Annotated in this window: 52 protein-coding genes and 2 pseudogenes (1 of these 54 only partly in view); 14 read left to right on the forward strand and 40 right to left on the reverse strand. The window is 71.0% G+C overall.

Annotation, left to right across the window (positions count from 1 at the left end):
* Positions 1–57: 57 nt before the first annotated feature.
* Complete coding sequence (locus tag OO67_RS22840; protein ID WP_078598187.1) at positions 58–1,209, reverse strand: LeuA family protein; 1,152 nt, start codon at positions 1,207–1,209, stop codon at positions 58–60.
* Between the two features lie 465 nt (positions 1,210–1,674).
* Here OO67_RS22840 and OO67_RS22845 point away from each other — a divergent pair, with 465 nt between their 5' ends.
* Both OO67_RS22845 and OO67_RS22850 read left to right on the forward strand, forming a co-directional pair.
* Positions 1,675–2,862, forward strand: a complete 1,188-nt coding sequence (locus OO67_RS22845) for an acyl-CoA dehydrogenase family protein (RefSeq protein WP_033303046.1) — start codon at positions 1,675–1,677, stop codon at positions 2,860–2,862.
* An 11-nt stretch (positions 2,863–2,873) separates the two neighbouring features.
* Positions 2,874–4,097, forward strand: a complete 1,224-nt coding sequence (locus OO67_RS22850; RefSeq protein ID WP_033303047.1) for an acyl-CoA dehydrogenase family protein — start codon at positions 2,874–2,876, stop codon at positions 4,095–4,097.
* Between the two features lie 126 nt (positions 4,098–4,223).
* Here the strand turns inward: OO67_RS22850 and OO67_RS22855 are convergent, their stop codons facing one another.
* The 16 genes from OO67_RS22855 to OO67_RS22930 all read right to left on the reverse strand — a co-directional run bounded on the left by OO67_RS22855 (position 4,224) and on the right by OO67_RS22930 (position 22,882).
* Positions 4,224–5,327, reverse strand: a complete 1,104-nt coding sequence (locus tag OO67_RS22855) for a pectinesterase family protein (RefSeq protein WP_033303048.1) — start codon at positions 5,325–5,327, stop codon at positions 4,224–4,226.
* Between the two features lie 92 nt (positions 5,328–5,419).
* A complete protein-coding gene (locus OO67_RS22860; RefSeq protein ID WP_033303049.1) occupies positions 5,420–6,751 on the reverse strand; it encodes a pectate lyase family protein in 1,332 nt (443 codons plus the stop codon).
* 80 nt (positions 6,752–6,831) lie between these two features.
* Positions 6,832–7,662 (reverse strand): rhamnogalacturonan acetylesterase, encoded by an 831-nt coding sequence (locus OO67_RS22865; RefSeq protein ID WP_033303051.1) that lies wholly within the window; start codon positions 7,660–7,662, stop codon positions 6,832–6,834.
* Positions 7,663–7,788: 126 nt separating this feature from the next.
* Entirely contained in the window at positions 7,789–9,123 is a 1,335-nt protein-coding gene (locus OO67_RS22870) for an ABC transporter substrate-binding protein (RefSeq protein ID WP_033303053.1), read from the reverse strand.
* 44 nt (positions 9,124–9,167) lie between these two features.
* A complete protein-coding gene (locus OO67_RS22875; RefSeq protein ID WP_051709688.1) occupies positions 9,168–10,235 on the reverse strand; it encodes a pectate lyase family protein in 1,068 nt (355 codons plus the stop codon).
* A gap of 25 nt (positions 10,236–10,260) precedes the next feature.
* The gene (locus OO67_RS22880; RefSeq protein WP_106972793.1) at positions 10,261–11,823 is read right to left on the reverse strand and encodes a glycoside hydrolase family 43 protein; all 1,563 of its coding nucleotides are present in this window, start codon (positions 11,821–11,823) and stop codon (positions 10,261–10,263) included.
* Entirely contained in the window at positions 11,820–12,644 is an 825-nt protein-coding gene (locus tag OO67_RS22885; protein WP_033303055.1) for a DUF6807 domain-containing protein, read from the reverse strand. The genes OO67_RS22880 and OO67_RS22885 overlap by 4 nt, the downstream gene beginning before the upstream one ends.
* On the reverse strand, positions 12,641–13,813 hold the full coding sequence (locus OO67_RS22890) for a Gfo/Idh/MocA family protein (protein ID WP_033303057.1): 1,173 nt from the start codon (positions 13,811–13,813) through the stop codon (positions 12,641–12,643). Before OO67_RS22890 ends, OO67_RS22885 begins: the two co-directional genes overlap by 4 nt.
* The gene (locus tag OO67_RS22895; protein ID WP_033303396.1) at positions 13,810–15,171 is read right to left on the reverse strand and encodes a pectate lyase family protein; all 1,362 of its coding nucleotides are present in this window, start codon (positions 15,169–15,171) and stop codon (positions 13,810–13,812) included. The genes OO67_RS22890 and OO67_RS22895 overlap by 4 nt, the downstream gene beginning before the upstream one ends.
* Before the next feature lie 5 nt (positions 15,172–15,176).
* The gene (locus OO67_RS22900) at positions 15,177–16,094 is read right to left on the reverse strand and encodes a carbohydrate ABC transporter permease (protein WP_033303059.1); all 918 of its coding nucleotides are present in this window, start codon (positions 16,092–16,094) and stop codon (positions 15,177–15,179) included.
* The gene (locus OO67_RS22905; RefSeq protein ID WP_033303061.1) at positions 16,091–17,029 is read right to left on the reverse strand and encodes a carbohydrate ABC transporter permease; all 939 of its coding nucleotides are present in this window, start codon (positions 17,027–17,029) and stop codon (positions 16,091–16,093) included. Before OO67_RS22905 ends, OO67_RS22900 begins: the two co-directional genes overlap by 4 nt.
* A gap of 122 nt (positions 17,030–17,151) precedes the next feature.
* A complete protein-coding gene (gene araD / locus OO67_RS22910) occupies positions 17,152–18,897 on the reverse strand; it encodes an L-arabinonate dehydratase (protein ID WP_033303397.1) in 1,746 nt (581 codons plus the stop codon).
* Positions 18,894–19,796 (reverse strand): dihydrodipicolinate synthase family protein, encoded by a 903-nt coding sequence (locus tag OO67_RS22915; protein WP_033303399.1) that lies wholly within the window; start codon positions 19,794–19,796, stop codon positions 18,894–18,896. The genes araD and OO67_RS22915 overlap by 4 nt, the downstream gene beginning before the upstream one ends.
* A 50-nt stretch (positions 19,797–19,846) precedes the next feature.
* Entirely contained in the window at positions 19,847–20,503 is a 657-nt protein-coding gene (locus OO67_RS22920) for a GntR family transcriptional regulator (RefSeq protein WP_033303062.1), read from the reverse strand.
* 238 nt (positions 20,504–20,741) lie between these two features.
* A complete protein-coding gene (locus tag OO67_RS22925) occupies positions 20,742–21,926 on the reverse strand; it encodes a hypothetical protein (RefSeq protein ID WP_033303063.1) in 1,185 nt (394 codons plus the stop codon).
* Positions 21,923–22,882 carry a 5-dehydro-4-deoxyglucarate dehydratase gene (locus tag OO67_RS22930; RefSeq protein WP_033303064.1) on the reverse strand — a complete coding sequence of 320 codons (960 nt, stop codon included), beginning with the start codon at positions 22,880–22,882 and terminating at the stop codon, positions 21,923–21,925. Before OO67_RS22930 ends, OO67_RS22925 begins: the two co-directional genes overlap by 4 nt.
* 342 nt (positions 22,883–23,224) lie before the next feature.
* Between OO67_RS22930 and OO67_RS22935 the strand changes: the two genes are divergently transcribed.
* From OO67_RS22935 to OO67_RS22955, 5 genes are all read left to right on the forward strand, one after another.
* On the forward strand, positions 23,225–24,034 hold the full coding sequence (locus tag OO67_RS22935) for an NAD-dependent epimerase/dehydratase family protein (RefSeq protein ID WP_033303066.1): 810 nt from the start codon (positions 23,225–23,227) through the stop codon (positions 24,032–24,034).
* A gap of 203 nt (positions 24,035–24,237) precedes the next feature.
* Entirely contained in the window at positions 24,238–24,810 is a 573-nt protein-coding gene (locus OO67_RS22940; protein ID WP_033303067.1) for a dihydrofolate reductase family protein, read from the forward strand.
* A 154-nt stretch (positions 24,811–24,964) separates the two neighbouring features.
* Positions 24,965–26,203, forward strand: coding sequence for an MFS transporter (locus OO67_RS22945; RefSeq protein ID WP_063746166.1), 1,239 nt, complete (start codon positions 24,965–24,967; stop codon positions 26,201–26,203).
* A 137-nt stretch (positions 26,204–26,340) separates the two neighbouring features.
* Entirely contained in the window at positions 26,341–26,574 is a 234-nt protein-coding gene (locus OO67_RS22950) for a hypothetical protein (protein ID WP_033303069.1), read from the forward strand.
* Positions 26,575–26,638: 64 nt separating this feature from the next.
* Positions 26,639–27,847 (forward strand): TerD family protein, encoded by a 1,209-nt coding sequence (locus OO67_RS22955; RefSeq protein ID WP_208861066.1) that lies wholly within the window; start codon positions 26,639–26,641, stop codon positions 27,845–27,847.
* A gap of 113 nt (positions 27,848–27,960) precedes the next feature.
* On the opposite strand, the gene OO67_RS38685 is transcribed toward OO67_RS22955, so the two are convergent.
* The 6 genes from OO67_RS38685 to OO67_RS22990 form a co-directional block, all read right to left on the reverse strand.
* Positions 27,961–28,191, reverse strand: coding sequence for a hypothetical protein (locus OO67_RS38685; protein WP_014156926.1), 231 nt, complete (start codon positions 28,189–28,191; stop codon positions 27,961–27,963).
* Between the two features lie 337 nt (positions 28,192–28,528).
* A complete protein-coding gene (locus OO67_RS22970; RefSeq protein WP_033303401.1) occupies positions 28,529–30,004 on the reverse strand; it encodes an alkaline phosphatase PhoX in 1,476 nt (491 codons plus the stop codon).
* Between the two features lie 249 nt (positions 30,005–30,253).
* Positions 30,254–32,572 (reverse strand): esterase-like activity of phytase family protein, encoded by a 2,319-nt coding sequence (locus tag OO67_RS22975; RefSeq protein WP_033303075.1) that lies wholly within the window; start codon positions 32,570–32,572, stop codon positions 30,254–30,256.
* Between the two features lie 154 nt (positions 32,573–32,726).
* Positions 32,727–34,199, reverse strand: a complete 1,473-nt coding sequence (locus tag OO67_RS22980; RefSeq protein WP_033303076.1) for a hypothetical protein — start codon at positions 34,197–34,199, stop codon at positions 32,727–32,729.
* Between the two features lie 82 nt (positions 34,200–34,281).
* Positions 34,282–35,022, reverse strand: a complete 741-nt coding sequence (locus OO67_RS22985; RefSeq protein WP_106972794.1) for an antibiotic biosynthesis monooxygenase — start codon at positions 35,020–35,022, stop codon at positions 34,282–34,284.
* An 84-nt stretch (positions 35,023–35,106) separates the two neighbouring features.
* Positions 35,107–35,763, reverse strand: coding sequence for a DUF4232 domain-containing protein (locus OO67_RS22990; protein WP_033303404.1), 657 nt, complete (start codon positions 35,761–35,763; stop codon positions 35,107–35,109).
* Between the two features lie 141 nt (positions 35,764–35,904).
* On the opposite strand from OO67_RS22990, the gene dapA reads away from it, so the two are divergent.
* Positions 35,905–36,792 (forward strand): 4-hydroxy-tetrahydrodipicolinate synthase, encoded by an 888-nt coding sequence (gene dapA, locus OO67_RS22995; RefSeq protein WP_033303077.1) that lies wholly within the window; start codon positions 35,905–35,907, stop codon positions 36,790–36,792.
* Here dapA and dapD read toward each other — a convergent pair.
* The 3 genes from dapD to OO67_RS23010 form a co-directional block, all read right to left on the reverse strand.
* On the reverse strand, positions 36,789–37,787 hold the full coding sequence (dapD, locus tag OO67_RS23000; protein WP_033303078.1) for a 2,3,4,5-tetrahydropyridine-2,6-dicarboxylate N-succinyltransferase: 999 nt from the start codon (positions 37,785–37,787) through the stop codon (positions 36,789–36,791). The genes dapA and dapD overlap by 4 nt on opposite strands.
* 137 nt (positions 37,788–37,924) lie before the next feature.
* Entirely contained in the window at positions 37,925–38,473 is a 549-nt protein-coding gene (locus tag OO67_RS23005) for a TetR/AcrR family transcriptional regulator (protein ID WP_033303079.1), read from the reverse strand.
* Positions 38,473–38,793, reverse strand: a complete 321-nt coding sequence (locus OO67_RS23010; protein ID WP_033303081.1) for a DMT family transporter — start codon at positions 38,791–38,793, stop codon at positions 38,473–38,475. The genes OO67_RS23005 and OO67_RS23010 overlap by 1 nt, the downstream gene beginning before the upstream one ends.
* Positions 38,794–38,949: 156 nt before the next feature.
* On the opposite strand from OO67_RS23010, the gene OO67_RS23015 reads away from it, so the two are divergent.
* Positions 38,950–40,098 (forward strand): hypothetical protein, encoded by a 1,149-nt coding sequence (locus OO67_RS23015; protein ID WP_208861067.1) that lies wholly within the window; start codon positions 38,950–38,952, stop codon positions 40,096–40,098.
* Between the two features lie 48 nt (positions 40,099–40,146).
* Here OO67_RS23015 and OO67_RS23020 read toward each other — a convergent pair whose 3' ends face one another.
* Complete coding sequence (locus OO67_RS23020) at positions 40,147–40,356, reverse strand: DUF397 domain-containing protein (protein ID WP_033303084.1); 210 nt, start codon at positions 40,354–40,356, stop codon at positions 40,147–40,149.
* A complete protein-coding gene (locus tag OO67_RS23025; RefSeq protein ID WP_033303085.1) occupies positions 40,353–41,177 on the reverse strand; it encodes a helix-turn-helix domain-containing protein in 825 nt (274 codons plus the stop codon). Before OO67_RS23025 ends, OO67_RS23020 begins: the two co-directional genes overlap by 4 nt.
* Positions 41,178–41,285: 108 nt before the next feature.
* Here OO67_RS23025 and OO67_RS40660 point away from each other — a divergent pair.
* Positions 41,286–41,471 (forward strand): annotated as a pseudogene (locus OO67_RS40660) (hypothetical protein); the annotation flags it as partial.
* A gap of 283 nt (positions 41,472–41,754) precedes the next feature.
* Here OO67_RS40660 and OO67_RS38690 read toward each other — a convergent pair.
* The 10 genes and pseudogenes from OO67_RS38690 to OO67_RS40525 form a co-directional block, all read right to left on the reverse strand.
* A complete protein-coding gene (locus tag OO67_RS38690) occupies positions 41,755–41,949 on the reverse strand; it encodes a hypothetical protein (protein ID WP_157841717.1) in 195 nt (64 codons plus the stop codon).
* Positions 41,950–42,551: 602 nt separating this feature from the next.
* Positions 42,552–42,732 (reverse strand): annotated as a pseudogene (locus OO67_RS40885) (hypothetical protein); the annotation flags it as partial.
* A 517-nt stretch (positions 42,733–43,249) separates the two neighbouring features.
* Positions 43,250–43,588, reverse strand: a complete 339-nt coding sequence (locus OO67_RS23035; RefSeq protein WP_014045248.1) for a metal-sulfur cluster assembly factor — start codon at positions 43,586–43,588, stop codon at positions 43,250–43,252.
* Entirely contained in the window at positions 43,585–44,040 is a 456-nt protein-coding gene (gene sufU, locus OO67_RS23040) for a Fe-S cluster assembly sulfur transfer protein SufU (RefSeq protein ID WP_033303087.1), read from the reverse strand. Before sufU ends, OO67_RS23035 begins: the two co-directional genes overlap by 4 nt.
* A gap of 18 nt (positions 44,041–44,058) precedes the next feature.
* Positions 44,059–45,327, reverse strand: coding sequence for a cysteine desulfurase (locus OO67_RS23045; protein ID WP_033303088.1), 1,269 nt, complete (start codon positions 45,325–45,327; stop codon positions 44,059–44,061).
* The gene (gene sufC / locus OO67_RS23050) at positions 45,324–46,088 is read right to left on the reverse strand and encodes a Fe-S cluster assembly ATPase SufC (protein WP_033303089.1); all 765 of its coding nucleotides are present in this window, start codon (positions 46,086–46,088) and stop codon (positions 45,324–45,326) included. The genes OO67_RS23045 and sufC overlap by 4 nt, the downstream gene beginning before the upstream one ends.
* 7 nt (positions 46,089–46,095) lie before the next feature.
* Positions 46,096–46,413 carry a bifunctional 3-phenylpropionate/cinnamic acid dioxygenase ferredoxin subunit gene (locus OO67_RS23055; protein WP_033303091.1) on the reverse strand — a complete coding sequence of 106 codons (318 nt, stop codon included), beginning with the start codon at positions 46,411–46,413 and terminating at the stop codon, positions 46,096–46,098.
* Position 46,414: 1 nt separating this feature from the next.
* Entirely contained in the window at positions 46,415–47,596 is a 1,182-nt protein-coding gene (gene sufD, locus OO67_RS23060) for a Fe-S cluster assembly protein SufD (RefSeq protein ID WP_033303093.1), read from the reverse strand.
* A gap of 60 nt (positions 47,597–47,656) precedes the next feature.
* Positions 47,657–49,078, reverse strand: coding sequence for a Fe-S cluster assembly protein SufB (sufB, locus tag OO67_RS23065; RefSeq protein WP_033303094.1), 1,422 nt, complete (start codon positions 49,076–49,078; stop codon positions 47,657–47,659).
* Entirely contained in the window at positions 49,075–49,815 is a 741-nt protein-coding gene (locus OO67_RS40525) for a helix-turn-helix transcriptional regulator (protein ID WP_033303096.1), read from the reverse strand. The genes sufB and OO67_RS40525 overlap by 4 nt, the downstream gene beginning before the upstream one ends.
* Before the next feature lie 234 nt (positions 49,816–50,049).
* Here OO67_RS40525 and OO67_RS23075 point away from each other — a divergent pair, with 234 nt between their 5' ends.
* The 3 genes from OO67_RS23075 (at position 50,050) to OO67_RS23085 (ending at position 52,817) form a co-directional block, all read left to right on the forward strand.
* Positions 50,050–50,976, forward strand: a complete 927-nt coding sequence (locus OO67_RS23075) for an ABC transporter ATP-binding protein (RefSeq protein WP_033303098.1) — start codon at positions 50,050–50,052, stop codon at positions 50,974–50,976.
* Positions 50,973–51,740 carry an ABC transporter permease gene (locus tag OO67_RS23080; RefSeq protein ID WP_033303099.1) on the forward strand — a complete coding sequence of 256 codons (768 nt, stop codon included), beginning with the start codon at positions 50,973–50,975 and terminating at the stop codon, positions 51,738–51,740. The genes OO67_RS23075 and OO67_RS23080 overlap by 4 nt, the downstream gene beginning before the upstream one ends.
* 96 nt (positions 51,741–51,836) lie before the next feature.
* The gene (locus OO67_RS23085) at positions 51,837–52,817 is read left to right on the forward strand and encodes a COX15/CtaA family protein (protein ID WP_033303100.1); all 981 of its coding nucleotides are present in this window, start codon (positions 51,837–51,839) and stop codon (positions 52,815–52,817) included.
* A gap of 413 nt (positions 52,818–53,230) precedes the next feature.
* Here OO67_RS23085 and OO67_RS23090 read toward each other — a convergent pair whose 3' ends face one another.
* Positions 53,231–53,599, reverse strand: a complete 369-nt coding sequence (locus tag OO67_RS23090; RefSeq protein ID WP_033303101.1) for a hypothetical protein — start codon at positions 53,597–53,599, stop codon at positions 53,231–53,233.
* A 99-nt stretch (positions 53,600–53,698) separates the two neighbouring features.
* Complete coding sequence (locus OO67_RS23095) at positions 53,699–54,652, reverse strand: heme o synthase (RefSeq protein ID WP_078598191.1); 954 nt, start codon at positions 54,650–54,652, stop codon at positions 53,699–53,701.
* A gap of 286 nt (positions 54,653–54,938) precedes the next feature.
* On the opposite strand from OO67_RS23095, the gene tkt reads away from it, so the two are divergent.
* On the forward strand, positions 54,939–56,196 hold the 5' portion of the coding sequence (gene tkt / locus OO67_RS23100) for a transketolase (RefSeq protein WP_033303103.1). The gene runs 830 nt beyond the window's last position; the window shows 1,258 of its 2,088 coding nt (coding positions 1–1,258); its start codon is at positions 54,939–54,941; its stop codon lies beyond the right edge, outside the window.

Below are 56,196 nucleotides of genomic sequence, written 5' to 3' on the forward strand. Positions count from 1 at the left end.
GTGGGGGGCGGTGCGGGGGTGGGGGCGGGGCGGGGGTGCAGGGCCGTGCGGGACGGCTCAGACGTTCTGGAAGTCGACGGCGGCCTTGCGGATCGCGTCACGGTCCAGCAGGGGCGCGCCCTCGGCTTCCTGTCGGGCTACGAGCCAGGGGGTGAAGGCGTCGATGTCGACGACGACCCCGGAGTCGTCGAGCGCCCAGCGCACCAGCGCGCCGGTGAGCCGGGTCCTGACCTTCAACTCGCGCGTGTTGCCGACGAGTTCGGCGGGGAGCGTCTCGTAGGCCTCCGGGTGGAGCAGTTGGCCGGGCAGCTCGTACGCGAAGGCGTGCGGGGTGGTCGGGCCGGACTGGAAGGCCTCGCCCAGGCCCGCGCCGCGCAGGGCGATGCGGGAGAGCTCGGTCAGGTGGGTCAGGTCGAAGCGCCGGTCGTCGTGGATCACGCGCAGGGCGGTGAGCAGTTCGGCGAGCGGCGCGTTGCCGCCGCGCTCGCCTATACCGCCGACGGTCGCGGAGATCCAGCGGGCACCGGCGCGGACCGCGGCCAGGGAGTTGGCCACGGCCATGCCGAGCATGTTGTGCGAGTGGATCTCGATCTCCGAGCCGTCGATGACGGTGATGTCGGAGATGACCTCCTCCATCTGCCAGGGCGAGAGGTACGCCACGGTCTCGGCGAGCCGGAACCGGTCCGCACCGGCCTCGAAGCCGGCCTCGACGTACGGGACCAGGCGTTCCCTGGGCGTGCGCGCACCGTCCTCACCGCTGAACGTGACGTGGAAGCCACGGTCCTTGGCCTGGGAGATCGCCGAACGGGCCACTACGTGGAGGAACTTGGCGCTGGGCGAGTCCAGCTTGAGCTTCGCGTGCTGCTCGGAGGTGGGGATGGAGTACATGATGTGGCGCACGCCCAGACGTGCGGCCTCGTCGAGGGCGGTGGCCACCTGATGGCGGTCGCGGACCACGACGAGCGTCATACTGCGCTCGGGGCCGATGGCCTCGTGGGTGGCCTCGATCAGGGCGGCGTCCTTGGAGCCGGGGCCCGAGACCATGCCGACCTCGACGAGGTCGATGCCGGTCCTGACCAGGAGCCGGGCGATCTCGGCCGCGTCGCGGGGCCCGAACTCGACGCCCGCCATGTGCGCGGAGTCGCGCAGGGTCGCGTCGGACAGATGGGGCGGTACGGGAAGACTTGTCTCTGCGGGGGTGACTGCCATGGCGCGTTCCCTCTCTTTCAGGCTTTCTGGAACGGCTTTCCGACGGACCGTCCCTGGCGTGATGCTGAATTGGCGGCCACTGGAACCCGTGCGGACGATCCCGCTGGAGCGGCACGCCGTGGAGCGCTGAAAAAATGATGCAAGGGTCCGGTGGGCTGGGGCAATGCACGTCGTGTCAAGTCCCGCCAAGGAACGTCAGGTCAGGTCGGCACCACTGGAACCTGGATGACACAGAGTCGAGTTGCGTAAAACTTCGCTCATTCGTCCGATAAATCGGCGTCCTGGACCAGAGAAGCCCGCTACCACCCGACTATGGTGACCGCATTCCCCGGTGGCCCGTCTTCATGACCCGTATTCATGAATCCTCTGCCGGCCGGGAATGCCACGTACGCGAATTCAAGGACGTCCTTTTCGAAACCCGTGCACGCCGGGGCCGGGAAGGCCCCGTGAACGAGGGGAGATCCAATGGTGCTCGCACAGCCCGAACTCCGTACGGACCCGGAGGCGGCCACCGGTCTCGGCGCCGGCCCGCTCGAACGCTCCCGTGAGCTGGCCGGCCGGCTCGCCTGGCCGACCACGGCCGAACGCGACCGTGACCGGAGCTGGGACCCCGCACTCTTCGCCGAACTGGCACGCGCGGAACCCGGGCCCTCTCTGGCCGGACCCCTGGTGCCCGCGTCCCTGGGCGGCGGCGGCAGCACCGCGGCCGAGGGACTGGCCCTGCTCGAAGGGCTCGCCGAGGGCTCCCGCGATCCCGGGCTGGCCCTGGCCGTGGCCGTTCACGCGGTCCTGGCCACCGTCCCTCTGCGCGCCCATGGCACCCCGCGCCAGCGCGAGCGCTACCTGCCGCGCATGGCCTCCGGCGAGTGGTTCGGCGCGCTGTCGCTGCGCCAGACGCACGGCGGCGCCGTCGCCCCCGCCGTCACCGCGCGCCCCGCACCCGCCGGGCAGGGCGGCTGGCTCCTGACCGGACGCCTGGATCTGGTGGCCGGCGCACCCGTCGCCCACCACTTCCTGGTCGTCGCCGCACACCAGGGCGGCGGCCGCACCACCTTCCTGGTGGACAGGGCCACGCCGGGCCTGCTGGTCACCGAGGGCGGCCCGGCGGCCATGCACACCTGCCCCTGGGGACATCTCCTGCTCGACGGCGCCCACGTGGACGACGGGTCGGTCCTGGGCACGGTCGAGGGCGCGGCAGCCGAGGTGGAGCCGTTGCTCGCGGTCCTGGACTGGGTGTACTGCAGCGCGCCCTGGCTCGGCGTCATGCGCGCCCTGGCCCGGGACGCCCTGGAGGCCGCGCGGGGCCGGGAGCTGTTCGGCCGCCCGCTCACCCACGACCAGGCCACCCGCTTCGCGCTCGCCGACCTCGCCACCCAGGTCGAACTCGCCGAGGGCCTGTTACGCCGGACCGCCTCCCGTCTCGATGACGGCGGCGCTCTCCCGCTCCAGGACGCGGCCGCGGCACGGCTGTTCGTCGCCGACGCGGCGGACCGGGTCACCCGGGCGGCGGCCGGCCTGACCGGACCACTCGCCGGGACCGGTGACGGCCTCGCCGAACGCGCGCACCGCGACGCACTGTTCCTCTCCCGCACCGGCGGCGGCGCGCAGGTGCTGCGCCCCGTCGTCGCGGCTTCCATGCTCGGACTCGGCTGAAGGTGAGGACCATGAACGACCGACCCCGCTCCGAAGAAAGCACGCCGGCCTTCCCGGGCATCGCGTCCCGGGCCGCGGCCACCGACGCCGAAGGCCGGATACCGGCCGCGAACTGGGACGAACTGATCGACAGCGGGTATCTGCGGCTGTTCCACCCGGCCGAGGCCGGCGGCTCCGGCGCCGACGCCGACGCCCAGTTCGACGCCATGGAGGCGCTGGCCAGGGCCTGTTCGGGCACGTACTGGTCCGCGACGGTGTCCGCACTGCTGTGCGGCAGCCTCATCGCCACGTACGGCAGCCTCCGCGACCACGAGCAGCTGCTGCGCCCGCTGCTGTCCGGCGAGCGGACGGCCTGCTTCGGCATCGTCGAGCCGACGGCCGGCAGCGACGCGAGCACCTACCGCACCACGGTCCGCCCGTCGGGCCGGCCCGGCGGCGGGTACGTCATCCGGGGCGAGAAGTCCCGTATCACCAACGCGCCGACCGCGGACCTGTCCGTGACCCTGGCGCGCCGCGACAAGGGCCCCGGGGACAACGGCCCCGACTGGTGCCTGGCCTTCGTGAACCTGCGCCAGCCGGGGGTGCAGCGCTACGAGACCCCGCACATGGGCCTGCGCGCGATGCCGTGGGGCGGGCTGGTCCTCTCGGACGCGTACGTCCCTGAGGCGGACGTCGTCCCGGTCCCGTTCCAGGCGCTGTCGGACGGCATGACGTGGGGCTGGCTGCTGGTGTCGATCGCGGCGATCGCGACCGCCGAGGCGGCGCTGACCGCGTCGGTGCGCCACGCCCAGGCACGGGTGTCCTTCGGACGCGCACTCGCGCACATGGAGGGAGTTCAGGCGCAACTGGCGGACTCCCGGGCACAGTTGGACGCGGCCCGGGTACTTGCGCGCCGGGCTCTGCGTGAGCGTGCTTCGGGCAGTCCGGCGCGCCAGCTGATCGGCATGCTGAAGGTGTACGCCACCGAGCTCGCCGTGGAGATCACCCAGCGGGCGGTACAGATCCACGGCGCGTTCGGCGTCACCCAGGGCCACGAGGTGGAGCGCCACTACCGGGACGCCCAGATGAACGTCATCGGCGCCTTCGCCTCCAACCGCCTGCGCGAGCAGCTGGCCGAGGGCCTGGGTCTGGGCCCGGCGGTCTACCAGCCGTTCGACTGGCTGGCCCCGACGGGGCTGCGCCACCACCCGGTGAGCCTGGACGGCGGGACGCGCGCGGTGCAGGCGGTGGCGTGACGGAGAGGTGAGGACGCCCCGCGCCGGGAGGTTTCCTCCCGGCGCGGGGCCAGGCCCGGGTCCGCGCCGGCGGGATGGACAGCGGGCCGGGCTCACGCCGGTGGGGGCGGGGAGGAGCCCGCCGGGTCATCCCCGGGGGTGCCAGTCGCCCAGCCAGTCGGCCGTGGTGTGCGCGCGGGCCTCGGACCTGGTCAGCTGCGGCCGGTTGCCGGGGACGGTGACGCGCGCGCCGGGACCGGTGTTGCGGTACTCGGCGAAGCGCTGTTCCTGCCAGGGGAAGCCCGAGGACATCGTGCCGTACGGGGTGACCGCGTCGATGCCCGCGCCGAGGTGACTGTCGCGGACGGTGAGCATCGGGTGGGCGGTGAGGTCCGAGGAGGGCACCCAGGGGCGGGCCAGCTTGTAGTGGGCGTCGGGGGCTGTGCTGGTGATCCGGGAGCGCAGGACCAGGTAGCCGCGCGGGTTGGCCCCGGCGGTGCTGGGTGCGAAGACGAAGCCGTACGGCGCCGAGGCCAGGTCGGTGCGCGTCAGGGTGCGGAAGTGGCAGCGGTCGTAGACGGCCGTGGCGCGGCCGAAGACGAAGTCGACGTCCCCCTCCACGTAGCAGTCGCGGTAGTACTGCCGGGCGAACGCGGTGAGGGCGAGGCTGTCGGCGTACAGGGTGTCCTGGTGGCCGAGGAAGCGGCAGCCGTAGAACGCCGAACGGTCGCCCTGCACCTTGATCGCGACGGCCTGGGTGCCGGTGTACTCCGGGTTGTCGGAGCGCAGCCAGTCGTTGGCGAAGGTCACGTCGCGGGCGGTGAAACCGGCGGCCTGGACGGTGACGGTGGCCGAACCGCTCGTGCCGTGGGTGCCGGACCCGTCGGGCTTGGGCGTACCGGCCGCGTTGTCGTACACGATGACCGTGTCACGGGGGTCACCGCTCGCGCCGATCAGGGTGAGTTCCGCCCTGGCCGCGGTGACGAGGACCGTCCCGCGGTAGGTGCCGGGAGCGAGCACCAGGGTGTGACCGGTGCCGGACGCGGCGTCCACGGCGGCCTGTACGCCGGTGTGGTCGCCCCTGCCCTGCGGGTCGACGTACAGCGTCCGGGCGTCGAGCCGGCGGGCCGGCGAACCGTAACGGCCGAAGGGGCGGGAGCGCGCGGGCCTGGCGTGGGTGGCGGGCGCGCCGAGGGCGAGGGCGGTGCCCGCTCCCGCGAGCAGGGTCAGCGCATGGCGTCTGCTGAGCATGGCGGTACTCCTTGCGAAGAGGGGCGAGCCGGAGCGGCGCCTTCCGGGGTGGTGGAAGGGTGCGGTGCCGCTCCGGCCGGTTCGGGGGTGGGTCAGCGGAGCGTCGGCCTGCCGGCGCCGGCGCCCAGGCCCACCAGCAGCGGGACGGCCAGCGGGTGGTTGACCTTCGTACGCAGTTCCGGGGTCCAGCCGGCGCCCTCGGTGAGCTGCTCGGCGGGCACGCCCGCGTTGTGCACGGCGATGAGGTCGGTCTTCCGCCCGTTGACGTAGTTGTTCTCCGCCGTGAGGGAGGACTCGGACCACTTCTTGAGGATGGCCGCCTTGTCGAAGCCCTTGGGGACGGTGAACGCGTTGTGTTCGGCCACGAGCTCGGACTCGGCGCCGATGCCGTACGTGTAGCCGTAGGCGGAGCCCTTGGTGGCGACGAAGTGGTTGTTGTACGAGTCGACCTGGCCGAAGCGGACGCGGGGCGCGCGCTCCTTCACGTCCTTGAAGAGGTTGTGGTGCAGGGTGACGCGGAGTTTGCCCCGGTCGCTGGCCCCGGCGCCGTCGCTGTTGCCGATGAGCATGGTCTTGTCGTGGTCCTTGAGGACGTTCCACGACACGGTGACGAGGTCGGCGCCGCGCACGATGTCGAAGAGGCCGTCGTGCTGCTGGTAGACCTGGCCGAAGTAGTGGGGCTGGCCGGCGTCGGGGCGGTCCCCGTCGCTGAAGGTGTTGTGGTCGACCCAGACGTGGCGGGACCCGTAGACGACGAGGTTGTCGTACTCGGAGTTCCAGGCGCCCTGGTCACCGTCGGTGGGGTCCCACTGGGGGAAGCAGTCGTAGGTGTCCTCGAAGGAGATGTTGCGGACGATGACGTTGGAGACGTTCTTCACCTGGAGGCTGGCGCCGATGATCGTGGCGTCCTTGCCGACGCCGACGAGCGTGGTGTTGGACGGGACGTTCACGTTGACGGCGGCGGCCTGCAGCTTCGCGGACGCGGCGCGTGCCTCCTCCAGCGGTCCCGACGGGACCTCGGCCGTACCCCAGACCGCCGGGTCGTAGGCGGCGAGGTACTTCTCCAGGGTGTAGCCGTCCTGCTGGTACGCCTCGCAGCCGATCGGGGTGCCGGCGGCGTCGGAGTTGCCGTGGACGGTGCCGGCGATCCTGACGATCTTCGGCGCGTCCCCCGCGTCCTCGAAGGCGGCGATGAGCTCGGCCCGGTTGGTCACGGTGTAGACGTGCTCGGGGGTGGCCGCGGCGCCGCCCGTGGTGGAGCCGTCGGCCGAGGCCCAGCCGTCGCCTGCCGGGAGTACGGAGCGTTCGATGCCCTTGCCGTGGTGCTTCGGGGCTGCCTGGGCGGGGAGCGACACGGCGAGGGCCAGCGAGGCGCAGCCCGTCACCACGGCGGTGGCGCGGACATGTCTCATGCGTGCGGGCATGGCGAATCCTTAACTGTCGTACGCGGAAGGGTGCGGGTGAACAGCGCGAGAACGCGCGGAGGGAAGCAGCGGCGAACGGATCAGGCCTGCGGCCAGGTGATCCACGCCGCGGGCACCGGGTCGTCGAGGCGGCGCAGGTCGCGCGGGGCGAGCACCCGCTCGTCCAGCAGCGCGCGGGCGGTCGCCCTGGCGACGTCGACGGCGCCGTCGGGCCGGAAGTGGGTGTTGTCCTGCTTGCCGTCGGGGTAGTTCGGCGACTCGCCGGGCTCCAGCCAGTTGAAGTACGCCTCGGTGCCGACGGGGCCGAGCTCCTGCCAGCGGGCGAGGGAGAGCGCCTGCATGTCGATCAGGGTCACGCCCTCCTCGGCCGCCAGGGCGCGCATCGCGGCGGGGTACTCCCCGTGGGTGGGCTTCGCGGTGCCGTCCTCGGCGAAACGCCGGCGCTCGACCGGGGTGATCAGGACGGGCTCCGCGCGCCGGGCGCGGGCGCCCTTGACGTACTGCCGCAGGTACTCCTGGTACGTGGTGTACGGGTCGGTGCCGCGGGCGGGGTCCTCGGTCTTCTCGTCGTTGTGCCCGAACTGGATGAGCACGAGGTCGCCCGGGCGGACGCCGTCCAGGAGGGCGGTGAGGCGGCCCTCGTCGATGAAGCTCTTGGAACTCCGGCCGTTCACCGCGTGGTTGGCGACGGTGAGCGCGCGGCCGAGGAAGAAGGGCAGGGCCATGCCCCAGGCGGTCTCGGGCGCGGCGCCGGCGTACTTCTGGGCCGCCGTGGAGTCGCCCGCGATGTGGAGTGTCCGGGGCCGGGGCCTGCCCCCGCCGCCACCGCCGTGCGCGAGCGCGGGGGTGGCGCTGAGGGCGAGGGGCAGCGCGAGGAGCGCGGCTGCCGTCTGTCTGCGGGTGAGTGACACAGGAGGACTGCCTCTCGGAGGACAAACGTGAGGTGGAGCCCGGGGAGAGGGACCGGCGGCGGGGTGCGACCCGGACCGCCGCCGGTCCCCCGGTCACCGGGGTGCCGACCGTGGCGTACTACCGGGTCAGCCGTTGCCGAGTTCCTTCCACTCCTTCTGGGAGGCGTTCAGCTCCTCGGCCATCTTGTCCAGGAAGTCCTTGGCCGTGACCTTGCCGAGCAGCAGCTTCTGGAACTCGGGCTCGTTGTCGGCCTTGCTGATGTTGTTCCAGTCGGGCAGGTAGTACGGCAGGTCGACGATCTTGGTGGAGCCGTCGGTGAGGGCCTTCGCGGCGAGCGAGGTCGACTCCGACTCGTCGATCCACGGGTCCTTGGCCGCCTCGGTGTTGGCCGGGATGGCGCCCGCGGACTGGTTCCACTTGCTGTTGGACTCGTGCGAGGCCGCGAACTCGATGAACTTCCAGGCCGCGTTCTTGTTCTTGCTGGACCGGAACAGGCCGAGACCGTCGACGGGGTTCGAGACCTGGACGCGCGTGCCGCCGTCCCCGATGGGGGCGGGTATCCCGGCGAACTTGTCCTCGCCGAGCGCCTTCAGGTGGTCCTGGTAGGAGCCCAGGTTGTGGCTGAGCATCCCGATGGTGCCGGTGTCCCACTGGGCGACCATCTTGGTGAAGTCGTTGTTGACGTCGGCGGCCGGCGTCGTCTTCTTGAAGAGGGCGGCGTACTTCTCCAGCGCCGCGACGTTCTTCGGGTCGTTAAGGGTCGTCTTCTCGCCGTCCCAGAACTCCGTGATGCCGCTCTGGCCGTAGATCGCGTCCAGGGCCTGGGCGATGGAGCCCGCACCGCCGCGGATGGTGTAGCCGAACTTGTTGTTCTTCGCGTCGGTGAGCTTGTCGGCGGACTCGTAGAACTTCGCCCAGGTGGTGGGAGCCTCCAGGCCGGCCTGCTTGAACAGGTCGGTGCGGTACCAGAGCACGCCGTTGTTCGCGGAGGTCGGCACGGTGTACATGTCCTCGCCCCGGCCGGCCGCGGCCCTGACGCTCTCGACCATGCTCTCGACGAGCTTGCCCTTCAGCGGCGACTTCTCCAGCCGGCCGCTGATCGGCTCCAGGGCTTCCTGGGACACGATGTTGGCCAGGTAGGCCGTGCCGACGCCGCCCACGTCGGGCAGACCGCCGCCCGCGATGGCCGTGTCGTACTTGGACTGGACGTCGGCGATCGGGATCGGGACGTACTTGACCTTGATGTCCGGGTTCTTCTTCTCGAAGTCCTTGATGATCTCGGTCCAGATGGCGGTGCGTGGACCACCGTTGTTGTCCCAGAAGGTGATCTCGCCCTTCCCGCTGCCCTCCGTGCCCGTGTCGCTGCCGTCGTCACCACAACCGGTGGCGGCGAGGGCCAGGACCGCGGTCAGGGACACCGCGGTCGCGGCACGCCCCCGGAGCGTCTTCGAGATGTTCATGTCGGCTCTTCTCTCTCGGATCTGTACGCGTGCGTGGGGGGAGGTCAGTGGTGTGTGCGGTGCGGCGCGGCGCCGATGTGCCTCTGCGGACCCGCGTCACGGGTCACGAGCTTCGGTACGTCGGCCGCGCGGTCCAGCGTGTACGGGTAGAAGTCACGCGGTTCGAAGGCGGCGCCCCAGGCGTCGGTGCGGCCGGTGGTGTTCTCCAGGATCGATCCGCGCTGGACCAGCTCGGCCGTGGCGTCGGCCTGGTAGGGGTGCTGGACGTCCCGGTAGTAGCTGTTCTCGATGACCATCTTCGTGGCGCCGCGCGCCCAGTTCCCGTACGTCCACAACGGGTCACCGTCCGCGACCTGCGCGGAGAGGTAGTTGTTGTAGAGGTGGGCGTAGGCGCAGTTGTCGGCGGACGGGTTGCGCTGCTTCGTGCCGCTGAACCAGTTGTGGTCGATCGTGATCTGCGTGGTGACGTTCTCGGTCCAGCCGATGCCGAGCGCCTTGTTGTGGCTGTCGAAGTGGTTGTACGACACGGTGACGTACTGGCTGTCCTTGCGGATGTCCAGCAGCCCGTCGCCCATGTGCGTCAGCCGGTTGTGGTCGATCCAGACGTGGTCGGCCGAGTCCATCTGGATCGCGTCGAAGTCGGTCGTCTTGCCGTCCCAGTCGCCCTCGACGTAGGAGTCGCGGATGGTGAGGTTACGGATGATGACGTTGCTCGTGCCGGGGTTCAGGTGGAGTTCGCCGTGGACGATCTCACCGGTGTCACCGGCCCCGACGATGGTCTTGTCCGACGCGACGTCGATGTCGGCGCCGAAGGGTTCGACGGCGATCGAACCGGCCACCCGGATGATGTAGGGCTCCTCCGCACCGGCGTACTTCTCCAGCCCCGCCTGGTCGGTGACGGTGACCACCTCGCCGCCACGGCCCCCGGTGGTGCCGCCCGCCAGCGAGGCGAAGCCGTGCGGGGTGCCGGAGCCGCCGTGGTGCGCGGCGGGCTGCGCCCCGGTGGCGGCCGACGCCCCGCCCGGGGCGGTGGGCAGGAGGAAGGCGGCTGCGAGGGCGCAGGCCGTGATCAGTGTTCTCGCTCTGGTGCGCTCGGTACGGAGGTGCGTCATTGCGGCTCCCTACAGCGGTGCTGGGTCAGGTGGTGCTCGGTCTTCCGGTGGTGCGGTGCGCGGTGGTGCGGAATGCGGTGAAGCCGGCCGTCCCGGACGGCGCGTCACCGGCGGGTGCGGTGGCGAAGAGGCCCAGCAGCGCGCCGACCCAGCGCCAGGGGGTGGCGGCGAAGACCTGCCCGGATTCCTGGAAGCCGGCTCCGTCGCCGGTGTCGGCGGAGAAGCGGCAGCGGGCGCCGCGGGTGACCTCGATACGGACGCGGACGGCGGCGCCGGGCGCGGGGCGGGGGTGTTCGGCGTCCCGTTCGTGCTCGGCGACGGATTCGGCGTAGCGGTGCACGAGCCGGGCCGTCCCGTCCGCCCCGTTCTCCAGGCCGATCCACGAGAAGGCGTCCCCGAGCACGGCGAGCCCGGCCTTGGCCCCGGGTTCGCCGGTGTCCAGCGTGATGCCGACCTCGACGGTGAACTCCTCGGCGGGCAACCGCTGCACCAGGACACTGGGGAGCGCGCGCAGATCGTGCGCGTAGGCGGTCCTCACACAGCTGAGGCGCAGGCCGTCACCGTCGTGCCCGGCCGTCCAGCCGGGCCTCGGGTTGGCCGTCCACTGCCACTGCGGGCCGTACCGCCCGCCGGGGAAGTCGTCGCTGGAGGCCGGAGCCTCGGGGGTCTGCTGAGGGGCCTCGGGGCGGCGGTGCGTGAGGACGGGTTCGCCCTCGTCCCCGATGACCGGCCAGCCCCCCTCCCAGCGCATCGGCTGGAGGTGCACCACACGGCCGTACGCCCCGCGGGACTGGAAGTGCAGGAACCAGTCCTCACCGGCGGCGGTGCGGACCCAGCCGCCCTGGTGGGGGCCGTTGACCTCGGTGCTGCCCTGGGCGAGGACGACCCGCTGTTCGTAGGGGCCGTCGAACGTCCGCGAGCGGAAGGCGCCCTGCCAGCCCGTCTCCACTCCCCCGGCGGGGGCGAAGATCCAGAAGTAGCCGTCGTGCCGGTAGAGCTTCGGGCCCTCCAGGGTGAACCAGCCCGGGATGGTGTCGGCGTCGACGAGGATCGTGCCCTCGTCGAGGAGCTCCCGTCCGTCGGGGCTCATCCGGTGGCCGGTCAGCCGGTTCTTGACGCCGGAGCGGGACTTCGCCCAGGCGTGCACCAGGTAGGCCTCGCCGGTCTCCTCGTCCCACAGCGGGCAGGCGTCGATCAGGCCCTTGCCCGCCTTGACGAGGTGCGGGGTGCTCCAGGGGCCGCGGATGTCCTCGGCGTTGATCTGCTGGATGCCGTGGTCGGGGTCGCCCCAGAAGATCCAGAAGCGCCCGGCGTGGTGGCGCAGCGACGGCGCCCAGACCCCGCAGTCGTGGCGGGGCACGGCGAAGTCGGCGCCCGGTTTGAGCCGGTCGAGTGCGTGGCCGACGAGGGTCCAGTTGACGAGGTCGCGGGAGTGCAGCAGGGGCAGCCCCGGGACACGGCCGAAGCTGGACGCGGTGAGGTAGTGGTCGTCGCCGACGCGTACGACGTCCGGGTCGGACCAGTCGGCGTTCAGGACAGGGTTGCGGTAGGTGCCGTCACCGAGGTCGGCGGTCCAGGGCATCGTCACGCCGCGACCGCCTTGCGGACGTGGGCTGCCGCGGCGTCCCGGTCGAGGCGTCCGTCGGCGACGACGGTGACGACGCGGCGCACGACGGTGGCTCCGGCGGCCACGGGAAGCCGCCGGTCCGCGGCGAGGGACGAGCCGACCCCGGGGTATTCGGTGGTCCGCACGAACCACGGGTCGCGCCGGGTCTCGTCGGTCGCACCGGCGAAGACGAGCGTCCAGCCGTCCCCGACGAGTGCCAGCCAGTCGGCGGCCTTGCCGTGCACGGCTTCCTCGCCGTCGAGCGTTCCGCTGAACACGGCGGGCGCCGCGCTCTCCTTGGGGGCGCGCCAGAAGAAGCCGCCGTATCCGGCGCCGGGGCGGCCGTTGGTGGCGGGGCTGCCGATGGAGAGGTCCTTGGAGCCGCGGTTGGTGAGGGAGAAGGAGAAGTCCAGCGCCCAGGCGGTGTCCGAGAGCTCGCTCGCGGCGACGGTGCGGTGCTCGCGCAGCAGCTCGGTGCCTCCGGCCTCCCAGCTGAGTTCCTCCACGAAGCCGTCCGGGTCACGGAGCTTCCAGCCGAGGTGGCGTTGCGTCCCGTGGTTGTCGAGCTCGGTGGGGCCCTGCCCGCGGACGTAGGTGCGCCCGCCCCAGAAGTTGTGTCCGGCCACGTCGGGAACCGCGACGGAGGCGCCCAGGTGGTGGATGTGGTCGGCCGGGCGCTCCTCGGTGACGGGGGTGCCGGCGAGAGTGGTGACGGGGTGCAGATAGGGCCTGCCCGCCGTCCCGGGCCGGTAGCTGTAGCGGCCGACGGGGCGTCCGGCACAGCTGAGGAGTGCGGTGGTCATGGTGTGCTCACCTCGCTGGGTCGCGCCCAGGAGGCGCCTAGTTCGGAGAAGAGGGTGAGGGTGTCGGCCGCGGCGGCGACGGTGCCGTCGATGCCGCGCACGATGCGCCGTACGCCGTCGCCCTTGTCGGCGGGCCGGGTGTGCCAGGCGGTGGCCGGCAGCGCGGTGGGCTCGGGGGCGGTGCGTACGGCCTCGAGGACCCGCATGAACGCGCCGGTGTGTGCGGGCGGTACGAGGAGCGCGGTGCCGTGTTCCAGGTGGTCGACGAGGTTCTCCAGGAGGTCCGTCCGTCCGTGCACGGCCTCCTCGGGGCCGTGTCCGGCCCGCTGGACGAGGACCCGGTCCTGCTTGTACCAGAAGGTGATGCGGCCGCGGTCGCCGTGGACGATCACGTACGGCTCTCCGGCCTCCTCCGCGCAGAGGGTGACCGCGACGGTCACCGGAAGCCCGCCGGTGGTGGTGATCCGGACGCAGCTGGTGTCGTCGGACTCGATGTCGTGGGCCCGGAACAGCTCGGTCTCGATGGACGCCACGTCCTCGGCCGTCCCCCGGCCGGCCAGTTCGAGCGCGGTGGCGACGGCGTGCGCCAGCGGGTTGGTGAGCACCCCGTCGACCACGTCGGTCCCGCCCATCCTGCGGCGTCCTGCCCACGGTGCCCGCCGGAAGTAGGCGTCGTCGCGGACCCAGGCACCGGCGGCTCCGATGCCCCGGACGGTGCCGATCGCTCCGGAGCGCACGAGTTCCTTGATGGCCGGCACGGCGTGCGAGCCGAAGGACTGGAAGCCGATCTGGCAGGCGATGCCCGCCTCCCGTACCCCGTCGGCCATGCGGGCGTAGTCGGCCCAGGTCGCGGCGGGCGGCTTCTCCAGGAGGAGGTGGACGCCCCTGGCGGCGGCGGTGAGGGCGAGCGTGGTGTGCGTCGGGATGGGGGTGCAGATGACGGCGGCACGCGCGCCGGTGGAGTCCAGGAGGGCCCCGAAGTCGGCGGACTGTTCGGGCATCTCGTCGGCGAACATGTCGAGTTCGCCGTCGGTCAGCGGGTTCAGCTCGCAGATCCCGGCCAGTCTGACCAGGCCCTGGTGCTGGAGCCGGCGGATGTTGGCGAGGTGCCAGCGGCCGTGGCCGCGGGCTCCGGCCAGGACGAGGGGCACGGGGGTGGTCGCGCTCATCGGGCGGCCCTCCCCGCTCCGGCCTTGCGGGCGACCTCGGCGGCGGCCTTCGCGGCGCTGTCCACCGGCCCGTGCAGTGCGGGTGTCCAGCCGGTGTCGGTGGCCAGGTCGGTCTCGCTGCCCGAGTTGTAGGCGTTGTAGATGGAGACCAGGTCGACCGGGAAGCCGTTGAAGACGGTTCCGCGCTGGGTGAGGGCGCTGCCGTTCCAGCTCTTCAGCAGGTCGGCGACCTCGACGTGCCCCGGGGCCTCGAACGCGTTGTTCTCGGCGACGATGCGGGACTCGGTGGAGATGCCCAGGGAGTAGCGGTGGTCACCGTCCTCGGGGATGACGTAGCGGTTGTTGTAGAGGTGGACCTGGCCGAAGCGGACCCGGGGCGCGCGCTGCACGACGGAGTGGAACTCGTTGTGGTGCAGGGTGACGCGGAGCTTGCCCCGGTCGGTGGTCACGCCGTCGCCGTTGCCGATCAGCATCGCCTTGTCGTGGTCGGCGAACCGGCTCCACGAGACGGTGACGAGGTCCGAGCCGTTGGTGATGTCGAGGAGCCCGTCGTGGCGCAGGTAGTTGCGCCCGAAGTGGGTGGGCTCCCGGTCGTCCGGGTGGCCCTTGTCGCTCGCGGTGACGTGGTCGACCCAGACGTGGGTGGCGCCGCGCAGCCACAGTGTGTCGTACGCCGTCTTCCAGTCGCCGAGGCCACCGGTGTTGGGCTGCCAGGCCGGGAAGCAGTCGTAGGCGTCACGGAGTTCGATGTTGCGGATGATGACGTTGTCGGCGTCCTTGACCTGGAGGCTCGCGCCCTTGAGCACGGCGCCGGCACCGATGCCGACGATCGTGGTGTTCGACCCGACCAGCATCTCGACGCGTTCGGCCTGGCGTGCGGCGGACGCCTTGCGGGCGTCCTCCTGCGGCCCGGCGGGCTTGGCCCCGCCCCACGTGCGGGGGTCGTAGGCGGCCAGGTACGCGTCGAGGTCGTACCCGTCGGTGGCGTAGTCGGCGCAGTCCAGCCGCCGCCCCCGGTCGTCGGTGTTGGCGTCGATCGTGCCCGCCACACGGATGATCTTGGGGACGGAGCTGCCGCCGTCGAGCGCCGCGACGAGCTGGGCGCGGTTGCGCACGGTGAGGACGTGGTCCTCGTCGGCGGCCGCGCCTCCGGTCGTTCCCGTGCCTTCCGCGGCCCACCCGTCGTTGTCGGCGAGCACCTCCCGGCCGAGGTCCCGGCCCGGCGAGGAGGCCTCCGGCGCCGTGTCGGGCGACGTGGTGGCCGCCCGGGCGCCCGGCTGGAGGGCCAGGCTGCCCAGCAGCAGGGCGAGCGCGGCGGCGGCGCGGCGCGCGGTACGGGGGCGGAGCTTCCAGGTCATGTACGTCATCCCTTCACGGCGCCGGCGCTGAAGCCGGTGATGAGCCACTTCTGGATGAAGGCGAAGACGATCACCACGGGGACGGCGGCGATGACACCGCCCGCGGCGAGCGCCCCCAGGTCGACGCTGTCGGCGCCGATGAGGGTGTTGAGGCCGACGGGGATCGTCTGCTTGTCCTGTTCGCTGAGGAACATCAGGGCGAACAGGAAGTGGTTCCAGCTGTGGACGAAGGCGAACGACCCGACCGCGATCAGTCCGGGGCGCAGCAGCGGCAGGACGACGGTGCGGAAGGCCTTGAAGCGCGAGCAGCCGTCCACCCAGGCGGCCTCCTCGAGGGAGATCGGGACGTTCTTGATGAAGCCGCTGATCAGGATGATCGACAGGGGCAGCTGGAAGACGGTCTCCGCGATGACGACGCTCCCGAGGGAGTTGATCATCTGGAGGTTCTTGAAGATCTCGAAGAGCGGCACGAGCATCAGGGCGCCCGGGATGAACTGCGAGCAGAGCAGCGCCAGCATGAAGGCGCCCTTGATCCTGAAGTTGAACCGGGCCAGGGCGTAGCCGCCGGCCAGCGCGACGAGGGTCGTCGCGATCAGCGTCGCGACGCCGACGAGCATGCTGTTCTGGAAGAAGATCGCGAAGCTGCGCTCGTTCCAGACCTTGTTGAAGTGCTCCCCCGTCATGGGCCAGGGCACCAGCGAGGTGGAGCCGGCGGGCCGTACGGCGAAGAGGAACATCCAGTAGAACGGGATGAGGGTGAAGAGCAGGTAGATGCCGAGCGGCAGGTAGATCTGCCAGCGCGGTACGTCGTCGAAAGCACGCTCGCGCTTGGTGCGGCGGTGCGAGGAGGGCGGCGGGAGGTCGTTCCCCCCGGACGGTCCCGGCGTGCGGGCGTCCTTCTTCTCCACGAGTGCGGCAGTCACTTGTTGTCGCCTCCGAACTTGCTCAGGCGCAGATAGACGATCGAGCAGAAGAGGAGGATCACGAAGGCGACGGTGGTGAGCGCGGAGGCGTATCCGAAGTCGTGGCCCTCGATGCCTGTATTGGCGACGTAGAGGGGCAGGGTGGTGGTCTCACCCGCGGGCCCGCCGCCGGTGAGGGTGTAGAGCAGGTCGACGTTGTTGAACTCCCAGACCCCGCGCAGCAGGGTGGCCAGGATGATCGCGTCGCGCAGGTGCGGGAGTGTGATGTGGAAGAACTGCCGCATCCGTCCGGCGCCGTCCACCGAGGCCGCCTCGTACAGCTCCTTGGAGACGGACTGCAGGTCGGCGAGGATGAGGATGGCGAAGAAGGGCACTCCGCGCCAGAGTTCGGCGAGGGTCGCCGCCCAGAAGACGGTGCCCGTGTCGGAGAGGACCGAGGTGCCGTACTCACCGATCCCGGCGTCCGCGAGGTAGCGGCTGAAGCCGGTCGAGGAGTTGTAGAGCAGGATCCAGATGGTGCTGGTCAGCACACCGGAGACGGCCCAGGGCGAGAAGACCATGGCGCGGGATATGCCGCGGCCGATGAAGGTCTGGTTGACGATCAGCGCGAGTGCGAGACCGAGCGCGAGCTGCAGGGTCACCTGGACGATGACCCACTGGGCGCTGAAACCGAGCGAAGGCCAGAACAGCTCGTCCTCGGTGAAGATCCTGGTGAAGTTGTCGAACCCTGCGAAGCCGTTCCGCCACGGCTTGGTGACGTTGTAGTTCTGCAGGCTGTAGTAGAAGACGCTGATCACCGGGTAGGCGATGAAGCCCAGCATCAGCAGGCCCGCCGGCGCGATCAGCAGATACGGCAGGCGGCGGGGTGTGGCCGAGCGGCGCTTTGACGCCTTCCCCTTGGGGGGCGGTGTGGCCACGGCTGCGGAATGGGCCATGACGCGTCTCCGATCTCTGGAAAGTGCTGGATGTGCCGTGCTTTCGATGCATGGTGCAAGCGCTTACCGCATGGCGTTCGATATTCCGGACGGGGCGGTGCGCGGAATTCTCTTCGCCCGGTTCAGCCCGCGTACGGGTCGGGCACCTCTCCCTGCCGGGCCAGGAACGTGAAGTCGCAGCCGGTGTCGGCCTGGGTGATCTGGTCCTGGTAGAGCGCCCCGTAACCGCGCCCGTACCGGGCGGGCGGCTCGGTCCACTCGGACCTGCGGAGCTCCAGCTCCTCGTCGGACACGTCGAGGTGGAGCAGGCGCGCCTCGACGTCCAGCGTGATCTGGTCACCGGTGCGGACCAGGGCGAGCGGTCCGCCCACGAAGGACTCGGGTGCGATGTGCAGGACGCAGGCGCCGTAACTCGTGCCGCTCATCCGGGCGTCGGAGAGCCGCACCATGTCCCGTACGCCCTGCTTCAGCAGGTAGTCCGGGATCGGCAGCATGCCGTACTCGGGCATGCCGGGGCCGCCCTTGGGGCCGGCGTTGCGGAGCACCAGCACATGGTCCGGGGTGAGGGCCAGTGCCGGGTCGTTGATGGTGCGCTGCATCTCCTTGTAGTCGTCGAAGACGACCGCGGGCCCGGTGTGACGCAGCAGGTGCGGTTCTGCGGCGATGTGCTTGATGACCGCGCCGTCGGGGCAGAGGTTGCCGCGCAGGACCGCCACACCGCCCTCCTCCGCCAGCGGGTTGTCCCGCTCACGGATGACGTCGGCGTTGTGGACGAGAGCCCCGTCGAGCTGTTCGCGCATCGTGCCGTGCGCGACGGTGGGCCGGTCCAGGTGGAGCACGTCGGTGAGCCGCGCCAGGAATCCGGGCAGCCCTCCGGCGAAGTGGAAGTCCTCCATCAGGTACTTCCCGCCGGGGCGGAGGTTGGCGAGGACCGGTACGGTGCGGGCGATGCGGTCGAAGTCGTCCAGGGTGAGCTTCACCCCGGAGCGGCCCGCCATCGCGATCAGGTGGATGACGGCGTTGGTGGAGCCGCCGAGCGCGAGGACGGTGGCGACCGCGTCCTCGTAGGCGTCGGCCGTGAGGATCTGCGACAGCTTCAGCTGTTGCCACACCAGTTCGACGATCCGGATTCCGGACTGTGCCGCCATCCGGTCGTGACCGGAGTCCACGGCCGGTATGGACGAGGCACCCGGCACCGTGACGCCCAGCGCCTCGGCGGCGGCCGTCAGGGTCGAGGCGGTGCCCATCGTCATGCAGTGGCCCGGCGAACGGGCGAGCCCGTTCTCCAGCTCGGCCATCTCGCAGTCGCCGATCAGGCCGGCCCGCTTGTCGTCCCAGTACTTCCACATGTCCGTGCCGGAGCCCAGGACCTCGTTGCGCCAGTGGCCCGGCAGCATCGGCCCGGCGGGCACGAAGACCGTGGGCAGGTCGACGGACGCGGCGCCCATCAGCAGCGCGGGCGTCGACTTGTCGCAGCCGCCCAGCAGCACGGTGCCGTCGACGGGGTAGGAGCGCAGCAGCTCCTCCGTCTCCATCGCCAGCATGTTGCGGTAGAGCATCGGGGTGGGCTTCTGGAAGGTCTCGGAGAGCGTGGAGACCGGGAACTCGAGCGGGAAGCCGCCCGCCTGCCAGACGCCCCGCTTGACCGCCTGCGCGCGTTCGCGCAGATGGACGTGGCAGGGGTTGATGTCGGACCAGGTGTTGAGGATCGCGATGACCGGCTTGCCCAGGTGCTCCTCGGGGAGGTAGCCGAGCTGCCGGGTGCGCGCGCGGTGGCTGAACGAGCGGAGCCCGTCCGTGCCGTACCACTGGTGGCTGCGCAGCTCCTCGGGAGCGATGCGGCGGCCCGCCGTGCCGGTGTCGCTCATACGGACCACCCGGCGACCAGGCCGGCGACCTCGGCGCGCTGCTCCTCGGGCAGTGCCCGGCTCGGCGCGCGCACGTCGCGGCGGCAGAGCCCGAGCGAGGCCAGGGCCTCCTTGACGACCGTCACGTTGTTGGCGGACTGCCGGTCGGCGCGCAGGTCCTCGAAGCGGCGGATCTGCTCCCAGACCTTCATCGCCGCGACGTAGTCGCCCGCCCGCAGCGCCTCCAGCATGGCGAGCGAGACACCGGGGGCGACGTTGACGAGTCCGGAGGTGAACCCGGTGGCGCCGGTGGCGAAGTAGGAGGGGGCGTACAGCTCGGCGAGCCCGGCGACCCAGACGAACCGCTCCAGGCCGGCGTCCCGGGCGAACGCGCCGAAGCGGGCGGCGTCCGGGACGGCGTACTTCACGCCGATGACGTTGGGGCAGCTGTCGGCGAGCTCTGCCAGGCGCTCACCGGCGAGCAGCGGGTTGCGGACGTAGGGGACGACCCCGAGCCCGGGAACGGCCTCGGCGATCGCCCGGTGGTAGTCGATCCAGCCGTCCTGCGAGACGTAGGGGTGCACCGGCTGGTGCACCATCACCATCTCGGCCCCGGCGTCCCTGGCGTGCTCGGCGGCGGCCACGGCGGTCGGCACGTCGTGGCCGACCCCCACCAGCACGGTGGCCCGGCCGCCCGCCTCCTCGATGGTGAGCTCGGTGACGGTACGCCGCTCGTCGGGGGTGAGCGCGTAGAACTCACCGGTGTTGCCGTTCGGGGTGACGATGCGGACACCGCCGTCGAGGAGCCGTCGCAGCAGGGCGCGGTGCGCCGGGACGTCGATGCTGCCGTCCTCGGCGAACGGGGTCACCGGGATCGCCACAACGTCTGCGAGGGCCGCCTTCAGCGGGGAGAGGTCCATGCGGACTGGCCTTTCGTCGAGGTGCTGGTGATACACGTCCAGCTGGTGGTTCACGCCGTGTCACCCCCGTCTTCGTCGTCGGGGAAGGCACGGCGTACGAAGGATGCGATGTGGTCGTGCAGAGCCCCGGCGGCGGCTTCCGCGTCCTCGGCGAGGGCGAGCCGCAGGATCTCCCGGTGCTCGGCCGCCTCGCGCTCCCAGGACGGGATGGCCGACCAGGCCACGGTCGACACGAGTGCGGCCTGGTCGCGGACCTCGTCGAGCATCCGGGCGAGCAGCGGATTGCCGCAGGGCAGGTAGAGGGCCCGGTGGAAGTCCCGGTTGGCGAGCGACCTGTCCGCCTTGTCGATCGCCGAGTCGGACCGCTCCAGGGCCTCCTGGGCCGCTTCCAGCGAGCTCTTGCGGGTGATGGAGCGGCGCAGCGCCTCCGGCTCGAGGAGCAGGCGCACGTCGTACACCTCCCTCGCCATGGCCGCGTCGACGAGCCGCACCGTGGCACCCTTGTACTGGCTCATGACGACGAGCCCGGTGCCGGCGAGCGTCTTGAGCGCCTCGCGCACGGGGGTCTTCGACACCCCGAACTGCGCGGCGAGTTCGGTCTCCACGAGCGCCTGTCCCGGTGTCAGCTGTGCGGTCAGGATGGCGTGCTTGATCGCCTCCAGCACGTACTGGGTCCTGGACGGAATCGGGGCAGGCGCAAAGGTCATGGGTGAAGAGCTCTCGCATCTCGCGTATCGCGTCTCATATATGACGTACGAAGTACGACGCGATGAAGCTAGAGCGGTGGGAATGTTTCGTCAACGCTTCTGGCAAAAGAAGTTCGGCGAACACGGAACTCGGGTACTCAGGGGTCCGCCCGCCCGGTCCGGCGCGCCAGGCGCGGAAACGCCGCAGGCCCCCGGCTGCACGCCGGGGACCTGCGGTTTCGTGGGAGACGCTCCGGGATCAGCCGCCGCGGACCGCGGAGAGGGCCTTCGTGACGGCGCTCAGGTCCGGTCCGGAGGCCAGGCCCGCGTGGTAGAGGCGCAGTTCGTTCGCGCCGAGCGAGGCCGCGTGCGCGGCGTCCCGCTCCAGCGTGCCGGGGCTGCCGCCCATGCCGCTCACCACGTTGAAGTTGGCCGCCAGCACGCCGGACAGCCCCGCGAACGGCCCGAGCACGGACTCGCGCGCCGCGTCACCGCCGGTGCAGGGCAGCACGACGCCGTCCGCCGTGGACATGATGTGGGCGGGGTCCGTCCCCACGTTGGCGCCGGTGCGGTAGGAGGCGGGGTCGGCGTGCAGGAGGACCTGGAAGTCCGGCCCCGGCGCCGCGGCCCGCACGGCGGCTACGGACGCCTCCTGCAGGCGCCTGGCGACCTGGCTGCGCCATCGCAGGGTGGCCTCGGCCAGGCCTGCGCCGAGCAGCTTCTCCACGCCCGTCCAGCCCTGCTCGCCGGATCCGGATCCGGCCCAGACCGGTTCCAGGGCGCGGCGCACGGCGTCGCGCAGCTCCTCCGCGTCCAGCCCCACGGAGCCGTAGCCGGCCCGGCAGTCGACGCAGAAGCAGAGGGACATCAGGTACTGCGCCGCGTCCCCGAGGGCCACCCCCGAAATCTTGTCATGGGCGTGCAGATGGGCGAAGCCGTACCAGCCGCACGACTCCAGCTCGGTGCCGTACGCCCCGGGGCGTACGGCCGCCTCGGCCGCCAGGTCCACGAGGTACGCGTGGACGGCGGGCTGCGCGATGCACGGCGCCCAGGGGTAGCGGTCGCCGTAGGCGTTGACCACGGAGGTCTCCGGATGCTCCGCGCCCATGCGGGAGCTGTGGGCGAGGACCACCCAGGAGTGCACCTGGAGTCCGGCGCCGGCCAGGGCCTCGGCCGCCTCGGCGTACGGATCCTCCCCCGCCACCCAGGACTGCGCGTAGGGGCGCAGGAGGCGCCCCGTCCAGCGGGTGGCGTCCGGGGGGTAGAGCACGGCCGCGTGTTCGGCGGTGACGATCCGGCGGCCGGGGTGGCGCGGGGTCAGGGCGCGGGTGGAGTGGTAGGCGGAGGCGAGCGTCACCTGCTGGACGCCGAGACCGGCCAGGCGGGCGGCGGCGTCGGGGTCCCCCACGACGTCCCAGGGGTACAGGAAGGCTGAGGCCTTCACTTCGCCTCCCCCGCGGGGTACTTCTCCAGCAGCGCGCGGCCGTTCGTGATGATCGAGGTCAGCTCCTCGATGTGCGCGGCCGGGGGCTCGGTGAGCGGGGTGCGCACCGGGCCGACGTCCAGGCCCTCGAGCCGGACGGCCGCCTTCACGAGCGACACGGCGTAACCGCGGCCCTTGGCCCGCAGTTCGACGAGCGGCCGGTAGAAGTGGTCGAGCAGCGCGTTCACCAGGCTGTCGTCCCCGGAATCCAGCGCCCGGTAGAAGGCGAGGGCGATGTCGGGGGCGAAGGCGAAGACGGCGGAGGAGTAGAGCGTGACGCCGATGCCCCGGTAGGCGAGGCCGGTGAGCTCGGCGGTGGGCAGCCCGTTGAAGTAGAGGAAGTCCTCGCCGGGCAGCCCTGTGCGCACGGCGCTGACGATGCGCTGCATCAGGTCGAGGTCGCCGTGGCCGTCCTTGAGGCCGATGATCCCGGGGGTCCGGGCCAGGGCGACGACGGTCTCCGGGGTGAAGAGCGCGTTGTCCCGCTGGTAGACGATCGTCTCCAGGGAGGTGGCGGCGGCGAGGGCGGTGTAGTGGGCCAGCAGCCCTTCCTGGCCGGCGACGACGAGGTAGGGCGGCATGGCGAGCAGGCCGTCCGCGCCCGCTTCCTCGGCGAGCTTCGCGTACTGGACCGCGAGCGCCGTGCCGTAGCCGGCACCGGCGACGACGGGCACCGCTCCCGCGGTCTCCTCGACCGCCGCCCGGACGACGAGCCCGAACTCCTCGGGGGCCAGCGCGTGGAACTCGCCCGTGCCGCAGCAGGCGAAGACGGCCGCCGCACCGGCGTCGACCCCCTTGCGCACGTGCGCGCGGAAGACGTCGAGATCGACGGCACCGTCCGGCCCGTAGGCCGTGACGGGGAAGAAGAGCGGCCCGGCGACATCGGTGAGTCGGGCGGCAAGGGGGGCTGAGGTCACGGGCGCTCCCTGAGCAGGTCCAGGCGTGCACAATTATGATCGGTGTCCATATTTCTGAACGTCGCCACGCTAAAGCAGCCCCGCGGCGCCGGTCAAGACGTGGACAGCCGGTCCGAACCGAACCTGTCCATGCCGGGCGGTACTTGACGTGATCAGCCGCAAGTTCTTAGCGTGTCCACGCATGTGAATGCCGTCCATGGATTTGAGGCATCCGGGCGGTTACGTGACATCTGCGTGCCACGCGTACCTTGCTGTCCGTACGTCCGGCCCCCCGCAGCACAGCACCGCACCGTCCGCGCACCACGCGCCCGCGCCCTGCGCCCGCACCGAGGAGATCCCCGTATGCCAGCTCCCCGCACCGTCCTTCTCACCGGCGCCGCCGGCGGCCTCGGCACCCTGATGCGGGGACTGCTTCCCGCGTACGGCTACGACCTCCGGCTCTTCGACGTCGCCCCCATCGAGGGCGAACCCGACGCCATCACCGCCGACCTCGGCGACAGGGCCGCGCTGCGGGAAGCCGTGCGGGGCGTCGACGCGGTCATCCACCTCGCGGGCATCTCCCTCGAAGCCTCGTTCGACAAGATCCTGCGCTCCAACATCGAGGGCACGTACAACCTCTACGAGGCGGCCCGCGAGGAGGGTGTCGGGCGCATCGTGTTCGCCTCCTCCAACCACGCCGTCGGCTACACCCCGCGCCCGCTCGACGGGGACCCGCTGATCCCGGTCGACACCCCCCGCCGCCCCGACACCTTCTACGGCCTGTCGAAGTCCTTCGGCGAGGACCTCGCCCAGTTCTACTGGGACAAGCACGGCGTGGAGACCGTCTCCGTGCGCATCGGCTCCTGCTTCACGGAGCCGACGTCGGTGCGGATGCTGTCCGTCTGGATGAGCCCGGGTGACGGAGCGCGCCTCTTCCACGCGGCCCTCACCGCCGAGGACGTGCGGCACACCGTGGTCTACGGCTCCTCCGGGAACACCCGCCTGTGGTGGGACCTGACGACGGCCCGCGCCCTCGGCTACGACCCGCAGGACGACTCCGAGCAGTACGCGGAGAAGCTCGTCGCCGAGCACGGCGAGCTGGACCCGGAGAACCCCGACCACGCCCACATCGGCGGCCACTTCGTCACGAACCCGCCGATCTGGCCCTACTGATCGCACCACCCGGGCCGGGGGCGCGGTCCTGTGCGGAACCAGCACGTTCCCGTGCCCGGCCGGGAGCGGAACGGGCGGCGGCCGATGAGTTTCCCCGTGGTCCGCAGTCATGGATGACGATCGGCGCACCGCGGCCGCGGGAGCGGTCGCAGCGTGCACCGGCCGAATCGGCGGGACCCGGACACGAGACACGAGGAACTTCGATGCGCACTCTGATCAGCTCGGCCTTCATCTCGCTCGACGGCGTCGTGGAAGGACCGGGCGGTGAGCCCGGGTACCGGAACTCCGGATGGACCGTCAAGGACGTCGAGTTCCTCCCCGAGGCATTCGAGATCAAGGGCCGGGAGCAGAAGGAGGCCACCGCGATGCTGCTGGGCCGCACCAGCTACGAGGCCTTCAGCCAGGTGTGGCCCGGCATGGAGGACTTCGCCGACTACAAGCTGATGCCGAAGTACGTCGTCTCCACCACGCTCGGCGACGGCGACCTGGTGCCGGACTGGGGCGAGACCACCATCCTGCGCTCACTGGAAGACGTCGCCGCACTGAAGGAGACCGAGGGCGGGCCGGTCATCGTCCACGGCAGCGCCACCCTCAACCGGAACCTCTCCGACGCCGGCCTCGTCGACCGCTACCACCTGCTCGTCTTCCCCCTCCTCCTCGGAGCGGGCAAGCGCCTCTTCAGCAACACGGACAAGGACACCCAGAAGCTGAAGCTCGTCGAGCACGAGACCTACGCCAACGGCCTCCAGAAGCAGGTGTTCGACGTCGTCCGCTGACGACGCTCCCACGCGCACGGGCTGTCGGACGTGTGCGGCCCCGCGGCCTCCGGGACTCCGCCCGGGCCGTTCTGCCGAAAGGAGAGCACCAGCTCACCTCCCGTCTCCCGGGGCAGAGTCGTGATCACCGGGTTTCACGACGTAGGAGGTCCCAGTGTTCCTGGCCCTGAGCCGCGCCGTGCGCGCGTCGCCGTACCGGCCGGTGATGAGCCATACGACGCTGCGGCGGATCCTTCCCGGATTCGCCGTCTCGTCGCTGGGCGACGGGATGGCCGTCGTGGCGGTGAGCTGGCTGGCGATCGAGCTGGCACCGGCGGCGGACCGCAGCGTCTGGGTCGCGTCGGCGGCAGCCGCGTACACCCTGTCCGGGGCCGCGGGCGCCCTCCTCCTGGGCCGCTTCCTGCGTCACCGCCGGCCGGCACTCCTGGCCGGGTGGGACGCGGCGTTACGGGCCGTCATGCTGGGCGCCATCCCCGTGCTGCATGCCTTCGACGCCCTGGGGATCAAGGGATACGTCGTGCTCCTCGCGCTCTCCTCCGTCCTCCACTCCTGGGGACAGGCGGGCATATACACGCTGATCGCCCGCGTCCTGCCGGCACGCGACCATCTGGCGGGGAACGCCGTGCTCTCGGGCGTGGGATCGGTCGCCACCGTGGCCGGTCCGCCGCTGGCCACGCTTCTCATCGTCCTCGGCGGCCCCGCGACGGTGCTCGCCGTCGACGCGGCGACCTTCCTGGTGCTCGCGGTCACCTTTCTGCTCCTCGTACCGGGGGAAGGCGTTCCGGAGCCGCAGGAGGAGCAGGCGTCCCGGGCCGCGGGCTTCTCCGTGATCAGGCAGACCCCCGCCCTGTCCGGCCTGCTCGCCCTGAGTTTCGCGTTCTTCTTCCTCTTCGGCCCCGTGTACGTGGCACTGCCCCTCCACGTCTCGGAGGGCCTGGGCGCCCCGGCGGGCGTGCTGGCGGCCTTCTACACCGCCTTCGGCGCGGGTGCCGTGCTGGGGTCGTTCCTCACGGGGTTCCTGAGCCGGTGGCGCATGTGGCCCACGACGCTCGGCATCGTCACCCTGTTCGGGCTGCTGATGCTGCCGTTGGGCCTGGGGGCGCCGACCACGGTGTCGGTCCCTGCTTCGGGCTCGCGGGACTGCTCTGGCCGCCCTACTCGACGCTGTCGACCACGCTCTTCCAGCGCTCCACCACCGGCGCGCTGCTGCCGCAGGCCCTGGCCGCGAGTTCCGCGGTCCGGGTGCTGTCGGTCCCTCTGGGCACCGCGCTCGGGGGGCCGCTGGTGGCCGCCCTCGGCGCGGTCGGGACCCTGCGCCTGTCGGGCGGAGCCATCGCGGCTCTCGGGCTGGCCGCCGCGGGATGCCTCGCGCTGCGGGCACGCGGCTTCGTGACGCCCCGTAAGGAGCCGACCGCGGAGGACCGCGCGCCCGTGTGACAGCCGAGGAGCCACGCGCCCGGGCGGCGGCCCAGGAGCCGGCCGACGGGAAATCCACGCGACACGACACCGTGGGGCGGACACCATACGGCCATGCCGAAACCATCCGGATTCCAGTACGAACAGCACGGCGACGAGAGCGTCACCCTCACCCACCACGGCCGCTCCGCGGGCACCCTGCGGGGCGGCCGGGCGGCGAAGTTCCTGGCGGAGGTGACCTCGGGCGACGCCCAGCTCGTGATGGCGCGGTGGACGGGCGCGTACAGGCACGGCAACGAGCGCACCGCCCGCGAGCACCCCCGCAACCGGGCCCGGGGCGGGCACTGAGCCGTACGGAGCAAGGCCGCGAAGGTAAGGGAACGGCAAAGCCGGGTCGTTCGTTACCCCGTGCATGACCGCAATGACCTCCGGCTCGAACATCCCTCTCTCCGCCGCCCGCGTGGCGGTGGACGTCGCCGCCCCCGTGCGGCTCGACGTCTCGGGCCTGCTGCTCACCGCCGACGGCAAGGTGCGCTCCGACGACGACTTCATCTTCTACAACCAGCCCTCGGGCCCCGGCGTGACCTATCGCTCGGGCGGCGGTTCCTCGCCCGACGCGATCGTGGTGGACACCGCGGCCGTCCCCCCGGGCATCGAGAAGATCGTGGTCACAGCGAGCCCCGACGCCGCCGGCCAGACCTTCCAGGGCGTCGAGCCCACCGCCACCGTGCGTAACGCGGACGACGGCAGCGCGCTCGCCACCTTCACCCCGCCGCAGCTGGGCAACGAGACGGCGCTGGTGGTCATCGAGATCTACCTGCGCAACGGCGCCTGGAAGGCCCGCGCGGTCGGCCAGGGCTACGCGAACGGGCTGGCCGGCATCGCCACGGACTTCGGTGTCTCGGTGGAGGAGCCCGCCGCGGCAGCGCCGCCCGCGCCCGTGGCACCGCCCGTCGCGCCGCAGGCAGCCGCACCCGTGGACCCCCGGATCACCCCGCCGGCCCCCGCGGCACCGCCCGCTCCGCCCGCCCCCGCCGGCTCCGGCAAGATCAACCTCGACAAGGGCCGGGTCAGCCTCCAGAAGAACCAGACGGTGTCACTGGTCAAGGGCGGCAGGCCGCTGCTCTCGCAGGTCAAGATGGGGCTGGGCTGGGAGCCGGCGTTCCGCGGCAAGGACATCGACCTCGACGCCTCGGTGATCGCCTACGGCCCCAACCGCAATCACCTGGACAGCTGCTACTTCGGCAAGCTCTCCATCCTGAACGGCGCGATCAAGCACTCCGGCGACAACCTCACGGGCGAAGGCGCGGGCGACGACGAGGTGATCGTCGTGGACCTCGGCCGCATCCCGGCGGAGGCGACGGGCCTGGTCTTCACGGTCAACTCCTTCACCGGTCAGAAGTTCACCGAGGTCGCCAAGGCCTACTGCCGGCTGATCGACGCGGCCACGGGCGAGGAGCTGGTCCGCTTCGACCTGACCGGCGCGGAGCCGCAGACCGGCGTGATGATGGCCAAGCTGATCAAGCAGTTCTCCGGCGAGTGGGAAATGACCGGAATGGGCGAGTTCGTCAAGTCGCGGACCGTCCGAGGCATGGTGAAGCCCGCCTCGAAGGCCCTGTAGCGCCGCCACCCGCCCCCGGAAACGGCTTCCGGGGCACCCGACGGGGTTTCCCCCTCAGGTGCCCCGGGTCCGGAGTGTCTCCGGTGGGACGCTGTGCGTGCTCGTCCGCTCTCTCAGAGCTTGGTCAGCTTGGAATACGGGCTCAGGATCCTCCCCTGTCGCCCCGAGAAGTCGATGAGCACTGCGTCGTTGTCGCCCTCGACAGCAAGGACTCGGCCGAGTCCGAACTGGTCGTGCGACACCCTGTCGCCCACATCGAAGCATTCGACCGGTGGGGCCGCCTGGGCCGGGCGGTTGAAGGGACTGGAAGGCAGGTGACGCCGGGAACCGGCTGACTGTTTCATTACGGTCGAGTATGCGCCCTGTAAGCGCCCGACGCCATGCCCGACCGCTCCGGAGCGGGCAGTAGTGCCGGATTCGTAATCAGCGGTTCCAGGGCCGGCCCGCGCTCCTGCCCGCTTCCGGCAAGGGCTCCGAGCGGAACGCGGCGTCGGAAAGACCCCCGAAGGTGTGGCGGTTCTCGCTTCCCGACGGCCCGCGCCCCGCCCGGTTCGGCCTCCCGCCGGTGACGATCAGCACCCGTACGGGCGCGCGGTGCTCGCACACCGACGCGAGGTGGCCGGCGCCGCCCGGAACGGCCGCGCGGCACGCGAAGAGGGTCGCGCACCGCACATCCGGGTGTCAGTGCTTGTTCGGCTGGCGCTTCCACGGCCCGGTGATGGCGAGCATGATGCCGGGGTTCTGGATGTTGGCGAACAGCGTCCTGCCGTCCGGGGAGAAGGTGACCCCGGCGATCTCGCTGTAGGAGGGGTCGTCCTCCGTGCCGGCGTTGAGGTCGTTGCGCGCGATCGGATAGGTGCGTCCGCTGTCGGTCGCCCCGAAGAGGTGCTGGATCCCTTCGCCGTCCTCGGAGATGACGATGCCGCCGTAGGGCGACACCGTGATGTTGTCCGGGCCGTCGAAGGCACCGTCCGCCGACGGGTCGGCGTTGACGCCGAGCAGCACCTTCAGGGTCACGGTGCGGCGCTTGGGGTCGTAGAACCAGACCTGGCCGTCGTGCGCGGCCCCCGGGCTCTCGCCACGGGCGTACGAGGAGACGAAGTAGGCGCCGCCGTCACCCCACCACATGCCCTCGAGCTTGCGGGCGCGGGTGACCTCACTGTCGGTGAACTGCTTGCGCACGGAGACGGTCCTCGCGTCGCGGTCGGGTACGTCGACCCAGTCCACGCCGTAGACGGTGCCGATCTCCGTCGCGCGGGACAGGTCGTCCACGAACGCGCCCTTCTTGTCGAAGCACCTGGTGGCCTGGAGGACACCGGCGTCATCGGCGAGGGTGCGCAGCTTGCCGCGGCCGTGCTCGAAGCCGCGCGGCGGGACCCAGCGGTAGAGCAGGCCGTTGGGGCCGGACGCGTCCTCGGTGAGGTAGGCGTGTCCCCGCTTCGGGTCGATGACGACGGCTTCGTGGGCGAAGCGGCCGAAGGCCTTGACGGGGCGGGGGTCGCGGTTGGCGCGCTTGTCGTAGGGGTCGACCTCGAAGACGTAGCCGTGGTCCTTGAGGAGGCCGTTCTTGCCGGCCCTGTCCTCGGTCTCCTCGCAGGTGAGCCAGGTGCCCCACTCCGTGCTGCCGCCGGCGCAGTTCGTCGACGTACCGGCGATCCCGACCCACTCGGCGGTGCGGCCGTCGCGGCGGGTCTCCACGACGGTGCAGCCGCCGGCCGCGACCGGGTCGTAGACGAGGCCCTCGGTGAGCGGCACGGGGTACTTCCAGCCGGCCCGGGTGCCGCTCAGCTCGTGGTTGTTGACCAGGAGGGTGACACCGCGGGGGCCTTCGAAAGCGGCCGTGCCGTCGTGGTTGGAGGGGGTGAACTCGCCGCTCTCCAGCTTGGTGACGCCGCTGTGCGTGAGGATCCGGTACGAGAACCCGGCGGGCAGAGCGAGGACACCCTTCGGGTCGTCGATCAGCGGGCCGTAGCCCAGCTCCTTGCCGTGCCCGTGGCCCTTGCCGTCGTCATCGTGCCCGCCTCCGTGCCCGTGCCGCGCGTCGTCGGCGGCCAGCGCGCCGGGGGCGGTCGCCAGCGCCCCGACGGCGCCGGTGAGGGCGATGCCCGCGCCGGTGAGCGCGGACGATCTGGTGAATTCCCTGCGGGTGAAGGACATGGCGGACTCCTGGTGCAACATGACCGAGTGGTTGGCGCGATCACGTTCTCTCTCCCGCACCAACTCCAGCTGAACGCCACCCGGCGCCCCGGGGGCCTGTACCTCAACCCACTCCCCGTATCAGGTGAAACCCGCCCACACATCCACCCGGAACCAGCCACGCCCGGCCGGAAAACGCCGCATCCGGCGCGGGCCGGACGCGGCGGGGCCGCTTCCACGGAGCGGTGGAGGCGGCCGTCTCCAGGGTGGTCAGTCGCGGCCGAGGACCTTGCGGGCGGTCCCGAGGTCGAGGAGGACCGTCTCACCGGTGGAGTCGTCCAGGCCGTCGTTGTCCGTGACGGCGTAGACGTGGCCGTTGCCGGCCACGGTGAGGCCTTCCAGCTTCTCCTGCGTCCAGCCCTTCGTGGCCCGCAGCTCCGGCAGCACGTCGTGGGCGAGGGTCTTCGGCAGGACGGTGAGCGCGCCCCCGGGCGAAGCGCCCTTCGGCAGGTCGACCGTGTAGATCCGCTTGACCCTGGCGGCCGGGCCGTTCAGCTTGTCGCGTTCGATGACGGCGAGCCTGTCGCCGACCACCGTGATCTCGGACAGGCCGATCCAGTCGCCGGCCGTGGCGGTGGTGCCGAGCCGGTAGCCGTACCAGCTCCAGGTGCCCGCCCTGACGTCGTAGCGGCCGAGCCGGACCACGCCGGCCGGGTCGGCGGCGGCCCGGCGCTGGAGGGTCGCCCATACGATCTCGCGGCCCCGGCGGTCCGTGGTGGCGGTGACACCTTCGAAGCCCTGCGGGCCGAGGCCGGCGGCGACGTCGGACGGGACCGGGACGACCTGCTGGGTGACGCCGTGGCGGTCCAGGCGCACCAGCTGGTTGCCTGGGCCCGTTCCGCCCTCGACGGCCAGCCAGAAGCCGCCCTGCGGGCGTGCGTGGATGCCCTCGGCGTCGTAACCGACGGGCTCGCCGGCCGCGTCCCTGACGGTCAGCTCGCGCCTGATGACGGCGGGCTCGCGGGCCGCGTCCACCGTGAGGATGCGGGTGGTGGAGTACGCGGCGTCGGTGACGGTGTACAGCTCGTCGGCGCGCCCCGGCACGGCCGACAGGGCACCGAGCGCGCCCCAGCCGATGGGGGCGCCCGCGGAGTCTGCGCCGGAGACGAGCGAGGGGTGGGCGGGCGCGCCCTTCCCGAGACGGAAGAGGCTCACCGAGGCGCGCACACCCGCCTCCGCGTCGTCCTCCTCGCTGGAGACCGCGAGCAGTCCGCGGGAGGGAATCGGCAGCAGCCCCTCGGGGCCGTTGGTGGCCGGCAGCACCTGCTCGAAGACCGGACGGGTGGGCTTGCTGACGTCGTAGACGGCAACGAAGTTGCTGCGCTCGGAGCCGACGAAGGCGTAGCGCACACCGTCGTACGTGGCGACCGCCAGCCCCTCGGGCTCGGTGCCCTTGTTCTCGGAGCGGTCGTCGTTCAGCAGGCCGTGGCGCGCCGCCGTGTGCTCGAAGGTGTTGCCTGCGTCCCAGGCCACCTTGCCGGTGCGGCTGTCGAAGACGGTCCAGCCACGGGTGCCGCCCTTCCAGTCGCCCTCGTTGGCGGTGGCCAGGTAGCGGTCGTCGATCCAGCCGAGTGCGTCGGGCTCGCGGGGCACGTCGCTGAGGGACCCGGTCTGGTCGATGACACCGTCCTCGACGGTGTCGATGCCCTCGACGGAGGCCGTGCCGGCGGTGAACGCCTTGGTGAGACGCCCCGACGCGAGGTCGATCATGACGACGCCGTTGTTCTCCTGAAGGGTCACGGCGAGCTGGCCCCGGCTGTTGACGGACACGTACTCCGGCTCCGGGTCGGTGGGCTCGGTGATCCCGGCGGCCACCAGTGCGGGCAGCGCGGAACCGTCCTCCCGGGTCAGCGGCACCGCGCGCGTGGTCCACCGGGCGGGCGAGGCCTCCTCGAGGTCGACGATCTGCACGAATCCGGCGGGAGCCTGCGGGAGGTCGCCCTCCTCGCCGCCCGCCGGGGTGGCCTCCTCGTCGCGCTCGTTCTCGATGGCGACGGCGGCGTACCGCTGGTCCTTGCTGATCGCGACCGAGTCCGGCTGGCCGCCCAGGTCGTGGCTGGCCACCCGCTCGCGGGTACGCAGCGAGATGACGTCGAGGCGGCCGGACGGCCGGGAGTGGCTCGCGCTGGTGTTCACGACGACCAGCACGTACCGGCCGACGACCGACACCGAGGTCGGCTCGTCCTCGGCGTCGCCCAGTTCGGCCAGGGAGAGCGTGCCGAGCCCCTGGGGCCGGCCGGCGTCGCTGATGTCGAGGAAGCCGATCCGCCTGGCGGCGGCGTCGGTGTAGACGAGGGTGCGGCCGTCCTCGCTGGTCGCGGAGATCTCGGCGACCGTCTGCGCCGCGGCGTCCTCGCCGGCCGGCCGGTTCTGGAACACCGGGTAGGTGGCGGTGCGTTCGAAGGCCACCGGCTTCGGTCCGCGGTCGCCGCCGTGCGGCTGGCCCGCGTTCGCCGCACCTGCGCCCGCCAGGGTGCCCGCGGTCACGGCCAGGACCGCGAGCGCGGCACAGGTTCTCTTCGGGAGCATCGTTCCTCCGGATCGGTTCAGTGAGGAACCGGATGCTCGCAGCCGTGGACCATGGCCGATGGGCGCCCCGGTGAACGGACGGCGAAGAGCAGGAACACCGCCGGAGACCGACGGGGCCACGGCAGCCCCTCTGCCGTGACCCCGTGCCCGCGTCTCAGCCCTTCTGCCGCGACCGCGCCTTGTACGCCGCCTTGCGGGCGGCCTTCGCGGCGCCACGGTCACCGTGGAGGCGGCTCATCGCCTCCAGGACCTCGGCGGTCGCGGGGTGTTCCACCCGCCAGGCCTCGTCGAAGAAACCACTGTGCTGCCCGGTGAGCCCCTCGACCAGCTCCTGGAGCTCGTCCAGGTCGCCGTCGGCGTCCAGTTGGGCGGCGATGGTGTCCACGGCGAGCCAGAAGATCATCGCTTCCGGAGGCGCCGGCACGTCCGCCGCGCCGCGCTCCGCGAGCCAGACCCGCGCCAGCCCTCCGAGCTCCGGGTCGCCGAGCACCGCCCGCACCGCGGGCTCGGCCTCCGGACCGACCAGGGCGAGGGCCTGCTGGCAGTGGAGCCTGCGCAGCGGTGCGCGCCGGTCGGCGCCCCGCGCCGCGCCGAGGAGTTCCGCCGCGGCGGCCACCGCCCCCTCCGCCCCGCGCCTGCCGAGCCAGAGACCGACCTCGGTGCGCGCGGCCTCCTCGGGGTAGTACGCGATCCCGTCGAGGAGTGCGTCGGCCCCCTTGTCGGCGAGGTCACCGACGGCCGGCGCGTCCACACCGGCCTCCAGCATCCGCTCCCGGATGCCGTAGAGCCCGAGCGGGGTCAGCTTCACCATGCCGTAGCGGGTGACGTCCTCGTCGTCGGCGGGCGGTGTCGCCTCCTCGCCCTCCTCGGTCAGCAACGTCTCGTCCACGGGCCGGTATTCGACGATCCCGATGGGTTCGAGGACCCGGAACTGGTCGTCCAGCCGCATCATGGCCTCGGACACCTGTTCCAGGACGTCGTCGGTGGGCTCCCCCATGTCCTCGGGCACCACCATCGACGCGGCGAGGGCGGGCAGCGGCACGGGGGCGTCGGCGGGGCCGGCCTCGGCGAGGGTCAGCAGGTACAGGTTGCCGAGCACTCCGTCGAGGAATTCGGCCTCCTCCTCCGGATCCCAGTCCAGGGCGTCGAAGTCGACGCTGCCGTCCTCGCCGATGAGGTCGGCGAAGTCGTCGAAGGCCGGGGCGGTGGCGTCCGCGTGCACGGCCTCCAGGCCGTCGAGCCAGATCGCGAGGACGTCCTGCGGGGAGCCGGAGGTCAGCAGGGCCAGGTTCTCGCCGGCCGTGACGGTGCCCTCCGCGTCGCCGCCCGCGGCTTCATCGGCGTCCTGCGGGTCCTCGACGTCGACGAGCCCTGTGTCGACGGCGAGACGCCATGCCTCGCTGGCGTACGCCGCGGCGTCCTCGTCGTCACCGAGCCCGAGGTGCCGGGCGGCGTCGGGCAGCTGCGCGTCGACGAGCTCGCCACCGGCGCCGACGCGGGTGGCGGGGCCCGCCCAGCGGGCCAGTCGGACAGCGCGGGCGAGCAGCGGAGCGGCCAGCGCGTCCCGTGCCAGCTCGGCCTCGGTGTGCAGCCGCACCGGCGGCAGGGAGGGGCGCTCTGCGGACATCAGGGGGGTCTCCTCGGGGCGTGCGCGGGCTCTGTGCAAGGGGCCGGCCCGGTGCGTACGGGGCCTTGGCCGCGGCTCCAGCCTAGACGCATTTCGTCCCGTCCCGCCCGGTTCTCCTGGAGGCCGGTACGAGGCTGAGCGCCGGGGTGTAACGGTGTACGCCGCCCCCGGTCACACCCGGGTAGCTCTGGACGCGCTTCCACTGCGGCGTAGGGGTTCCGATGCCCTCGCCGTCCCCCGCGAGCGCGTCGATGTGCGCCTGCGCGGACTCCCACTCGGCGTAGTTGAGCACCCGGTCCCCTGCCGTGCCGACGTGGAAGTGTGCGGCGATGCCGCCGGGCACCGGTTCCGGATCGGACTCCATCGCCTCGAACACGGCGTCCACCCAGTCCCGTTGGCGTGCGGGGTCCGGCCCCGCGAACTCGACGTCGACGATCACGACGCAGCCCGGCTCACCGGCGCCGCCTCCCCGGAGCCCCGAGCGGTACAGCTCGTAGGTGTGCGGCCCGGTCCGCTCGATGCAGGGAACGGCCCTGTCGATCTCCGCGTCGCGGGCGTCACGGCCGCTGCGTGCGAACTCCTGGTACGCCTCCTCGCCGGACCACTGCGAGTAGTGGAGCAGCGTCTTCCCGTCCTCCCCCGTGAGCACGCTGTAGGAGAGGAGCCCGGGAAGCGGCCGGTCGCGACCGCCCCACGCCTCGCCGAGGGCCTCGACCGTCCGCCGCTGCCGTTGCGGGGTGCCGACGTCCCAGGTGCTGACCTTGACGATGCCCGCATCCGGACGGGCCGGGCCGGGGCGGGAGTTGTACCGCACGGACACCATGGTGTGCTCCTCTCCGGGCGCGCCCCTGCGGTGCGCCTGCGACCACGACCCTCGTACCTCGAGCGCGCTCGAGGTCAAGGCCGGTCATCGGGTAGGCCCCGCCCGCCAGGCCGTCGTGTTGAGCTCGTCCATCAGGCGGATGTCGTGGCCCTCCAACGGGAAGACCCGGGCCCCCGTGTCCGGGGCGGCGGCGATCTCCAGGGCGTCACCCTCGATGAGGTCACCGCCCTCCTTGGTGGAGACCCAGGCCAGCGTCGATCCGACGCTTGCGCCGGGCTTCAGCATGACCTCCTCCGGCCCCTCGTCGTTGCCGAACATCGATCCGCCCGCGTTCACCGGGACGGGGATGCGCCCGCCGTCCTCGCCCAGCGCCCGGACGGACGGGTAGCCGTGGACGCGGTAGGGCCGCTTCCCGCAGTTGGTGAGCGTGAGCGTGACGGCGCGGTGGAACATCGCCGTCTGGACGGGGCCCATGTCCACGACCACGCCGGAGGCGGGGCAGCCGGCGGCCGAGGCCGCAGGGCGGGTCGCGCCCCGCGCGGGCGCGTTCGTCGTGGCCCCGGCCTCCGGGCCGGGCACGGGCCGGGCGGGCACGGACGGGGCCGGCCGTGACGCTCCGGTGGGGCCCGGATCCCGGTCCGGCTCCCCCTCGCCCGCGGGGACGAGGAAACCGGCACAGCCCGACAGCGTCAGAATGACCACCGTGACCACGGCGGCCGAGAACTTCCTCCGTACGCGCATGCCGTACACCCCACCCCGGAACGGTTCGTCGCCACTCTGTTCGATCCTGTCAGACCGCGCCCCCACCGTTCAGCGTCTCTTGCCCGTCACCCCAAGCAGATCTAAGTGGACCCACACGGTCCGTACGCCGAGACTGCGGAGATGACATCCCACACGGCCAGGCCCTTCGGCCGCGCCCTCTGCGCCATGATCACGCCGTTCACCGCCGCAGGTGAACTGGACCTGGACGCCGCCCGCCGTCACGCCGCGGGTCTCGTGGCGGACGGCTGCGACGGCCTGGTGCTCAGCGGCACCACCGGCGAGTCACCGACCACGACGGACGAGGAGAAGACCGCGCTGCTGCGGGCCGTCCGGGAGGCGGTCGGCGGCACGGTCCCGCTCGTCGCGGGGGTCGGCAGTTCCGACACCCGGCACACGGTCCGGCTCGCGCAGGAGGCGGAGGCCGCGGGCGCCGACGGCCTGCTGGTGGTGACCCCGTACTACAGCCGCCCCCCGCAGGCCGCCGTGGAGGCGCATTTCCTCCGGGTCGCGGAGGCCACGGGCATCGGGCTGATGCTGTACGACATCCCGGGACGCACCGGCACGCGGATCGAACCGGCGACCCTGCTGCGTCTGGCGGAACACCCACGCGTCCTGGCGGTCAAGGACTGCTCGTACGACCTGCTCGCGGCCACCCGGGTGATGGCGCGGACCTCGCTGGCGTACTACTCGGGATGCGAGGAACTCAATCTCCCTCTGTACGCACTCGGCGGGGCGGGCTACGTCAGTACGGTCGCCAACGCCGCCCCGCGCCAGATGCGGGCCGTCCTGGACGCGTTCGACGCCGGGGACACCGACGGGGCCGCCCGGCTCAACGGGCTCACCGCCCCGCTGATCGAGGCCATGATGGCCGCCGGCCTGCCGGGCACGGTCACGGCGAAGGCGCTCCTGGACGCGGGCCCGGTCCGTGAACCGCTGCAGCCCGCCGGCCGCGAGGCGACCGGCGGGCTGCGTGAGGTGTACGAGGAACTCCTCGCCGCGACCGCTTAGTTGTGGCTGTGGAGTACGTCGTTGAGTCCGCCCCATACCGCGTTGTTCGGGCGGGCCTCGACGGCGCCGGTGACCGAGTTGCGGCGGAAGAGGATGTTCGAGGCGCCGGACAGCTCCCGGGCCTTGACGACCTGGCCGTCCGGCATCGTGACCCGGGTGCCGGCCGTGACGTACAGCCCGGCCTCGACGACGCACTCGTCACCGAGCGCGATCCCGATGCCGGCCTCGGCGCCGATCAGGCAGCGCTGCCCGATGGCGATGCGCTCCTTGCCGCCGCCGGACAGCGTGCCCATGGTGGACGCGCCGCCGCCGATGTCGGAGCCGTCGCCGACGACGACGCCCGCGGAGATGCGGCCCTCGACCATGGAGGTGCCGAGGGTGCCCGCGTTGAAGTTGACGAAGCCCTCGTGCATCACGGTCGTGCCCGACGCCAGGTGCGCCCCGAGCCGGACCCGGTCGGCGTCGGCGATCCGTACGCCCTTGGGGGCGACGTAGTCCGTCATCCGGGGGAACTTGTCCACCGAGGTGACCTGGAGGTGCAGGCCCTCGGCACGGGCGTTGAGCCGGACCTTCTCCAGGTCGTCGACGGCGACCGGGCCCAGTGAGGTCCAGGCGACGTTGGCGAGGAAGCCGAAGATGCCGTCGAGGTTCTGCCCGTGGGGCTGGACGAGACGGTGCGAGAGCAGGTGCAGCCGCAGGTAGGTGTCGTGCGCGTCGAGCGGCTTGTCGTCGAGCGAGGAGATGACCGTGGACACGGCGACGACCTCCACCCCGCGGCGCGCGTCCACACCGATGGCCCTGGCCGCGCCCTCACCGAGACGGTTCACCGCCTCTTCGGGACTCAGACGCTGCGTGCCGGCCGGACCGGGCTCGGCCGCGAGCTCGGGGGCGGGGAACCAGGTGTCGAGGACGGTGCCGTCCCCGGCGACGGTGGCGAGGCCGGCGGCGACGGCGCCGGTGGTGCGGGCGGAGCCCTGGGAAGTCGTGTCGGTCATGAACAGAACCTAACCGTCCGAGCCCCGCGCGGGCGAACCGGTCTCAGGTGCCGGAGGCTTCCGGCACACGTCCGGCGCGTCGGGTACCGGGCGGTGACGGACGCACCGCCGTCCGCCCGGGCATCGTCCGAACGGTCTCAGCGCCCGGCCCGGCCCGCCACCCTGGCCAGCATCTCCCGGGCGTACTCCGGGTCGAACTCGCCCCCGGTGAGCAGCACCTGGAGGCTGATCCCGTCCAGCAGGGCCGCGAGCGCCCGCGCGGTGGCCCGGTCGGTGCGGTCGGCGATCAGGACGGCCAGGGCGTCGGCCCACTCGGCGGCGACCGGCCGCAGGGCGGGCCGGCGCAGCGCGGCGAGGTACAGCTCGTACTCCAGCGCCAGCGGCCCTCGCCCCGCGGTGAACCACTCCCCCATCAGCCGGGCCAGCCCGTCGGCCAGCGGGACCGCGGGATCGGAGAGGTACCGGCTCTCCCGCACCGCCCGCGCGAAGCTGTCGTTGCACCGGCGCAGGGCGGCGACCAGCAGCTCGTCGAGCGAGGCGAAGTGATACGTCGTCGAGCCGAGCGGCACGTCGGCCTCGGCGGCCACGGCGCGGTGGCTGAGCCCTCCGATACCCCGGTCCGCGACGACGCGGACGGCGGCGTCGATGATGCGCTCGCGACGCTCCGGGTCGTACCGCCGGACCATCAGTGGGCTCCTCCGAGATTGAGGACGACGACCCCCGCGATGATCAGCGCGATGCCGGCCAGCTTGACGAGGCCGGCGGACTCGCCCATCCAGAGGATGCCGATGGCGGCCACGGCCGCGGTGCCCGCCCCCGCCCAGATGGCGTAGGCGGTGCCGATCGAGAGCGTCTTGAGGGTCTGGGCCAGCAGGGCGAAGGCCAGCACGTAGCCCACGACCGTGATGAGCGAGGGCCACAGCCGGGTGAATCCCTCGCTGTACTTCATGGCCGTCGTCCCGGCCACCTCCGCCGCGATGGCCGCGGCCAGCATTCCGTATCCCATGTGTACGACCGTACACAAGGTTGCGTACGGCCGTACACAACGCGTGAGCCCCCGTCGTGACGGTCAGGACGGGATTCGGGGGCGCCGGGGGACGCTACGGTGTCCGCACCGGTAGGACCGGATGACAAGCCGACAGAACGAACAAGCGGAGCAGTGGTGGCGCAGGACGCAGGGTGGGGCGGGGGCGCCTACGGGGGCGCGTACGGCGGAAGCCCGTATGGGGGACCGCCCGGGTGGGGCGGCTGGGTGCCGCCGCCGAAGCCGGGGGTGATACCGCTCGCCCCGCTGCGACTGGGGGACGTGCTCGGCGGTGCCTTCTCGACGATGGGCAGGTACTGGAAGCAGTTGTTCGGGATGGCAGCCGTCCTCTACGGCGGCGCCGCGCTCCTGATGGCGACGGCGGTGGCCGTCGCCTACTCCGCCGTCTCCGGCCATCTGGAACGGGTGGTCTCCCTCGACTACGACGAGAGTGCCTCGTCGGCTGACATCGTGCCGCTCGTCACCGCGGGCAGCGCCCTCGCGTTGCTGGGCATCGTCATCATGGCGATCGTCTCCGGCCTGATGTACGCGGCCGTCCCGACCGTGCTGCAGGAGGCGGTCCTGGGCAGGCCCATCGCCTTCGCGGCGGTGTGGCGCAGGGCCTGGTCCCGCGTCGTTCCCGTGATCGGCGCTCTGATCCTCACCGCCCTGTTCGCCGTGGTGCCGGTACTGCTCCTCATGGCGGCCTTCGTCGCGATGATCGTCAGCCTCGTCACCATGGACAGTGGCAGCGGCGCCGGCGTCGCCGTCTCCCTGGGTGTCGTCGGCGCCCTGATCACCGGGCCGCTGGCGGTCTGGCTCTGGATAAAGGTCTGCCTGGCACCGGCGGTCGTGGTCTTCGAGCGCCAGCGGCCCGTCGCCGCACTGCGCCGCTCGTCGCAGCTGGTGCGCGGCGACTGGTGGCGGATCTTCGGCATCACACTCCTGGCCGGTCTGATGGCAGCAGTGGCCGGCTACGTCATCCAGATGCCGTTCTCGATCCTCGGCCTCTTCCCCGGCATGATCGGGACCGCGTCGCTGGACGAGGACCCGAGCGCCGCGGCGGTGATGGTCGCGATGAGCGGCTATCTGATCGCGACCCTGCTGGGGCAGATGGTGAGCCAGATCATCTCGACGACGTTCCCGCAGCTGGTGACCGGCCTGCTCTACGTCGACCGGCGGATACGGACGGAGGACCTGGGCCCGGTACTGGCCGAGGCCGCCGGCGTCCCCGCCCAGGGCCCCTACCCGCCCCCGCCGTACGGGGGCGGCGCCCCTCGGTGGTGACGTCCCGTCACCCGGAGCCTCCCCCGTGCGGCGGAGGCCCGGAGGGGGTCAGACGGCGCCGAACTCCTCCGTCTTGACGCCCGCCACGAACGAGGTGAACGCCCGGCAGGTGACCGTCAGAACCGGACCGCCCGGGTTCTTCGAGTCGCGCACCGGGACGACGCCGCGCGATGCCACGAACTCGGCGGCGACCTCGACGCAGTTACCGCCGTTGTTGCTGTAAGAGGACTTGAACCAACGGGGAGAGCCGGTCGTCACAGGGTGCCCTTTCGTACCTCATCGATCATGACCACGGATGCAGCCTGGGAGAGCGCTTCGGCCTGGAGCTGATGGTAGGCGGTCAGCATGGGCAGGACTTTCACGCCCTCCCGTTCCAGGTGCCCCTGTGCCTGGGATTCGGCATAGGCGACCACGGACCAGTCAGGCAACGTCAGCAGGTTCACCGGCAGGTCGAACGGGCGGCGCTCCCCTATCGTGAAAGGCGCGATCTGAAGCACGGTGTTGGGCAGCCCGGCGCATTCGACCAGCTTCTGTAGTTGGGCACTCATGACCTCAGGGCCACCGACAAAGCGGCGGATACAGCTTTCGTCCATCACCACGAGCATCATGGGGGGTTGCGAGCGAGCGAGCGCCGCCTGGCGCTCCGCCAAAAAGACAACGCGCTCGTTCGCCAGCTCAGGCGTGATGGCACCTCGCCGGACGGCACTGTCCGCCAGGACGCGAGCGTACTCCTGCGTCTGCAGCAGCCCCGGAACGATCCCGATCTCGTACAGGCGGATCTCCACCGCGCGGCCTTCGTGCTCGACGTACTCCGGAAAGCCTTCCAGCAGACTGCCGTGGCGCATCTCGCGCCACTCACGTTCAAAGGTGTCCCCGACCCCCAGCACCTCGTCCACACGTCGCACGAGACGCAAGGTCGGCATCTTGCGACCAGTTTCGACGGAGGAAAGATGCGTACTGGAGTACCCCGTGCGGGTACCCAACTCATCCTGCGTCCACTGACGTTCCACACGCAGCCGCAGTCGTGCCCCAAAGGCCGCTTGCGGAGAGCTCTCTGGATCCAACTCCTTGATGTTCATCGGGCAGACGCGACCTTTCGTCCTTGCGTGACACGTTGCTCGCCTTTCCGACAGCAAGCCACCCTGATGCCCTCACGTAGCGGAATGACTACAGAGAGGTGCGGCGCCATGTGTGCAGCCAGAGGCTTTCCCGGGCAGGAACCGGCGCAAGGTCCGGCCGCCGGATTGCCCCGCAGATGCCGGGAATGCGGTCGGCTCCGCCTGGCCGAGGCCGAAGCGGCGGCACGGCACGACTACAGCGAGGCGACGGACTGCCGCGTGCTGCTCCGCCGCCACCGGCTCACCGCGGACTGCCCGGAGCGGGGGGAAGGAATGACGGAGCTGGATCCGCCGCCCCTCCCCGAGTTCGATCCGCTGCGCTTCCCGCCGTGCGTGTGCCCTCGCTGCCGCGCAACTGAGGGCGGCAGTGAAGGCCAGGACTCCCCAGCCATAAGGGAGTTGCGCGCGAGGGTCGCCAAGGAGAACGGGCTGCGCAGCTCGATCCGGCGAACCACCTGACGGGCGGGCTCCGGTCCGTGTGGCGGTGAAGACACGACCAGGATCCCGCACGTCGGGTACCTGGTTCGTCAAGAACCTGTCACCGGGACGTGAACCAGGCCGCAAGCCCGCTTCCCGTGGCCGTGGCGAGAGCTGCCACCAGCCATCCGGGAATGCGCTGGACGACTAAGTACAGTCCGCCGCACCGGAGTTCGAAGGCTGCTGGTGGCTTGGTCTCCGCTCTGCGGCTCATCTCGGTGTCCTCACGTAGGTCTCTGCTCGGCTTGGACTGCATGTCCTCTTGTCTCCTGTCGCGCGCCGTTGCGCGGCGTAGGTGAGAAAAACGACGTACCGCCGCGACGCCGGCCAGCTCAGGATGACGCTATGCCGCTGGGTGTGGCGCCCGGTCAGTTAGCGGCCGTTTCGTTCCACAACTCCGAGGTCAGGCAGCTGCGATCAGGGCCTTTTGTGGAGCACAGGTGCATGTAGTGCAGATCAGGGGGCTGCACTGCCCCCGTGGCGTATGGCGCTGATCGGTGCTCAAGGCTATCGCTGCCCACCGGGGTACCGTCATCAGCCGCATGTGTACAAAGGCCGCGCAGGAACTTTGACACTCCGTACATGCACTCCAGAGACTGCTCCGCCGCACGTCAGACGCGTATGTGCCGGGGGAAGACCAGGAGGCCCCAGGAGTCCGTCCCCCGGGGGAGGCGAGCGACCCCGCTACGCGGTGTGCAGGTAGTAACGCTGGAGTCATCGCAGGGTCAGCGGTACGCACACGGGCATGCTGCACGCCGGCCGAGCGTCGGACTTGGCGACGGAGCGGATGTGCCCGGCGAGCCGGAGGCTGCGGGAGCCCTCTCGGGCTCCCGGCCGGGTCATGCCCTCACCGCCGGCGACCTGCGGGTGGATCACGACGGGGATGCGGCGTCCTTGCCGGGACAGCTCGTTCGCCACGGAGTCCGCCAGGAATCGCACGCCGTCGGTGACCACCTCGACGACGGAGTGATCGCAGGTCCCCCGTTTTCTCTCCACCGCCAGGGGCGTGCGCCCGCACGTTCGCCGTAGTCCGAAGCCGCTGTCCCTCCCCCCGCCCCCTGCTTCGGCACCGGTCAGGGTCAGGGGACGTACACACGCATGCTAAGAGCTTTCGCCCCTCCCCCGCGGACCCTGGGCCCGGCCTTCCTCCACGGCCCTGCCCGGCTCTTCGCCACCGTTGCGATCCCCGACACGAGGGACGACATCCACGACGAAGCCGAGGTGGAAGCCCGATGACCGTGATGGACGCCGCCCTGATCAGTACGGCGCCGAGCTGACCCGAGCGCTGACCACATCTACCTCGTGACTGTCTGCCGTGTGGGCGCTTCCCCGCACGGTGGGCCAGACCAGACTGATCACGTGGCTGGAGGTGTACAGGTTGGTGGGATCTGCGCCGGTCACCAGGAACGGGCGGGCGACGGAACGTCACGGGTGACGGCGGCGGGCCGGAACACACGAACGGCCATGCCCCGGAATTTCTGGGGCATGGCCGTTCGACGTGCGGGGACGAGGTGTGGCCGAAGCGGCCGACCCCGCCGGAGCGGTGACTCGGACGCTCAGACGTTGAAGCCGAGCGCGCGAAGCTGCTCACGGCCGTCGTCGGTGATCTTGTCCGGGCCCCACGGCGGCATCCAGACCCAGTTGATCCGCAGCTCGCTGACGATGCCGTCGGTGGCGGACTTCGCCTGGTCCTCGATGACGTCGGTCAGCGGACAGGCCGCGGACGTCAGCGTCATGTCGAGCGTCGCGATGTTCGCGTCGTCGACGTGGATCCCGTAGATCAGGCCCAGGTTGACGACGTCGATACCCAGCTCGGGGTCGACCACGTCGTACAGCGCCTCGCGGACCTCCTCCTCGGAGGCCGGCTTGGTCGTGAGGGTCTCGTTCTCGCTCATGCCGTCTTCCCTTCGGACAGCGCCTGCGCCGTCGCGTCTTTCCACGCCATCCAGCTGAGCAGCGCGCACTTGACCCGGGCCGGGTACTTGGAGACACCGGCGAACGCGACCGCGTCCTCCAGCACCTCCTCCATCGCGTCGTCCGGCTCCAGCTGCCCCTTGGACTGCATCAGTTCCAGGAAGGTCTCCTGGATCTTCCGCGCCTGACCGAGCTCCTTGCCGACGAGCAGCTCGTTGAGCACGGAGGCGCTGGCCTGGCTGATGGAGCAGCCCTGGCCCTCGTAACTGACGTCGGCGATGGTCTCGCCTTCGTATCTCACGCGGAGCGTGATCTCGTCGCCGCACGTCGGGTTGACGTGGTGCACCTCGGCGTCGCCGTCCCGCAGGCCACGCCCGTGGGGGTGCTTGTAGTGGTCCAGGATCACTTCCTGGTACATGGAATCAAGCTTCACCAGTCAACCCTCTGCCGTCTAACCGAAAAAGTTCCGCACGTGCTCCAGCCCGTCCACCAGGGCGTCGACCTCGGCAGGCGTGGAGTACAGGTAGAACGACGCTCGCGTCGTCGCAGGAATTCCGTACCGCAGGCAGACCGGGCGTGCGCAGTGGTGTCCGACCCGGACGGCGATGCCCAGTTCGTCGAGCACCTGACCGACGTCGTGGGGGTGGATGTCGCCGAGCGTGAAGGAGATCGTCGCACCGCGGTCCTCGGCCGTCGCAGGACCGATGATCCTGAGGTCGGGGACCTCCAGGAGCCGCTTCACCGCGTACTCGGTGATGGCCTGCTCATGGCGGTGGATGTTCTCCATGCCGATCGCGGAGAGGTAGTCCACGGCCGCGCCGAGGCCTACGGCCTGCGCGATCGGAGGCGTACCCGCCTCGAACTTGTGCGGAGCGGGGGCGTACGTCGAGGAGTGCATCGACACGGTCTCGATCATCTCGCCACCGCCGAGGAAGGGCGGGAGGTCCTCCAGGAGCTCCTGCCGTCCCCAGAGCACACCGATGCCCGTCGGGCCGACCATCTTGTGGCCGGTGAAGGCCACGAAGTCGGCCTGCAGCGCCTGCACGTCGAGCACCATGTGCGGGGCGGCCTGCGAGGCGTCGATGCAGACCAGCGCGCCGACCTGCTGGGCCCGGCGGATGATCTTCTCGACCGGGTTGATCGTGCCCATGATGTTGGAGACCAGCGTGAAGGAGACGATCTTCGTCTTCTCCGTGATGATCTCGTCGATGTCCGACAGGTCGAGCCGGCCGTCGTCGGTGATGCCGAACCACTTCAGCTTCGCGCCGGTGCGCTGCGAGAGCAGCTGCCACGGGACGATGTTGGAGTGGTGCTCCATCTCCGTGGTGACGATCTCGGTGTCGCTGTCGACCCGGTAGGGCTCATCCGCCCAGCCGAGCATGTTGGCCACGAGGTTGAGCGACTCCGAGGCGTTCTTGGTGAAGATCACCTCGTTGCGGCTGGGTGCGTTGATGAAGGCCGCGACCTTGTCGCGGGCACCTTCGTACAGCGCGGTGGCCTCCTCCGCGATCGTGTACACACCGCGGTGGACGTTGGCGTTGTGCCGCTCGTAGTACTCGTTGAGAGCATCGAGCACCTGGCGCGGCTTCTGCGAGGTCGCCGCGCTGTCCAGGTAAACGATCTTCTTGCCGTCGTGGACCGTGCGGTCCAGGATCGGGAAGTCCTTGCGGATCGCCTCGGTGTCGAGGAGGCCGGAGAGCCCCTGTCGGGCGTCAGTCACGCGGAAGCGCCACCCTTCGTGTAGGCCTCGTAGCCCTCGTTCTCCAGCGTGTCCGCGAGCTCGGCGCCGCCCGAGGCGGCGATGCGGCCGTTGGCGAAGACATGCACGTAGTCGGGCTTGATGTACTTGAGGATGCGGGTGTAGTGCGTGATCAGCAGGGTGCCGACCTCGCCGCTCTCGCGCACCCGGTTGACGCCTTCGGAGACGGTCTTCAGCGCGTCGACGTCGAGGCCGGAGTCGGTCTCGTCGAGGATCGCGATCTTCGGCTTGAGGAGCTCCAGCTGCAGGATCTCGTGGCGCTTCTTCTCACCGCCGGAGAAGCCCTCGTTGACGTTGCGCTCGGCGAAGGCGGGGTCCATCTGGAGCTCGGCCATCGCCTCCTTGACCTCCTTCACCCACGTCCGCAGCTTGGGGGCCTCACCGCGGACGGCGGTGGCGGAGGTGCGCAGGAAGTTGGAGACCGAGACACCGGGGATCTCGACCGGGTACTGCATCGCGAGGAACAGGCCGGCGCGGGCCCGCTCGTCGACGGACATCTCCAGGACGTCCTCGCCGTCCAGGGTCACCGTGCCACTCGTGATCGTGTACTTGGGGTGACCCGCGAGCGAGTAGGCGAGGGTGGACTTGCCGGACCCGTTCGGGCCCATGATGGCGTGGGTCTCGCCCTGCTTCACGGTCAGGTCGACGCCCTTGAGGATCTCCTTCGTGGCGTTGTCGGCCTCGACGGAGACGTGCAGGTCGCGGATTTCAAGCGTTGCCATGGGTGACTCAGGACTCCTGGGTGACGGAGACGAGCACATCGTCCCCTTCGATCTTTACGGGGTATACGGGGACGGGGCGCGTCGCGGGAAGACCGGACGGCTTGCCGGTGCGGAGGTCGAAGCTCGATCCGTGCAGCCAGCACTCGATCGCGCAGTCCTCCACCTCGCCCTCCGACAGCGAGACGTTCGCGTGCGAGCAGACGTCGTTGATCGCGAACACCTCGCCCTCGGTGCGGACGACGGAGACCGGCGTGCCGTCGAGCTCCACCCTCTTGGGGGTGTCGTCCTCCAGCTCGCTCAGCGCACAGGCTTTGACGAAGGCCATCTCAGACCGACGCCTTCAGCTCGGCCTCGATCTTGTCGAGGAGCCGGGCCTCGACGTCGGGCAGGCCGATCTGCTGGACCAGCTCGGCGAAGAAGCCGCGCACGACGAGCCGGCGGGCCTCCTCGGCCGGGATGCCGCGGGACTGCAGGTAGAACAGCTGCTCGTCGTCGAACCGGCCGGTCGCCGATGCGTGGCCGGCGCCGACGATCTCGCCGGTCTCGATCTCCAGGTTCGGTACGGAGTCGACACGGGCACCGTCGGTGAGAACCAGGTTGCGGTTCATCTCGTAGGTGTCGGTGCCCTCGGCGGCGGCCTGGATGAGCACGTCGCCGATCCATACGGCGTGGGCGTCGTCGCCCTGGAGCGCACCCTTGTACACCGCGTTGGACTTGCAGTGCGGGGTGTTGTGGTCGACCAGGAGACGGTGCTCCTGGTGCTGGCCCTTGTCGGTGAAGTACAGACCGAAGAGCTCGGCCTCGCCGCCGGGGGCGGCGTAGGCGACCCGCGGGTGGAGACGGACCAGGTCCCCGCCGAACGTCACGATGATCGACTTGAAGGAGGCGTCACGGCCGACCAGCGCGTTGTGCTGACCGACGTGGACGGCCGTGTCGTCCCAGTCCTGGACGGAGACGACGGTCAGCTTCGCACCGTCGCCCAGGACGTAGTCGACATTGGCCGCGAGCACCGCGTCACCGGTGTGGTCGATGACGACGACCGCCTCGGCGAAGGCGCCCAGCTCGATGAGCTGGTGTCCGTAGGCCACACCGCCCTCGCCGTGCACGGTGATCCGGACCGGCTCGGTGAGCACGGCCTCCTTGGCGACCGTGACGACCGAGGCGTGCTGGAAGGACGAGTACGCCTGGGCGGCGACCCGGTCCACCGGGGTGCCGGCCCTGCCGAGCCGCGCGTCGTCACGGCCGACGGTCTCGACCGTGACGCCGGACGGCGCCTCGACGACGACCTTGACGCCGTCACCGGTGGCGACGGCGGTGCCGTCGTGCAGGCCGCGCAGCCGCTCCAGCGGCGTGAACCGCCACTCCTCCTCGCGGCCGTGCGGGACCGGGAAGTCCGCGACGTCGAAGGACGGGGGGGCGCTCATGCGCGTGGCGACGGTGGACTCGGCCGCCACCGCGATGGACCCGGCGGTGGTGGAGCCCGCAGGGATGTTCTGAGCCTCAGCCATGGCTGTCGTAGTGCTCGCTTTCTCAGTCAAGAACTCTTCGGGACGCGGTCGGCGGGCGTGCTAGCCGACCGAGCCCTCCATCTGCAGCTCGATCAGCCGGTTGAGCTCCAGGGCGTACTCCATGGGCAGCTCCTTGGCGATCGGCTCGACGAAGCCGCGCACGATCATCGCCATGGCCTCGAACTCCGTCATGCCGCGGCTCATCAGGTAGAAGAGCTGGTCCTCGGAGACCTTGGAGACGGTCGCCTCGTGACCCATCGACACGTCGTCCTCGCGGACGTCCACGTACGGGTAGGTGTCCGAGCGGGAGATGGTGTCCACGAGCAGTGCGTCGCACAGCACGTTGGACTTGGCGCCCGGCGCACCCTCGCCGATCTCGATGAGACCGCGGTAGGAGGTGCGGCCACCGCCTCGCGCCACCGACTTGGAGACGATGTTGGAGGAGGTGTTCGGTGCCATGTGGACCATCTTGGCGCCGGCGTCCTGGTGCTGGCCCTCGCCCGCGAAGGCGATGGACAGGGTCTCGCCCTTGGCGTGCTCGCCCATCAGGTAGACGGCCGGGTACTTCATGGTGACCTTGGAGCCGATGTTGCCGTCGACCCACTCCATGGTCGCGCCCTCGTACGCCACGGCGCGCTTGGTGACGAGGTTGTAGACGTTGTTCGACCAGTTCTGGATCGTCGTGTAGCGGCAGCGGCCGCCCTTCTTCACGATGATCTCGACGACCGCGGAGTGCAGGGAGTCCGAGGAGTAGATCGGCGCGGTGCAGCCCTCGACGTAGTGGACGTAGGCGTCCTCGTCGACGATGATCAGCGTCCGCTCGAACTGGCCCATGTTCTCCGTGTTGATACGGAAGTAGGCCTGGAGCGGGATCTCCACGTGCACGCCCTTCGGCACGTAGATGAAGGAGCCGCCGGACCACACGGCCGAGTTCAGCGAGGCGAACTTGTTGTCACCGACGGGGATGACGGTGCCGAAGTACTCCTTGAAGAGCTCCGGGTGCTCCTTCAGCGCGGTGTCGGTGTCCATGAAGATGACACCCTGCGCCTCCAGCTCCTCGTTGATCTGGTGGTAGACGACCTCGGACTCGTACTGCGCGGCGACGCCGGCGACGAGGCGCTGCTTCTCCGCCTCGGGGATGCCGAGCTTGTCGTACGTGTTCTTGATGTCCTCGGGCAGGTCCTCCCAGGACTCCGCCTGCTTCTCCGTGGACCGCACGAAGTACTTGATGTTGTCGAAGTCGATGCCCGACAGGTCCGAGCCCCAGTTCGGCATGGGCTTCTTGCCGAACAGCTTCAGGCCCTTGAGACGGAGCTTCAGCATCCACTCCGGCTCGTTCTTCTTCTCCGAGATGTCGCGGACGACAGCTTCGGACAGGCCGCGCTTCGCCGCCGCGCCTGCCGCGTCGGAGTCGGCCCAGCCGAATTCGTACGTGCCCAGACCCTCGAGCTCAGGGTGGGCAGTCTCCGTGGGGAGCGTCATGCGGGGTTCCTCCCGGCCGTACTTGCAGATGCTGAATGGGTGGTCTGTGGTGCTGTGGGGCTGCTGCGCGGAACGAACGTCGTGCACACACCGTCGCCGTGGGCGAGAGTGGCGAGACGCTGCACATGGGTCCCGAGCAGGCTGGAGAAGAATTCCGTCTCCGCCTCGCACAGCTGCGGGAACTGCTCGGCTACGTGCGCGACCGGGCAGTGGTGCTGGCACAGTTGCTCGCCCTGCTGAGCGCCCGGCGCGCTACGCGCCGTAGCAGCGTACCCGTCGGCGGACAAGGCCTTGGCCAAGGCCTCGGTCCGCGCCTCGGGGTCCGCGGCCTCGATCACGGCACGGTACGCGTCGGACTGGGCGGCCATCCTGGCGCGGGCGAAAGCGACGAGCGCCTCGTCCCCCGCCGTGTCGGCGATCCAGCGCAGCGCGTCGACGGCGAGCTTGTCGTAGGACTGGTCGAACGCGTCCCGGCCGCAGTCGGTGAGGGCGAAGACCTTGGCGGGACGGCCACGGGTCCGCGCCCCGTACACCCGCTGCTCGCGGGCCTCGACGACGTCGTCGGACACGAGGGCGTCCAGATGGCGGCGAACCGCCGCCTGTGTCAGGCCGACGCGCTGGGCGATGTCGGCGGCGGTGGACGGGCCGTGGTCCAGGATGGAGCGCGCGACCCGGTTGCGCGTCGAGCGCTCACCGGTCGCGAGTTCCTCCTGAGGAGCCTCGCCAACGTATTTCACAACGCCATTGTTGCGTAATTCCTCCGGGCGTGACAACCCGCCTCGGAGCCGGACACGGTGCCCTTCATCACTTAGGTAGACCTAAGTTGACCTGCGGAAACAGGCGATCACAGCAGGCCGTCGCAGGTGGCCGCCCTCCGGGCCGGTCCACGGCCGGGCCGGCGGGAGGGCTCGGAAGAGCTGGGGGAACCCGGCGCGCCGGACCCCTCACCTGCCAGCCTAGACTTGCCCGCCATGAGCAGCGAGCCCGTCGTACAGGCCAGGGGTCTGGTCAAGCGGTACGGCACCAGAACGGCGGTCGACGGCCTCGATCTGGAGGTCGCGGCGGGCGCGGTGACCGCGGTCCTCGGCCCCAACGGCGCAGGCAAGACCACCACGGTCGAGACCTGCGAGGGATACCGCCGTCCGGACGAGGGGACCGTACGGGTCCTCGGCCTGGACCCGGTCGCGGATGCCGCCGCGCTCCGTCCCCGCATCGGCGTGATGCTGCAGTCCGGCGGGGTCTACTCCGGCGCCCGCGCCGACGAGATGCTCCGCCACATGGCGAAGCTCCACGCCCATCCGCTGGACGTCGGCGCGCTCGTCGAGCGGCTCGGACTCGGCAGCTGCGGCCGCACCACCTACCGGCGGCTCTCGGGCGGCCAGCAGCAGCGGCTCGCGCTGGCGATGGCCGTCGTCGGCCGCCCCGAGCTGGTCTTCCTCGACGAGCCGACGGCGGGGCTCGACCCGCAGGCCCGCCGCTCGACCTGGGACCTGATCAGGGAGCTGCGCACCGACGGGGTGTCGGTCGTCCTCACCACCCACTTCATGGACGAGGCCGAGGCACTCGCCGACGACGTCGCCGTCATCGACGCGGGACGGGTCATCGCCCAGGGCAGCCCGGAGCAGCTGTGCCGAGGCGGCGCCGAGAACACCCTGCGCTTCACCGGCCGCCCCGGTCTGGACCTCGGCTCCCTGCTGAAGGCACTGCCCGACGGCAGCCAGGCCGACGAGCTGACCACCGGCGCCTACCGCATCGCCGGGCAGATCGACCCCGAGCTGCTGGCGACCGTGACGTCCTGGTGCGCCCAGCACGGCGTGATGCCGGAGGGCATCGCGGTGGAGCGGCACACCCTCGAGGACGTCTTCCTGGAACTGACCGGCAAGGAGCTGCGCGCATGAGCGCCGGTACGTACACCCCGCGCCCCGGCGCCGCCCCCCTCCCCCGCATGATCGCCGCGCAGGCAGCCCTGGAGACCAGGATGCTCCTGCGCAACGGCGAGCAGCTCCTGCTGACCGTGGTCATCCCGGCACTGCTGCTCGTGCTGTTCAGCGCGGTCGACATCATCGACACGGGCGCGGGCGAGCCGGTCGACTTCCTGGCGCCGGGCGTCCTCGCGCTCGCGGTGATGTCCACGGCCTTCACGGGCCAGGCCATCGCGACCGGTTTCGAGCGGCGCTACGGGGTGCTCAAGCGGCTCGGCGCCTCGCCCCTGCCCCGCTGGGGCCTGATGGCGGCGAAGACCCTCTCGGTGCTGGTCACGGAGGTACTGCAGGTCGCCCTTCTCACCGTGATCGCGTTCGCCCTGGGCTGGGCGCCCGAGGGCAACCCGCTCGCGGTGCTGCTGCTCCTCCTGCTGGGCACCGTGGCGTTCTCCGGGCTCGGGCTGCTGATGGCGGGGACGCTGAAGGCGGAGGCGACGCTGGCCGCGGCCAACCTGGTCTTCCTGCTGCTCCTGGTCGGCGGCGGGGTGATCGTGCCGCTGGACAGGTTCCCGGACGCGGCGCAGTCGGTCCTGGGTCTGCTTCCGATCTCGGCACTCTCCGACGGGCTCAGGGACGTCCTGCAGCACGGCACGGCGATGCCCTGGGCCGACGCGGCGGTCCTGGCCGTCTGGGCGGTGCTGGGGCTGGGCGCCGCGGCCAGGTTCTTCCGCTGGGAGTAGGGCACGGGAGCAGGACAGGCGGGACATACCGCCGGTGTCCCGGCGCATCCGGGATCGGCACCCCCTCGTGAAAACATGCACAAGCCGTTGCCTACGATGGTCCGCGTGGAAACCCCCATCTCCTACATCGCCAAGCGCTGGACACCGTCGGTGAAGACGGCCAGGCGCGCCGCACTCGTCGCGGTCGCGATGACCGTGTTCATCATCGTCACCGGCGGCGCGGTCCGGCTGACCGGTTCCGGTCTGGGCTGCGACACCTGGCCCAAGTGCACCGACGACAGCCTCTTCGCCACGCCTGAGCAGGGTCTGCACGGCGCCATCGAGTTCGGCAACCGGATGCTGACCTACGTCCTGTCGGCCGCGGTCGGCTGGGCGATCATCGCGGCGCGCTCCGTGAAGCCCCGCCGACGCGGTCTCACCCGCCTGGCGTGGTCGCAGTTCTGGCTGGTGCTGGGGAACGCCGTCATCGGCGGGATCACGGTCTGGGCCGGCCTCAACCCGTGGTCGGTGGCCGGGCACTTCCTGCTCGCCAACTGCCTGCTCACGGTGGCCGTGATCACCTGGGTGCGGATCGGCGAGGGCGACGGCGCACCGCGGCCGCGCGCACCGCGCCCCGTGCGGCAGCTGTCCTGGGCCGTCGTCGCGACCACGGTCGTCCTGATCGTGCTCGGCACCACCGTGACCGGCTCCGGCAAGCACGCGGGCGACAGCAGCGACGTACCGCGCATGCCGTGGGACTGGAGCGCCGCCGCACACATCCACGCCATCGCCGCCTGGGTCGTCTGTGCCCTGGCCGTCGCGATGTGGTTCGCCCTGCGCGTCGTCGACGCCCCCGCCGACACCCGCGCCCGGGCCCGGGACCTGCTGATCGTGCTGCTGGCGCAGGGCGCCATCGGATACGTCCAGTACTTCAGCGACGTACCGGAGCTCCTGGTCGGCATCCACATGCTCGGCTCGGCCCTGCTGTGGATCGCGGTGCTGCGTCTGCACCTGTCGCTCCGCGAGCGCCCGGTGGCCGGCGCCGGCATTCCCGCGCCGGTGGCCGGGGACCTGCCGGAGCACGCCGCCGCGCACTGAGCGGGAGCCGCACCCCGGCTCGTCCGCCCGGCCCTGCGGCCAGGGTGCGTCCGCCCCTGGACCGGTGCCGCCCCGCCCTCCCCCGGACGATTACCGGTCACCGACCGCGCGTCGTCCGGGGGAGGGCGGGGCGATGGGCATGTGCTCAGGGGTCCACCGCATGGCCTGTTCCCACGAGAAGGGCGGGGACGTGGGGGCTTCGCGGACCGGCCCGGCCCCTGCGCCGCGCCCGGCTTCCCGCGGTACCGACCGCTGCGCCCTTGCCGATACCCGTGGCCGCGGGAGGCCTGGGCCCACGTGCCACGGACGCCGTGCCCGCACCGTGAAGCCCCCGGGCCCGGGCCCGGAGAAGTCCTGGCCAGGGCCCTTCGTCCGGATCGGGCTGGATCAGGGGGCGTGGTCCGGTGGTGGGGCTAGGCGTTGTCGTTGGACGGGCCGCCCACCTGGATGCCCGCCATGCGCGACCACTCGTACGGGCCGGTGCGGACCTTGGCGGCGAACTCGCCGTCGAAGTCCTCGTGCACGGTGATGCCCGCCTTCTGTGCGGCGCTCTCCGCGACGGCGTAGGAGGGCGCGACCAGGTCGCCCCATCCGCCGTCCTCGCCGACCAGGACGATGCGGGTACCCGTCTGGCCGAGATAGGCGAGCTGCCCCTCGGCACCACCGTGCGCCTTGGCGAAGGCACCGATCTGCTTGGCGAGCTTCGCAGCCCTGCGCTCGGCGCGGGCCGCCTGCTTGCTGTCGTCCGTCTGCTGGGTCCGGGGCTCTGCCGTCTCTGCCATGGACAGGATGCTACCGACGGGTAGATCGACTGGCGACGGGCGGGGGGCGTGGCGTCGGCCACGTCCCCCGCCCGTCGGCGGAGCTGCTTGCGTGCGGGACTACCTCAGGAAGGGGTCCACCGCGACGGCGACGAAGAGAAGCGAGACGTAGGTGATGGACCAGTGGAACAGCCGCATCTCCTTGAGTTTCACGCCCGTGACGCCGGCCTTCGCGCGATTCTGCAGACCGTGTGCCTCCCAGAGCCAGAAACCACCGGTCAGCACCGCCACCAGTGTGTAGAACCACCCTGTGTAGCCCAGCGGGGTGAGCAGCAGCGAGACGCCGACCATCACCCAGCTGTAGACGACGATCTGGCGGGCCACCACCTGGTTGGAGGCGACGACCGGGAGCATCGGGACGCCGACCCGGGCGTAGTCCTCCTTGACCTTCATCGACAGCGGCCAGTAGTGCGGCGGCGTCCAGAAGAAGATGACGGCGAAAAGAATGACGGCGGCCCAGCTCATCGAATTGGTCACGGCGGACCAGCCGATGAGTACCGGCATGCAGCCGGCGATTCCGCCCCAGACGATGTTCTGCGAGGTGCGGCGCTTCAGCAGCATCGTGTAGACGACGACATAGAACAGAAGTGCGCCGAGCGCGAGGGCCGCGGAGAGCCAGTTGACGAACAGTCCGAACCAGACCGTGGAAATCACCCCGAGGGCGATTCCGAAGGCAAGGCACTCACGTGGGCTCACCATGCCGGTGACCAGCGGACGCTGCGACGTGCGGTCCATCAGCGCGTCGATGTCGCGGTCGATATACATGTTGAGCGCATTGGCACCGCCTGCGGAGAGATATCCGCCGATGGTGGTGGTAACTACGAGCCAAAGATCGGGCACGCCCTGAGCGGCGAGGAACATCACCGGAACGGTGGTGATCAGCAGCAGCTCGATGATGCGCGGCTTGGTAAGCGCCACGAATGCCTTGATGCGGGCCCCGAACGGGCGATGGCCCCCTGGGCTCGGAGTCAAGGCGACCCCTGCGGGTCGGGACTCGACGGCCGTCACGCACACCCCTGACAGAGAAATCCCAGCAAGCTCCGGGCCTGAAGACCCGGTAAAGACTTGCGCGAACCAGACCACTGTAGACGTTGGGCATACGCCGCTCTTCGCGGGGGTGGGGTCGTGTTGGGGTGGCGCAGAAGTGAACGGCGGCGCTCATACGGGAGGCGAACTCCGCAGGTCGCCCGCACTGTGGAAAGGGCAGAAGTGCGGCCTTCCGACGGGGGTAGGCTCGACAATGCCCGGTGCGGTAACCAGTCACCGGTTTACGAACAGTGGAGAGGAGCCCTGACTCAGGGTGAGCACCAAGCCGACCACCACAGACCTCCAGTGGACCGAATTGGACCAGCGGGCCGTGGACACCGTCCGCGTCCTCGCCGCGGACGCCGTACAGAAGGTCGGAAACGGCCACCCGGGTACGGCGATGAGCCTCGCTCCTGCCGCGTACACCCTCTTCCAGAAGGTGATGCGCCACGACCCGGCGGACGCGGACTGGACCGGACGCGACCGGTTCGTACTGTCCGCCGGCCACTCCAGCCTGACGCTGTACATCCAGCTCTACCTCGCCGGGTACGGCCTGGAGCTGGACGACCTCAAGGCGTTCCGCACCTGGGGCTCCAGGACGCCGGGCCACCCGGAGTACGGCCACACCACCGGGGTCGAGACGACGACCGGCCCGCTGGGCCAGGGTGTCGCCAACGCCGTGGGCATGGCGATGGCCGCCCGCTACGAGCGCGGCCTCTTCGACCCGCAGGCGGCCCCCGGCACCTCCCCCTTCGACCACACCATCTGGGTCATCGCCGGTGACGGCTGTCTCCAGGAGGGCATCTCGGCCGAGGCGTCCTCGCTGGCCGGCCACCAGAAGCTCGGCAACCTGGTGCTGCTGTGGGACGACAACCACATCTCCATCGAGGGCGACACGGAGACCGCGGTCTCCGAGGACACCCTGAAGCGCTACGAGTCCTACGGCTGGCACGTCCAGCGCGTGGACCAGCTGCCCAGCGGCGACCTGGACCCCGAGGGTCTCCACCGCGCGCTGCTGGCCGCCAAGGCCGAGACGGAGCGCCCGTCGTTCATCGCGGCCCGCTCGATCATCGCCTGGCCCGCCCCGAACGCCCAGAACACCGAGGCCTCGCACGGCTCGGCGCTCGGCGACGAGGAGATCGCGGCCACCAAGCGGGTGCTCGGCTTCGACCCGGAGAAGACCTTCGAGGTCTCCGACGAGGTCATCGCGCACACCCGCGAGGCGCTGGACCGCGGCCGCGAGGCCAAGGCCGAGTGGGAGAAGTCCTTCGCCGCGTGGCGCACCGCCAACCCGGAGCGCGCCGCCGGCTTCGACCGGATCGCCGCGGGCGAGCTGCCCGCGGGCTGGAAGGACAAGCTTCCGGTCTTCGAGGCCGGCCACGCCGTCGCCACCCGTGCGGCCTCCGGCAAGGTCCTGCAGGCGCTCGGCGGTGTCATCCCCGAGCTTTGGGGCGGCTCCGCCGACCTGGCGGGCTCGAACAACACCACGATCGACAAGACGTCGTCCTTCCTCCCGGCCGGCAACCCGCTGC

Origin of the sequence: Streptomyces atroolivaceus, assembly GCF_000717025.1 — a bacterium.
Taxonomy (GTDB): domain Bacteria; phylum Actinomycetota; class Actinomycetes; order Streptomycetales; family Streptomycetaceae; genus Streptomyces; species Streptomyces atroolivaceus.

Bases quoted from the DNA above. Each gene is read 5' to 3' on its own strand.
- OO67_RS22840 (WP_078598187.1), bottom strand. From the start codon at position 1,209: ATGGCAGTCACCCCCGCAGAGACAAGTCTTCCCGTACCGCCCCATCTG.
- OO67_RS22845 (WP_033303046.1), top strand. From the start codon at position 1,675: ATGGTGCTCGCACAGCCCGAACTCCGTACGGACCCGGAGGCGGCCACC.
- OO67_RS22850 (WP_033303047.1), top strand. From the start codon at position 2,874: ATGAACGACCGACCCCGCTCCGAAGAAAGCACGCCGGCCTTCCCGGGC.
- OO67_RS22855 (WP_033303048.1), bottom strand. From the start codon at position 5,327: ATGCTCAGCAGACGCCATGCGCTGACCCTGCTCGCGGGAGCGGGCACC.
- OO67_RS22860 (WP_033303049.1), bottom strand. From the start codon at position 6,751: ATGCCCGCACGCATGAGACATGTCCGCGCCACCGCCGTGGTGACGGGC.
- OO67_RS22870 (WP_033303053.1), bottom strand. From the start codon at position 9,123: ATGAACATCTCGAAGACGCTCCGGGGGCGTGCCGCGACCGCGGTGTCC.
- OO67_RS22875 (WP_051709688.1), bottom strand. From the start codon at position 10,235: ATGACGCACCTCCGTACCGAGCGCACCAGAGCGAGAACACTGATCACG.
- OO67_RS22885 (WP_033303055.1), bottom strand. From the start codon at position 12,644: ATGACCACCGCACTCCTCAGCTGTGCCGGACGCCCCGTCGGCCGCTAC.
- OO67_RS22890 (WP_033303057.1), bottom strand. From the start codon at position 13,813: ATGAGCGCGACCACCCCCGTGCCCCTCGTCCTGGCCGGAGCCCGCGGC.
- OO67_RS22895 (WP_033303396.1), bottom strand. From the start codon at position 15,171: ATGACCTGGAAGCTCCGCCCCCGTACCGCGCGCCGCGCCGCCGCCGCG.
- OO67_RS22905 (WP_033303061.1), bottom strand. From the start codon at position 17,029: ATGGCCCATTCCGCAGCCGTGGCCACACCGCCCCCCAAGGGGAAGGCG.
- araD (WP_033303397.1), bottom strand. From the start codon at position 18,897: ATGAGCGACACCGGCACGGCGGGCCGCCGCATCGCTCCCGAGGAGCTG.
- OO67_RS22915 (WP_033303399.1), bottom strand. From the start codon at position 19,796: ATGGACCTCTCCCCGCTGAAGGCGGCCCTCGCAGACGTTGTGGCGATC.
- OO67_RS22920 (WP_033303062.1), bottom strand. From the start codon at position 20,503: ATGACCTTTGCGCCTGCCCCGATTCCGTCCAGGACCCAGTACGTGCTG.
- OO67_RS22935 (WP_033303066.1), top strand. From the start codon at position 23,225: ATGCCAGCTCCCCGCACCGTCCTTCTCACCGGCGCCGCCGGCGGCCTC.
- OO67_RS22940 (WP_033303067.1), top strand. From the start codon at position 24,238: ATGCGCACTCTGATCAGCTCGGCCTTCATCTCGCTCGACGGCGTCGTG.
- OO67_RS22950 (WP_033303069.1), top strand. From the start codon at position 26,341: ATGCCGAAACCATCCGGATTCCAGTACGAACAGCACGGCGACGAGAGC.
- OO67_RS22955 (WP_208861066.1), top strand. From the start codon at position 26,639: ATGACCGCAATGACCTCCGGCTCGAACATCCCTCTCTCCGCCGCCCGC.
- OO67_RS38685 (WP_014156926.1), bottom strand. From the start codon at position 28,191: ATGAAACAGTCAGCCGGTTCCCGGCGTCACCTGCCTTCCAGTCCCTTC.
- OO67_RS22970 (WP_033303401.1), bottom strand. From the start codon at position 30,004: ATGTCCTTCACCCGCAGGGAATTCACCAGATCGTCCGCGCTCACCGGC.
- OO67_RS22975 (WP_033303075.1), bottom strand. From the start codon at position 32,572: ATGCTCCCGAAGAGAACCTGTGCCGCGCTCGCGGTCCTGGCCGTGACC.
- OO67_RS22980 (WP_033303076.1), bottom strand. From the start codon at position 34,199: ATGTCCGCAGAGCGCCCCTCCCTGCCGCCGGTGCGGCTGCACACCGAG.
- OO67_RS22985 (WP_106972794.1), bottom strand. From the start codon at position 35,022: ATGGTGTCCGTGCGGTACAACTCCCGCCCCGGCCCGGCCCGTCCGGAT.
- OO67_RS22990 (WP_033303404.1), bottom strand. From the start codon at position 35,763: ATGCGCGTACGGAGGAAGTTCTCGGCCGCCGTGGTCACGGTGGTCATT.
- dapA (WP_033303077.1), top strand. From the start codon at position 35,905: ATGACATCCCACACGGCCAGGCCCTTCGGCCGCGCCCTCTGCGCCATG.
- dapD (WP_033303078.1), bottom strand. From the start codon at position 37,787: ATGACCGACACGACTTCCCAGGGCTCCGCCCGCACCACCGGCGCCGTC.
- OO67_RS23005 (WP_033303079.1), bottom strand. From the start codon at position 38,473: ATGGTCCGGCGGTACGACCCGGAGCGTCGCGAGCGCATCATCGACGCC.
- OO67_RS23010 (WP_033303081.1), bottom strand. From the start codon at position 38,793: ATGGGATACGGAATGCTGGCCGCGGCCATCGCGGCGGAGGTGGCCGGG.
- OO67_RS23025 (WP_033303085.1), bottom strand. From the start codon at position 41,177: ATGAACATCAAGGAGTTGGATCCAGAGAGCTCTCCGCAAGCGGCCTTT.
- OO67_RS38690 (WP_157841717.1), bottom strand. From the start codon at position 41,949: ATGCAGTCCAAGCCGAGCAGAGACCTACGTGAGGACACCGAGATGAGC.
- OO67_RS23035 (WP_014045248.1), bottom strand. From the start codon at position 43,588: ATGAGCGAGAACGAGACCCTCACGACCAAGCCGGCCTCCGAGGAGGAG.
- sufC (WP_033303089.1), bottom strand. From the start codon at position 46,088: ATGGCAACGCTTGAAATCCGCGACCTGCACGTCTCCGTCGAGGCCGAC.
- OO67_RS23055 (WP_033303091.1), bottom strand. From the start codon at position 46,413: ATGGCCTTCGTCAAAGCCTGTGCGCTGAGCGAGCTGGAGGACGACACC.
- sufD (WP_033303093.1), bottom strand. From the start codon at position 47,596: ATGGCTGAGGCTCAGAACATCCCTGCGGGCTCCACCACCGCCGGGTCC.
- sufB (WP_033303094.1), bottom strand. From the start codon at position 49,078: ATGACGCTCCCCACGGAGACTGCCCACCCTGAGCTCGAGGGTCTGGGC.
- OO67_RS23075 (WP_033303098.1), top strand. From the start codon at position 50,050: ATGAGCAGCGAGCCCGTCGTACAGGCCAGGGGTCTGGTCAAGCGGTAC.
- OO67_RS23080 (WP_033303099.1), top strand. From the start codon at position 50,973: ATGAGCGCCGGTACGTACACCCCGCGCCCCGGCGCCGCCCCCCTCCCC.
- OO67_RS23085 (WP_033303100.1), top strand. From the start codon at position 51,837: ATGGTCCGCGTGGAAACCCCCATCTCCTACATCGCCAAGCGCTGGACA.
- OO67_RS23090 (WP_033303101.1), bottom strand. From the start codon at position 53,599: ATGGCAGAGACGGCAGAGCCCCGGACCCAGCAGACGGACGACAGCAAG.